Origin of the sequence: Leptospira noumeaensis (assembly GCF_004770765.1) — a bacterium.
GTDB lineage: Bacteria > Spirochaetota > Leptospiria > Leptospirales > Leptospiraceae > Leptospira_A > Leptospira_A noumeaensis.
The window spans coordinates 173,015-230,685 of record NZ_RQFK01000007.1 but is presented as its reverse complement, the minus strand read 5'-3'; the positions used below and the strand labels follow the sequence as shown (position 1 = coordinate 230,685).

Genomic DNA, 57,671 nt, shown 5'->3' with positions numbered 1-57,671 from the left:
TACGTGTACGAAAAAATTATTCTTTTTGTCAAGATTTTATGGATCTAAAAGTCCATCACAAGTCCCACCCTAGAAAACATTGACGAAGGATTCAAAACCAAATGCAGTAGACGATTTAAGAGGGCAGGCATGGCTAAAAAATCAGATGTATTTGTTTCAAAAATTAAGGAAGGATACCCCACCCAAGGATCTTTGTATCTTGGTTCCGGAGTCTTTGATGGAGAAACATTTAAGGAAGCTTCCGTTTCCATCCCCCTTTCCACTCTCAACCGGCATGGACTGATTGCAGGTGCCACAGGAACCGGTAAAACCAAAACCTTACAACTTCTTACCGAAGCGCTATCAGAAGCAGGTGTTCCCGTAGTCCTCATGGACATCAAAGGAGACCTTTCAGGACTGGCAGAGTCTGGCGAAGAAAATGATAAAATCAAAGAAAGAACGAAAGCCCTCGGCATCGATTGGAAACCTTCTTCTTACCCTGTAGAATTTTTGTCTCTCTCCAAAGAACCGGGAGTGCGCCTACGGGCAACGATTGCGGAGTTTGGGCCGGTGCTTATCTCTCGAATTTTAGAATTGAATGATACACAAAGCAGCGTGGTCTCTCTCGTTTTTAAATACTGTGATGATTTAGGTCTTCCCATCCTGGATACAAAAGATTTTAAAAAAGCACTTCAGTACATCAATGATGCGGGCAAAGAAGAACTAGAAAAAGAATACGGAACGGTTTCTTCTCAAAGTATCTCCATCATTTTACGTAAACTCATCGAACTGGAAGGCCAAGGCGGAGAAGATTTTTTTGGAGAACCATCTTTTGATGTGAATGATCTTTTGCAGACAGAATCAAAAAAAGGAAGTGTGTCCATCATTCGTCTGACAGACATCCAAACCAAACCTCGCCTCTTCTCTACTTTTATGTTGTCTCTCCTCACAGAAATTTATGCGACCTTTCCAGAAGAAGGAGATTTAGAAAAACCAAAACTTGTTTTATTCATTGATGAGGCCCATTTGGTTTTTGATGAAGCTTCGAATGATTTACTGAAACAACTGGAAACCATGGTGCGACTCATTCGTTCGAAAGGTGTAGGCATTATCTTTTGTACCCAATCTCCCACAGACCTACCTAAAGAAATTTTGGGTCAACTTGGTCTTAAAATCCAACATGCACTCCGCGCTTTTACAGCAAATGACCGCAAAGCGATCAAAACTGCTTCTGAAAATTATCCCGAAACAGAATTTTATGATACCAAGGAAGTCATTACCACACTGGGAATTGGTGAGGCTTTTATCACCGCTCTTAGTCCCAAAGGAACACCGACTCCCCTCGTTCATACTTTACTGGCACCACCCGCTTCTCGGATGGGGACTTTGAAACCTGACGAGCTGGCTGCAAAAATCAAAAAATCGGATTTAGTCAAAAAATACGAAACCACACTCGATCGGGAAAGTGCTCACGAAATGCTTTCTAAAAAAATGGAAACCATCGCCGACGAAACTGAGACCGCCGAAGAAGAGTCAGGTGAGAAAAAAACCAAAAACAAACGCACCAAAGAAAAAGAAGATCCTAGTTTTGTAGAGACCCTATCCAAAAATCCACTCGCCCGGGAAGTGGGCCGAACGGTTGCCAAAGAGGTCACAAGGGGGATCCTCGGAATGCTCGGGGTCACTCCCAAAAAAGGTTCTAAACGCAAAAAAACCGGCCTTTTCGGGTTCTAATTCGCAATTAGCACTCTTTGGCCTAAAGTGCTTGACAAATCCTAAGCCGAATCATTTGATGGTACCAGAGTTTAGCACTCTTTTCGAATTGTTGCTAAACTCGGAATCATTAGTAGATTGCATACAAGGAGTTACTCATGGCATCAATCAAACCTTTAGGCGACCGAGTGGTCGTAGAGCCAAAGAATGAGTCGGAAGAAAAAATCGGATCCATCATCGTACCGGACACCGCGAAAGAAAAACCACAAGAAGGGAAAGTCATCGCAGTGGGACAAGGCCGTTATGAAGACGGAAAACTCGTTCCTTTAGAAGTAAAGGTTGGAGATACAGTTCTCTACGGAAAGTATTCCGGAACTGAAATCAAACAAGGCGGACGTGATTTACTCATCATCCGTGAAAGCGACATCCTCGGTGTTGTTACAAACTAATCATAGAAGGAAATAATCAATCATGGCTAAAACAATTGAATTTGATGAAACAGCTCGTAGAAAACTTCTTAGTGGAGTGAACAAACTTGCTAACGCAGTAAAAGTAACTCTTGGACCAAAAGGTCGTAACGTAGTCATCGACAAAAAATTCGGAGCACCTACCATCACTAAAGACGGTGTAACTGTTGCGAAAGAAATCGAACTAGAAGACGCAATCGAAAACATGGGCGCGCAAATGGTGAAGGAAGTTTCTACAAAAACTAACGACATCGCCGGTGACGGAACAACAACTGCAACCATCCTTGCACAAGCCATCATCAATGAAGGTTTGAAAAACGTTACTGCGGGTGCAAACCCAATGGCTCTCAAACACGGAATTGATAAAGCGGTTCTTTCTGCTGTAGAAGAAATCAAAAAACACGCTATCAAAATCAATAGCAAAGCAGAATACGCAAACGTTGCCACCATCTCTGCAAACAATGATCCTGAAATCGGTAACCTAATTGCTCAAGCTTTTGACAAAGTAGGTAAAGAAGGTGTGATCACTGTTGATGAAGCTAAATCAATTGAAACCACTCTTGATATCGTAGAGGGTATGCAATTTGATCGTGGATACGTTTCACCTTATATGGTAACTGATCCAGAAGCAATGATCGCAACTTTTAACGATCCATTCATCTTAATTTACGACAAAAAAATTGCGTCTATGAAAGACCTTCTCCCTGTGCTTGAAAAAATTGCACAAGCGGGAAGACCACTCGTCATCATCGCAGAAGAAGTAGAAGGCGAAGCTCTTGCTACTATCGTAGTAAACACTCTTCGTAAAACCATCCAATGTGTGGCTGTAAAAGCTCCTGGTTTTGGTGATAGAAGAAAAGCAATGCTCGAAGACATTGCCATCCTTACTGGTGGACAAGTGATTTCTGAAGACCTCGGAATGAAATTGGAAAACGCTGATGTGAAGATGCTTGGTCGTGCGAAAAAAGTGGTAGTGGACAAAGAAAACACAACCATCATCGAAGGTGCTGGTGCTTCTAAAGACATCCAAGGCCGAGTCAACCAAATCAAAAAACAAATCGAAGATACTACATCTGATTACGATCGTGAAAAACTCCAAGAACGCCTTGCAAAACTTGCTGGTGGTGTTGCGGTAATCCACGTTGGTGCAGCTACTGAAGTAGAAATGAAAGAGAAAAAAGCTCGTGTAGAAGATGCTCTTTCTGCAACTCGTGCGGCTGTGGAAGAAGGAATTGTTCCTGGTGGTGGACTCACACTTCTTCGTGCACAAGATGCGGTAAAAGCTCTTAAACTCAGTGGTGACGAACAAACAGGTGCGAACATCATCTTACGTGCATTAGAAGAACCTATTCGTATGATCACTTCCAATGCTGGTCTTGAAGGATCAGTCATTGTGGAACAAGCTCGTGCCCGTAAAGGAAACGAAGGATTCAACGCACTCACTATGGTTTGGGAAGACCTAATTAAAGCTGGTGTGGTTGACCCTGCAAAAGTGGTTCGTTCTGCTCTTCAAAACGCAGCGTCCATTGGAGCAATGATCCTCACTACAGAAGTAACCATCACTGACAAACCAGAACCTAAAGATGCTGTAGGTGCTGGAATGGGCGGTATGGGAGGAATGGGTGGTATGGGAGGAATGGGCGGCATGATGTAAATCATCCCCTATTCTCTCTTTGGTTTGTTTGGACAAAATACAAACGACCAAAACCACAAAAGCCTTGGACTTACCATCCAAGGCTTTTTTATGCCTTCACATGTAAATGGATGATGGTGATGTCATCGTGTGGTGCTCCCGATAGGCCAGTAAAGTAATGAAAATTTTCCAGAATATTTCCCATAGGATCTAATGATTGTTTGGCGATGGTATCAAGAAAGGATTTTGCTAGTCGTTTTTCGCCATATTCCAACCTGTCTCCATTTTCTTCCTCGGTCAGTCCATCTGTATAAAACAAAAACTGGTCTCCTTTTTTGAAAGGATACTCCTCTTCTCCATAAGTGAGCCCAGGTAAAATCCCAAGTGGTTTTCCTTTGGGTTTGATTTCGACAAGTTCTTTTGATTCGGCTTTCCAATGGAAAAAAGAGGGATGGCCTGCACTCGATACCATAAATTTCTGAGATTCCAAATCGATATGAAAGTAGGTAGCAGTTGTGAAACGCCCAAAAGATTTTTTCACCAAATCCTCGTTCATCGCAGAGAGTAAAAACGAAGGGTTTGACCAATGTTTGTAGTGTTGGAAAAAAGCAAACTTCGAAAGAGAAGCGATGATGGAAGCACCGAGGCCATGCCCTACAACATCAGCAATCAAGATTCCAAATTTCCTTCCACCTAACGCTTGAAAATCATAAAAATCACCCCCTACTTCATGGGATGGTTGGTAATAAACATTGATGTCCATGGGTTCCCAACGAGGTGGTGAAGGAGGAAGGATGGCACTTTGGATTCTAGCCGCTGTTACAATTTCTTTTTGTAAAGTACCAAATTTGATCTCAGAATTTCGAAATAAATTTTCGCCGTAAAGAGTCAGGCAAATCACAAAGATAAAAAATCCCCAATGAGAAGAACGCGGAACCGAATCTAAAATTCCGAGAGAGGAAAGAATGTCATGTGCATTCAGGATAAAAAGGGCCGAGGCACCAATCACAAGTAAGATGGCCTTTGGTTTTTTGGCAACCACTTGACCCCAAGCAACAATGATTTGAATGATAAGTGTTGGCAAACACAACCAAATAAAAGTAACAATCCCCACAGACATGGAAATTGTTTCTGTAAATGCTAAACTCAAAATAACAATGGAAAACAAAATATGGAACTGCCATAACATCCGAATGACATTCCACCTTCCCGCCCCCACCAATTGATCGAAAAAGTATAAACAACTAATCGGAATTAGAAACAGAGTAGATATAAAAATAATAAAACTAGGTAAGATCGAATCATAATAAAACAATCCGAAAAACCCAGACTGTGATAAAAAATGAATCCCCGAAATAGAAGAAAACCAAGTAAAGGCAAGAAGTTGTTTTTTCCTTCTTCTTTCAAAAAGATAAAAAGAAAAAAGCCCTAAAATCAAAAATAAAAATCCAAGTGAGGCGAAAGATTGAGTCCTGTTGGCAATGGCTTTATGGTGATTTGTTGGATCTCCATACAAAGGAGGTTCCGAAAAACCCAAAGGCAAAATCCCATCGGAAAAAAATACGATGTAAATATGATTTCCCAAACATTCCTTAGGTAGATGTATAATGGGTATAAAACTTCGGTTGTAGACGATCACATCTTGAAAAGAGGAAGGTTCCATAGTGGAATTACGAAAGAACTGTGTTTGTAATTTGGTTTCCCCGCAATAAGCATCAAAAAAAGTAACAAGACCACGAAAGAGTAGAGATGGTTCGGAATAACCAATGGGATCTCGAAAACGAATTCGAGCGGAAAGATATTTGTGATTGGGTTTTTCCAAACTCACATAAGGGATATGGTATGGTTGGTAACCTAAGGAAAGGTCTTCGATGGCCGGTTGGAAATAAGATAACTCCTCTTCAGAAAGAAATCGGTATTCCCAACCATGAGACCACTTAACAGACTTATACGGTAATAGAGAATCAAAACATGAGGTAAAACAAAACAAAGGTAGGAGAATCAAAAAAAATGTTTTTACATAGGTTCGTTCCATTCTGTTTTTTCTTTCTCCAATTTCTTCTTTATGGACTTACGATGTTTGTCCTGTTTTTTCTTTCGAAGTTTTTGGACAAATGCATCCGATTCAGCTTGGTTCCACTTTCGTTCCAGCTCTAAACACAACAAGTCTCTCGCCTTATAACGATTGAGACCTTGAGTTCTATAGACGGAACATTTGATTTGTTTCCCTGTGGGGATATGTACCAAATGCACCGCAGTGGAAACTTTATTAACGTTTTGTCCGCCTTTGCCGCCGGACTTAATGAATCGTTCGCTTAGGTCTTTTTCAGAAATTCCTAGTACTTCCATCCGTTTCTGTAGTGATGTGTTTTTTTCAACAGAAACCGGAAAGGATAAGGGCATTTACATTAGGCCTTAGACAAATTTGGTCAAGAAATTTTTTTACTAAAATTTAAGAAGGAGAGGAAGATTCAATTTCTAAAATACGTTTTCGTAAGTCAGAAGCTGTTTCATAATTTTCGATTTGAATGGCGTTAAACTTTTGAATGTACAATCCCACGAGTTCATCTCCCATCTTTCCTGGCACAGACAATGCTTTTTTAAAATTATCAATGTCAAGAGTCGGATGGTTGTTATGGAAATAGTCAACGATACGTTCCATCTTGAGCCTAGTAGCTTCACGAGCAATTCCAGAAGTGTTACGAAATTCGAGAGATAAACTTGCTAATGTTTCTAATGGTTCGCTTACTTGTTCCAAATGTTCTGTTAGGCTAGTGGTTTGTGTTTTCTTTTCTTTGGCCTTACAAAACTCAACATACCGCATAACCATGGAGTTGAATTGTTCCATTCTTTCTTGGATGTATTGGTTTGCTAGTTCCTTGTTGTCCGGCATTTGAAAGTCTGGGAGTTGTACTACATCATAAAGATGGATATTGTCCGCGAGGATTTTCATCAGTTCCTCTTTGGAAGGCAAACCTACAGGAGGAAAGGTAACCACCGGGTAATTGTCCCCAATTTTTAAGAAACTAACAACCACATTGGAAGCTATGATTTTGCCACCGGGCGCAATCGGATTTTCTCCGAATACATGGCAGTATGCGATTAAGTTACCGGTAGGGTTTGGTTTGGAACCGCGTTCAAAATTCATAGTGTATCCTTTAGACTAAAAAAAGCGGAAGAAGAAACAAGTGATTTTTAATCTTCCCACGCAGCGATTTGGTCTTCCAAATTTTTTGCAATGCGGAAATATGCTTCTTTTAAAGGAGATTCTTTTGCGTCAAGCAGGGCAGGTTTTCCCGACTCGCCAGAACTCATCACATCTAGGGTCAAAGGAACCGATCCAAGTTCAGGAACACCCACTTGTTTCGAGAGTTTTTCCCCTCCTCCTTTGGAAAAAACATCTGTTACATGGCCACATTTCGGGCATGCAAACCCAGACATATTTTCTACAACTCCAAGGATTGGTACTTTTACCTGTTTGAACATGGCGGCAGCACGACCTGCATCAAGGACTGCTACTTCTTGCGGAGTTGTCACAATGACTGCCCCATCCAAATCAATGAGTTGGGCAAGAGAGAGTTGGACATCTCCCGTTCCTGGTGGTAAGTCGATGAAAAGATAATCTAACTCTCCCCAGACCACATCATATAAAAACTGTTCAATGGCCTTTCCAAGCATGGGTCCACGCCATACAACGGGTTGGTCTTCTGTTACAAGAAAGGAAAAAGATATGAGTTTGATTCCGTGTTTTTCGATGGGATAAATTTTATCTTCTTCAGACTTGAGTGCCACACGGCCATTGATTCCAAACATCTTTCCAAGTGATGGTCCATAGATATCAGCATCAAGGATTCCCACCTTCTTTCCGTTCAACGCCAGTGTGGAGGCTAAATTTGCAGTAACCGTTGATTTTCCCACCCCACCTTTTCCAGATCCCACAGCAATCACCTTTTTAACACCGATGATGCGATTGCCATCTTCCATCTTTAGGTTTTGGTCTACTTCAAATTTAATTTTGACCTTACCGGCACCATCAATTTTGGAGATGAGCTGTCTTGTTTGTGCTTCCAGTCCAATTTGTAATCGTCTATCATTGTTTGGAGTTTTGATGAGAATCTCTATCCCGTCATCAGTGGGTGTGACTGATGCCACCATTCCCAAACTTACGATGTCTTTTTTTAACTCAGGATGTTTCACCTGCATGAGTTGTCTTTGGATGGTTGTTAAATCTACTTTTGCATTAGCCATAATTTGTCCTTTAAATGACACCTTCCGATTCTTCATAAAAAATCGGATTTGTCTCGATGAATTGATCTTCTGAATAAATGAAACGACGGTATTGGATTGGCTTCCCAACCTCTATGATATGAAATCCACATTCATGACTTCTATCGGATAACCTTGTACTCGATGCCGAATTGACTATCGGAAACGGAGCTCGCACTCCAGGAAGTTTGACCCAATTGGTATGAGTATGCCCATGTAAATAGAGTTGTGGTGGATTGGCTTTTAGTTTGTCGATGACTTCCGCACGGTTTAACATACGGTGCCCTCTGGATTCAATTTCTGATTTTGGATTCCAAAGAGGGTGATGACAAACTAAAATATAAGGTTCTTCTATGGATTGAACCGTTTTTGTGATCACCTCAGGTGCCACATAACCGTTGGCAGTGATTCGTGGGATGGCAAAATTGGAATCCCAACCAATAAAAACTTTTCCTGCAATTTTTTTAGAACGAATGTATAAATTTGGATCTAAGGAAGTTCCCATCCACTCACTAAATGTTTTTTCAAATAAGGGATTTGGGCCGATGGCTCGTTTTTGGTAACGGTCATGGTTTCCGGGAATTAAGAACGTTTTGTCCGTAAGTAAAGGTTTTAAAATTTCCTTAGCATTTTCAAACTCACCTGGGTGAGAAACATTTGTTAAATCACCAGAAATAACGAGAGCATCATATTCTAATTTACTAATGGCTTCAACCATAGCAGAAATTAGTACAAGCGGGTGTTTTGATTTACGTCTCAACCTGTAGCTAAGATAACCGACAATGGCTTTTCCACGAAGAGAAAACAAAGATAGTTTCTTCGGGAAATGTAAGTCGGAAATGTGAAGGATTTTCATTCGTTAATATCCATAATTCCGAGGATATCTCCTTTTTTCACTACAGATCCTTCTTGAATTATGATTTTTTTTAAGGTTCCCGAATGAGGAGACTCTACGGGAAAAGCTGCTTTGTCCGTCACAAGTTCGATCATTTCGTCCCCTTTTGACACGGAATCACCTACCTTTAGGAGCCAACGAACCAATTCGATCTTTTCTGTATCACCCAAATCTGGAGTTTTTAAAAGGAATTCTTTCATGGACACAATCCTTTGTCACGGGAAATGAAAACTGGTTTACAAAACCCTGTTTTCCCGTTTTTTTAACATAAAAGTTTAGCGAACCTCAATGGCAAACGAGAAAATCAAATACAAAGGCACCGAAATCATCGAAAACTTGGATCTGCTGATTCAAAAGGATTATTTCCATTTTGAACTCCGAGGACTCACCAAGTCAACAAGGGACATCGTCAATGAAGTGGTTCAAGGAATCTTAAACCGAGTGGGGGCAAACCCGCTGACTTCATTTCATTTGTTTAGCGGTCTTATGGAAGCCCTCTTAAATGCAGTAAAAGCAAACACGCGTTTTGTGATCTTTCAGGATGAACTTTTGAATAAACTCACAGCGCAGGGACAAACTCCAGAAGAAGAAGCAGAAGAGTTACTCGACATTATTTTAGAAACAGAACCACTTCGTGATGCCATGCAACGATATATCGTTCCTGACAAAATCAAAAAAGTGGTTCAAAAAATTCTAACTTTGTCTGACAAAAAAAAATCGAAAAAACACAATCTCACAATCGATGAAAAAGATTTTTTAACCATCGTTAGAGAAAAAGTTAAAAAGTATAATCTCAAAATTTCTATGAAAATTGAAATTAGACCGGCCTCTGTTTATATCAGGATTAGAAATGATTCCCCGATCATGGGCATGGATTTAAGCCGGATTCGCAAAAGTAGAGAACGACATGCCGAACTTGCCAAACAAGGAAATTCTGCTGAGTTTTTTCGTCCGGACTTTTTGGATGAAAAAGAAAGCGCTGGGTTTGGGATTGCAATGATTGACGAAGGTTTTTATAACTTAGGGCTTGATCCACTCGAATGTTTTGATATCCAAACCAGTAAAAAAACCACAACGGTTTACCTCAACTATCCTCTAGAAGCCCTCCAAAAGATGGAGTTTTGATACAGACAAATCTAGTAACATGGGAATCTTTCGAGGAAGAATACCGAAATACCGGTGGATTTCTCTTCGAAGATTCTCTTTCCATACCAGGTTATACAATTTGTGATTGGTATTTTGAACTACACGAAGAAGTTCAAATCTTCTATTCAAAAAAAGAAAACCTATCAGAATCCATTACAAACAACTTATCCAAGTTAGATGAGTTTAGAAAAGAAGGATACTTCCCTTGCGGAGCCTTGTTTTTTGAATTGGGATATTTTTTTATCGAAGGATTGGATTTGGATTCTTCTGGGCTCGAAGAAGGAACTCCCCTACTCCACTACACTATCTATAAACAAAAAAAAAGAATTCAATACCCAAACCCAAATCATACACAAAGAGATCAATCCGCCAAACAAAACATTGATATCCTTTGGACAAAAGATACTTACAAAGCAAAATGGGAAAAAACAAAAGATGCTTTACTCTTGGGTGAAAGTTATGAATTGAATTTATGTTTTCCCATATCCCTATCAGTTGAAGGTGATTTGTTTTCCTATTACCAATCATTAAAATCAAAACAAAAAACGAAATACTCTGCCTTTTACCCTTTTAAAGACAAAAGGATTTTATCTTTTTCCCCTGAATTATTTTTTGAAGTAAAGGGAGAAAATATCCAAACAGAACCAATGAAGGGAACGATCCTTCGCGGAACCACATCCAAACAAGACGAAGAAAATAAAAACACACTACTATCTTCAGCCAAAGAAAGAGCTGAAAATGTAATGATTACGGATCTTTATCGAAACGATTTGGGAAGGATCGCCAAACAAGGAACAGTCCAGGTCACAGATCTTTTTTTAATCAAAGGTTTGGAAACGGTTTGGCAAATGGTTTCCAAAGTCGAAGCCAAACTAAAAGATCCCTTCCAATGGTTCCCCATCCTCAAAGCCTTATTTCCTTCTGGATCTGTGATTGGAGCTCCCAAACGTAGGTCTTTTGAACTTTTACGTGAATTTGAAGGGTATAATAGAGGACTTTATACGGGTGCTCTATTCGTATCAGAGATGTTAGATGGTCTTCCATGGATAAGATCCAGCGTTACCATTAGAACAATCGATTTTAGAAACGAAAAAAATATTTGGATAGGAAATTACGGAGTCGGAAGTGGAATCACTGTCCTCTCTGATGCGGAAGCAGAATATGAAGAATGCCTGGCCAAATTAAAATTCATCTCCAACCCCAACCTACCTCCATTCGAAATTTTAGAAACAATGCGATTCGGTCATGGGAAGTATTTTTTAAAAGATCTGCATTTGGAACGAATGGAAGAAACGGCAATTCGTATGGGTTTCCCTTTCTCCAAAGAGAAAGCGGAAGCAAGTTTAAATTTGGATCACAACCCTTCTTTAAATGAAGATGTTTTTCGTATCCGTTTTTTACTGAATGAAAGGGGCGAATTCCGATTGGAAAGTTTCCCTTTCACAAAACCAAAAATTCGTCAAAGAATCCGGCTAGGAATTGCTAGTTGGCCCGTGGATTCCAATGACTTGTTTTTATACCACAAAACAACAAACAGATCTTTTTATTTAAAAATGTTAGAAGAATGTAAAGCCAAATCCATTGATGATTGTGTTTTGTTTGATCGAGATGGGCGGATCTTAGAAACCAACATTCGAAATCTATTTTTGAAAAAAGGAAAGTTTTGGTTTACTCCAACTCTGGAAACCGGAGGCCTACCCGGTGTGTTCCGAGAAGCACTTCTCCGAAAGGGATGGGTCAAAGAAACTGAACTTTTTCAATCGGATTTGATAGATGCAGACGAGATCCTTGTGGGAAATTCCCTTCGCGGTTTTGAAAGAGTGGAACTAATTCTTTAGGAATGGATTAAACGAAACAGGTAAAATTTTCTTCTACCTGTTTCCATACTCGATTACAGAATGAACCGGCTCAAGTCCTTATCTTCAATGATTCCTTTGAGTTTAGATGACACATAACCTTCGTTAATGACCACTTGTTTTTGATCCTCTGGAAGGTCAGGTGCATCAAAACTAGTGTCTTCCAAAAGTTTTTCCATAATGGTATTCAGTCTTCTTGCCCCAATGTTTTCATTTTTTTCATTCATTTGGAAGGCTAGTTTTGCAATCTCACTAATTCCATCTTTTGTGTATTCGATCTTTACTCCTTCTGTGGCAAGAAGGGCTTCATATTGTTTGGTGAGAGAAGACTTGGGAGTGGTAAGGATTTTTACAAAATCAGATTCTGTGAGTGTTTCCAACTCCACACGAATGGGAAAACGTCCTTGGAGTTCCGGGATGAGATCCGATGGTTTTGTCATATGAAAGGCACCAGCAGCAATAAAAAGGATATGATCTGTTTTGATGGGCCCAATCTTTGTATTTACTGTGGATCCTTCCACAATCGGAAGTAAGTCCCTTTGGACTCCTTCGCGAGACACATCTGCCCCTTGCCTTCCTTCACGACCGGCAATTTTATCAATTTCATCTAAAAAGATAATTCCCATCTCTTCGACACGCCTGACGGCTTCCGATTGGATTTTGTCTGCATCGATGAGTTTTTCTGCTTCCGATTCAGTGAGAAGTTTCCTTGCATCCGAAACTTTTACCTTTCGTTTCCCGGATTTTTTTGGCATCAAATCACCCAGTAAACTTTGTAATTGGTTGTCCATATCTTCCATATTCCCTGCACCAAACACTTGCAACATGGGCATTCCCGTTGGTGCCGAAGGTTTTGGAATATCAATTTCAATTTCTTGTTCGTTAAGAAGTCCTTTCCGAAGTTTTTCTCTAAACTTTTCTCTGGATTCTTGATAACTAACGAATCGTTCTTTTTCTTCTGGATTTAGATCTGCTTCTTTTTTATGGAAGATGGGAGGTAAAATCGCATCGAGGACAATTTCTTCGGCTTTTTCAATGGCTTTGTCTTTCACATGGTCACGAAATTCGGCTTTCACCAAATTTAAGGCACCCATGGCCAAATCACGAATCATGGATTCTACGTCTCGGCCTACATAACCCACTTCAGTATATTTAGTTGCTTCTACTTTTAAAAAAGGAGCGCCACATAACTTAGAAAGACGACGTGCAATTTCGGTTTTCCCTACACCTGTTGGCCCAATCATAATGATATTTTTTGGATAAATTTCTTCTCGGAGTGACTCGTCGAGTTTACGACGTCTGGAACGATTGCGAAGGGCTACAGCAACAGCTCGTTTGGCTTTGGTTTGACCAATGATATGTTCATCCAATTTTTCTACAATTTGACGAGGTGTTAACTCCTCTGGTTGATTTCCTGAACCGATAACTTCAGCAAGAATGGTTGGATATGTCATTTTATAATTCCTCAATCACCAAATTATGGTTAGTGTATATGCAGATATCTGCTGTGATTTGCATTGCTTTTGTTATAATATCTTTCGGGTCCATATCTGTGTTTTGGACAAGGGCACGAGCTGCAGAAAGTGCAAAATTCCCACCAGAACCAATGGCAAGCACTCCATCATCCGGCGAGATGACGTCCCCCGTTCCTGAAATTAAAAAAGATTCATTGGCATCACAAACAATCAGGAGGGCTTCAAGCCTTCGTAACATCCGGTCCATCCTCCATTCACGAGCTAGTTCCACTGCTGCACGAGACACAGATCCACCATGTTCGATTAATTTTTTTTCAAAAAGTTCAAAGAGTGTGAATGCATCGGCAGCACTTCCTGCAAACCCAGCGATCACCTTACCGTTGTAAAGTCTTCTGACTTTTCTGGCGGTATGTTTCATCACGGTATTCCCCATGGACACCTGACCGTCACCGCCTACAGCAATTTTACCGTTTTTACGAACCGAAAGGATGGTCGTTGCATGAATTGTTTCCATAAGGATAAAATTCCAAAATGGTGAGTGTTGTCGAGAAAAATGGAGGTTACTTTCTTTTGATGAGAACCATTTGGTTCCCCACTTCAAATGATTGGTCGAGAAAATAATAATCGGTGAGTTCTTTAATCATAAAAAGTCCAATCCCATGTTCGCGGTAATCGCTCAGATCAAAACTGCGAAGGTCTTTTGGTTCGACTTTTTTCCCATAGTCCCTAAGTTTGATTTCGACTCTGTCCTTATCAAATTGCATTTCAATAAAAATGGGTTTGTTTGGTTGGCCTGAATAAGCATGGCGAATGATATTCACAATGGCTTCCCCGATCACCAGTTTTAAATCCATGGAATCAAAAAGGGAAAATCCGTGTTCTAAACAAAGATTAAAAAAGTAGTTACGAGTGTGAGAAACAAAACGGGGGTTGGATGGAATTTGGATACGGACTACTTTACTGTAGTCCGTGGGTTTATTTTGGTTCGACATTATCCTCTAGGATGGAATTTCTTATGAACTTCCTTCAGAGTTTTATTTGCCATATGAGTGTAAATTTGAGTCGTCGAAATATCGATATGACCCAAAAGTTCCTGTACCGATTTGAGGTCTGCATGGTTCTCAAGTAGGTGAGTAGCAAATGAGTGGCGAAGAGTGTGTGGTGTTACTTTTTTCTTAATTTTTGTACGTTTGATGTAGTGGTTTAAAAGGCGCCATACCGACTTACGATTGATATACGATCCTTTTTTTGATACAAAAACAAATTCACAAGTTCTTTTTTTCAAAATTTCTGTGCGGCTTTCCACAAGATATTTTTTCAAAATCTCCAAAGACTTCTCACCAAAAGGAACTAGACGTTGGCGTCCTCCTTTTCCTTCTACAGTGATCGTCATGTTTTCCATGTCGATATCGGTCATCTTTAGGTTACATGCTTCAGAAATACGAAGGCCAGAAGAGTAAAGAAGTTCAAAGATACATTTATCACGAAGTTCGTACAAATTGTCCTCTTTGATATTACGAAAGAGTTCATCAATTTCGCTTTGCGTTAAATAATCAGGAATGGTTCTTGCAACTTCAGGAGTTTCAATTTTTTCGGTTGGGTTGGAATCTAACCTTTTTTCATCGCGAAGATACTTATAAAACTGCCTGATGGCGACCACTTCGCGAGCCAGTGTTTTTGCGGAGATTTTACGTTCTCTTTCTTCTTCTAGAAAACGCATAATGTCGTTTGCTTTTACTTCTAAAAAGTTGATATGTTCCTTTTCCAAGAAGATCGCGAACTTGTTAAGATCGTATCCGTAGGAATATATCGAATTATCGCTCAGTCCTTTTTCTACGGACAGGTACTCTTGGAATGTTTGTAAAAGCTGATTTTGAGAAACTGGCAATTTGGAACCCATCTTTACTCTCTTATGTTACTTAAAGAGTCGGACAAAAAGCTTAAAGAGACTTATTATTTTTTTTGCCACAAATGGCTATGTCAGGAAAAAAGGAGATGTGGTTCATAGAAACTCCCTTATTTTTTTACTCACGTTTGCCGCAGTGTTAGTCGTTAATTGCGGCCGAAAGGAAAGATCCCTTTTTGAAGAGGGAAAAAAATGGGAAATGGTAGGAGAAAAAACCAAGGCCCTCTACTACTACGAACTTTCACTCCGTGAAAATCCCGACTACGATCCTGTGCTTAAAAGGATGGGACTCCTGCTTGCAGAAAGCAACCAATCCATTGCCACAGCCATTTTTTATTTGGAAAAGTATCATAAACAGAAGAAGGACGACACGGAAGTACAACGTGAACTCTTCCGACTCTATCTTACCACAGGATACGAAAAAGAAGCGCTGGAAATTTTAGAAGAAATCCGGTTCCAAGGGAAAAAAGAAACTTTGGAGTTTTTCGAAACCACCTACCTTTGCCTTACCAGAGGATTCAAACAGAAGGACTACCTACTGACCTTAGAAAAAAGCCCGCTTTCCGGGGACCCATACTACGCACCTTGGGTTCGAGCTTGCGAAACAAAATAGACAGGAAACCGGGAAATCCCGTCTAAACAATAAAGAACAAGATACAGAATAGGAGAAATTATGAACCATAAAGTTGTCATCATCGGATCAGGTCCAGCAGGACATACAGCGGCCATCTACGCAGCCAGAGCCAATCTAAACCCGGTGATGTATGAAGGATTTATGGCAGGTGGTGTGGCCGCCGGTGGGCAACTCACAACCACGACGGAAGTGGAAAACTTTCCTGGTTTCCCAGAAGGAATCGACGGAACCAAACTCACCCAACTCTTTCGAGAACAATCTGTAAAATACGGAACCACCATCCACACCCAAACCATCACCAAAGTGGATTTTTCCAAACGCCCTTTTACCATTTGGTCTGACGACGAAGAAATCAAAGCGGAATCCGTGATCATTGCCACAGGTGCCACTGCCAAACGAATGCACGTCCCGGGAGAAGAAACTTTCTGGCAACGCGGGATCTCCGCTTGTGCCGTTTGTGACGGCGCCCTCCCTATTTACCGAAACAAAGCACTTGCTGTTGTGGGAGGGGGTGACTCGGCCGTAGAAGAAGCAAACCATCTCACAAAGTTTGCGTCCAAAGTGTACTTAGTCGTGCGACGTGACCAACTCCGTGCTTCCCAAATCATGCAAAAACGTGCCATGGAACATCCGAAAATTGAAATCCTTTGGAACCAAACCGTTGTGGAAGCCAAAGGTGGAGCGGGCGGACTTACATCCATTGTCCTCGAAAACACAAAAGACAAATCAAAAAAAGATTTAGAGGTGGGTGGACTTTTTTATGCGATTGGACATGTTCCCAATACAGAAGTATTTAAAGGCCAATTGGATTTAGATGAAACAGGTTATATCATCACAAAACCAGGAACTACACAAACCAATGTGGAAGGTGTGTTCGCGGCAGGTGATGTTCAGGACAAAGTGTACCGCCAAGCAATTACTGCCGCAGGTAGTGGTTGTATGTCGGCACTTGAAGCAGAACGTTGGTTAGAAGGTCACTAAGGAGTGACCTGTTTTCCATTTGTGTCCAAATAAGATTTTGATTCCAAATTAAAAAATATCACCGAATCTCCCTTCGGTGATATGTATTGTTTTTTCCCATCTTCCCATTCAATGAGAGTAAAACCGGATCCCCGAAATAGAATTTGGTTTCCTGGAAATACATTGGCTTCCCATGAATCTCCATACCAGCGGTAGTTCCCTTTTTTCCAAAGATAAAAATAGCTGGAATTTGGTCCGAGAAAGTCTCCTTCTAATTTTCCGGAATAAGATTCCACGTTTGCTGGAAAGATTTTTTGTAAGTTCGGTAACTCCGCATACGATTTAATTTCCAAAGCCGATTCAGGGAGGGAAAAACCTTTATCTAAAAACATTTTTAATTCCAGTGGAAATTTAGAATTCATGACAGTATACCCAGCTAACTGGAGTTTTTTGCCATCTTTCAAAATATTATCTTTTTCTTTTTCAAAACGAGACAAACTATCCTTTAAAATTTGGTCGGGAGAAACACCAGTGGCGTTTTGTAAGGCCAGGGCCGGTGCTGTGCCCACACAGGTTTCTTTTTGGTAAGATAGAATGGCCTCTTTTCCATAAGTTTCATGGATGTGTTTGATAAGGAGTGGTCCAATGGAATAAGGAAGTAAATCTCTATATTTCGCATCTAACAATGCTTTGAAGGTTTTCGGAACTTTATTTTCTCGAATCAACTTCTCTGCATCATTATAGATATGGAATTGTTTTCTTTCGTAAAATTTTGCTTCCAAATAATTAGCAAGACCTTCCTCAAACCAAGGATCTAAAATATCAGTTTGTGGAAATTTTCCTGTTTCTGTTTGGATTTTTAAGCAAGAGATTTGTTCTAAATTATGAATGGCTTCATGGTAAAACACTCCGAAGTGAAAACGCCTAAGTGCATCGGAATCAAACTCTGGATTTCCTGTGGTTTGTGGCATTTTTTCCCCACAACACATAGTGATAGAATCTCTTCCACCAAACCCACCTTCTTCCGATCCACCAGGAATATCAGCCCCAATGTATTTTTTGATATCCTCATACTCATCAAATAACAAAACAGGAACTTTCCCTCGATTTTCTAAAGAAAATTCGGATTTCGCGTATTGTAGAAAAGGTTTCATTTTGAAATTGCCACCAAACGCGCGTACATACTCAGACCATTTTTCCGATCCATAAAGTATATAGTTTCCGAATTCTAATTTGGGTTTCCCATATTTTGTTTCATCAACAAGAAGATAGTTTTCAAAATTTAATGGTTTTTGATAGATGAAGTCATATTCTTTTCTATGAACCATCCAATACTTTGTGATTTTTGTTAGGTCGGGATAATTCCATACAAGTGTCGGTGAACATCCGTTACAAGATCCTGGGGAAGAAATAAATCCAACACCAGAGGGAAAATCTAATTTAAATGTTCCATTGGCCCATTCGATATAAACACTTCCATCGGCACGTTTCCATTGGTAATGGTTTTTCGCCCATTGGTAGACCTCTCCCCCATCCGGACCATTGTAGTATCCAGGGGCAGGTTCTAAAAATCCTAACTTTAGATCTTCTAGTTTGGGTTCTTGAAGACGTTCGACAGAAAGATAGGAAGTGGGAGCGGTTTCCCCAAAATCAAAATACAAAACATCGGAACCCTGCCCTCTTTTGAGAGGAACAGCGGTACGTTCCGAATCAGAATAGATAACAGTCGTTAGAAGAGATAAAATAAGGAATAAAAATATCCGAACCATAGTAGTGTTTTTCCGTAACTTTTCAGTGAAACGGGGACTACAGTCTCCTCAAATTTAGGCTCTGTCAAGTGGATTAAACGGAGTTTTGATTCCTATAAGCAATGGCAATCTGACCTGTGCGAGAAATTTCACGAATCCCAAATGGTTTGATTACAGAAATGACATTGGAAACTTGTCTTGAATTTCCAGAGAATTCAATGAGGAGGGAATCTTCTGTCATTTCTAAAATTTTAACATCAAATCCATTACAAATGGTCAGAGCTTCACTTCGATTAGATTCAGTAATCGAAAAGGAAACCAAAACAAGTTCCCTTTGTACAGAACTTGCATAAGCCATATCTTGGACTTTTAATACGTCCGGTAATTTCAGGAGTTGGTTTTTCACCTGGCCTACAATAAAATCATCCCCATTCAGAACGATTGTCATCGAAGACACATCAGCATTGTCAGTCACACCAACAGCAATCGAATCAATATTGTATCCGCGACGGGTGAAAAGTCCAGAAACATGGCTCATCACACCTGGGTGGTTATTTACTAAAATACTTAGAGTGTGTTTCATTTTTTTAATTTCCCCAAGTCTTTGAATTCGATTAGGTCTTGTTGTGATTTTCCTGCAGGTATCATCGGGAAAACTTTTTCTTCCGCAGGGATCATCACTTCAATGAGAGCTGATCCATTGTCTTTTAGGAAAAAATCCACACCCTTATCAATTTCTGATTTGTGTTCGATTCGCATGGCTGGAATTCCATAAGCATCTGCTAGTTTCACAAAGTTAGGATTGTAAGTCCACTGGGACTCACTAAACCTTTCTTCATAAAACAGTTCCTGCCATTGGCGAACCATTCCAAGAAAGTTATTATTAAAAAGTAAAATCTTCACACCTAACTTTGATTGTGCGATGGTTGCTAGTTCCTGGATGCACATTTGGAAGGATCCGTCGCCAGTCACACAAATGACCATTTTATCCGGATTTCCAAACTTCGCACCAATGGCTGCCGGGAGTCCATACCCCATAGTGCCAAGGCCCCCTGAAGTTAACCAAGTATTTGGTTTATCAAAAAGATAGTACTGGGCCGCCCACATTTGGTGTTGGCCCACGTCAGTAGAAACAATGGCTTCTCCCTTCGTTTTGGTATACACTCTTTGTAAGAAGTCTTGTGGTTTGATACTGTCTCCACTGTTATCAAAATCGAGTGGATGGTTTTTCTTTAAAGACTGGATGTTTTCAATCCAAGAAGTTCGGTCTCCCCCTTTCACAAAAGGAAGGATTTCACGGATGGCATCTTTTAGATCCCCATGAAGAATATGATCTACATTGATTCGTTTGTTAAACTCAGCGGCATCAATGTCTACATGGGCGCGGATGGCATTGGGTGCAAAATCTTGGTATTTGGCAACTCGGTCATCAAACCTAGCACCTAAATTTAGGATATAATCACACTCTAACACAGCTTTGTTGGCATAAGCGGTTCCGTGCATTCCAAGCATTCCCACTGACAATGGATGAGTTCCAGGAAAAGCACCAAGTCCCATAAGAGTTGTGGTCACTGGTGCATTTGCTTTTTCAGCAAGTGCCTTAATTTCTGCAGAGGCAAAAGAATTGATAGCACCACCACCTACATAAAGTAACGGGCGTTTGGCCCCGTTCAAAACTTCCGCAAATGCTTGTGCATCCCCTTTTACTTTTGGTCTTTCATAATGGTGAGGAGCAATTTTCAGTGCTGATGCTTTTCTAACAGTTGTTTTTTCTAATTGGACATCTTTTGGAAAATCCAAAAGCACAGGTCCTGGTCTTCCACCCATCGCAATTTTAATGGCTTCTTCAAAATGACGAGAAAGATCATCTGCTTTTTTGATGAGTGCATTGTATTTGGTGATAGGGATTGTGATTCCAAAAATATCGGCTTCTTGAAAAGCATCGGTTCCTATGGCATCCGTAGAAACTTGACCGGTGATCGCAAGGATGGGGATGGAATCAAGTTTGGCATCGGTAAGACCAGTGATTAAATTGGTAGCACCAGGTCCTGAGGTTGCGATACAAACACCTAACTTGCCTGTAGAACGAGCATAACCTTCCGCCATATGAACGGCGCCTTGTTCGTGGCGAACGAGGATATGTTTAATTTTTTTACTATGATAGAGTTCGTCGTAGAATGGGAGGATGGCACCACCAGGGTATCCGAAGACGATCTCCACACCCGCTTCTTCCAATAATTCGACCATAAGCCGACCGCCAGTAATTGCTTCGGTTGTAGATGACATACGTTCCCCCCTAATGTCATTTCTGCAAAAAAGAGCCTGATGTCAATGTTCTCACGTTTTTGAGTCGATTTTTACTGTCTAAAAAGGAATGCTGAAAATTGGACCCTAGAATATGGAAAATGCTGAGATTGAAAAACCACAAGAAGATGAAAAATTCACAAAAATAAAAGCTCTTGCCAAAGAGGCGTATCGTTTTCTTGATCAGGGCCGATTTAAAGAAGCCAAAGAACGATTAGACATATTACTTGATGAAGACCCTTCCAATACATACGGACTTGTAGGACTTGGTGATTATTACGCAAAAACCAAACAACCTGAACAAGCCATCCAATACTATCGCAAATGTTTGGCCGGAGATACAACGAATAAGTTTTCACTTATGGGCCTAATGAATGCTTACAGAGATTTGAATAGCCTCAAACGAATCATCGAAGTAGCAGAAGAATTTCACCACATAACAATCACAGATGCAAGTATCCTTTCTCGTGTAGCCGATGCCCATAGAAAACTAAAGAATTTTAAAGAATCAGAAGTTTATTATATGGAAGCACTCCAAATCAATCCAAGTGACCAGTACGTCATTGTGGGTCTTGGGCATTTGTATTTTGCCTGCCAAAGGTATGTGGATGCCATCCAGTGGTGGGAAAAATTACTTTCGAGCCAACCAAACAATATCAAAATCCTAACAGAAATTGGAAACAGTTACCGTAAAATCAAAGACTTTGACAAAGCGGTTCTCTACTACGAAAGAGCCAAAGAACTGGATCTAAAAAACTTTTTTGCTCTTTACGGCCTTGCCGAATCCTATCGTGGGAAAAAAGATTTTAAAACAGCCATCACTTATTGGGAAAAAATTCTCGAATCCGATCCTGATAACAAACTGATCATCAACAGGTATGCGGATTCCCTTCGCGGTCTTGGGAACTACGACAAAGCCCTTGAATGTTTCAATAAAATCTTGGCGAGTGGGGATGATTACTTTGCCCTTCTCGGAAAAGCGGCCGCATTACGTCTGATTGGTGATTTAGAAAAAGCGGAAGAAATTTATCTAAGCCTTCTTTCCAAATCTCCGAGTGATCCTAGACCTGCTCTGGAATTATCTGACCTTTGGGACATTATGGGGAAAAAACCACAAGCCATTAAACTCTTAGAAGATTTGGCAAAGAAAAACCCTTCGAACGAATCCATCCGAGAAAGGATTGAATACTTAAAGGATTAAAAAAAAATCCAACCTGAGACAATGAGTCAAAGGTTGGATTCTGTTCCCAAAGAAATGAATGCCCACCGAGGCTCCTTATGGAGCGATGGTTTTGAGTAGGCTTAAATCATCTTTTTTGAATACTTTAATGGTAGTTTTATCACCTTCTTTCGGTTTACCGGTCACATAAACTTTATCCCCAAAAAATGTGAGTTCTGAGTTTTCTTCCACAGGTTCTTCTGTTCTTTTCTCAAAAGTTAAATCGGATTTAAAACGAGAAACATGGTATTTGTCTTTTACCTTTTCAATCACGTAGATTTTGTCTTCCCGATTGATCATAGGAGTTCTCCAGAAAATATCCGCAGACTCGCTTGTTTTTTTCACACCCAGTTTGTCTGGATCCAGTAACACGAGTTTGTGTTTGCGGTTTTCTACTTTTTCTCCGTCATAACCAAGAACAAGAACTCCTTGGTTCGCAATTTCTTTGAATTCCTTAGAACAAATATTGTTGTATGGACTTTTGAAAAGAGCATCATCTTTTGCCGGATCAATCGCCCAAAGTTCGTTGGAATAATGTCCATCTGTATCGTATTTGATAAACTTCATAAAAAGAATTTTGTTGTTCACAACATTGTCACTTTGTTCTTCTTTTTTCTTCAGTTCTTCTTTGGTTTGTGCGAGTTCTGTTTTTAACTCTTCTACTTTCGCTTCCACCTTTTGAACGGTATCGTCTTTTTTGGCTGTATCGCCAGAAGTGGTGGTTCCGGTGCGCGCCTCTTCTTTCTTAGCGATTTGTTCTTCCTTTTTACTGAGTTCTTCTTTTTTTGCTTCTACCGCTTCTGATTTTTTATCAGTGTCTTTTTTCTCTTGTTCGATTTTTTTGACTTCTTCGGTTTTCTTTTCAATCTCTGCTTTGTTTTTGACCGGGTCTTTTTTTAACTCATTGAGACTAGCAACCGTTTCTTGTTCCTTTTTCTTCAATGCATCTTTTTTGTCTTGGAGATCTTTTTGTTCGTTCGCTACTTCTTGTTTTTTATCTTGCAAAACCTTTTTTTCTTCTTTCAGTTTATCAGTTTGTAACTTATCCATTTTTTTGGCTTCGTCTTCCATCTTCTGTTTGGTGGCAGGATCTTTTTCTTTATCCTTCACAGTTTTGTTGACGTCTTTTTCTAACTCATCGGTGGTGAGATCCTTTCCACTATCTTTTAAGATATTTCCTTCGATGGGAATGATGATTTGGGTTTTGCCTGGCCAATTTTTATAAACGGTATCAATCCCTAATTTGTCTGGAGAAGTAGCGGCGATCACTCCTTCTGTATATTTTTTTGTAAAAAACTTGGAGTCTTTTCTATGTGTTGCATTGTAATAGAGGACGTACTGCGCCAAAGTCTCAGAGTTTCCCGCTTTGTATTGGAAAGATTTTTCTACATAGGCTGCAATGATCCGCGCGATGGAATTGACATGGTCAAAACTTTGCGATTCCGAAAGGGTTAGGATGTCTGCTCCCAGTTTTCCGTCGGCTCCAGGTGCCACTCTTTGGATTTTGACTCCATCCACTGTTGCAGTATTTTCTTTGGCCAAAGTTTCTGCCAGTTTACGACCAATTTCGGTATTTTCTTGAATAATGTCATCAGATGCCTTACGTAAGGAACGGTTGATGAATTCGATTTTTTTGGAACCCTTGATTTCGGACTCGCCGAGTGGGGCTTTGGATTGGGCTGTCAGCGAAAGACTGACGAAAGTTAGGCAAATGATGATGGAACGAGAAATTCTCATTGTTTCCTCACGAAAATTGGGGTAAAGATGCCCACAAGATTAACAACCTTTGTGATTCTGCAAAGCAAGTTTTAGAATAAAAATCTATTTACCGGGGGGTGGATCTTCAAAATTCTGTGGGAGAATGCCTACATTTACGCACAGAGTCTTCAATTTTAATGCTGGCCCTGCCATGTTGCCCACAGAAGTCATGGAGGAAGCGCAAAACCAGTTCCTAAATTACAAAGGAACCGGAATGTCTGTAATGGAAATGAGTCACAGAGGAAATGTTTTTCAAAACATTTTGGACGAATCTCTCAGTGACTTAAGGGAATTACTCGACCTACCTTCCCGTTATGCGATAGTTTATTTTCCAGGTGGGGCAACCTTACAGTTTTCAGCCATTCCTTTTAACTATTTAAAAGCTGGAGACTCAGCTGATTATGCACTTACAGGTGTTTGGGCAAAAAAAGCATTCGAAGAAGCAAAGAAGTTTTATCCCAATGTAAAATCTATTTTTAACGGAGCCGATTCCAAATATATGGAACTTCCCACCATCACCGACGAGATCGTGAATGAGGGAGCCAAATATGTTTATATCACTTCTAACAATACCATTTATGGGACTCGTTACAAAACATTTCCAAAATTAAAAAAGGCTCCTCTTTTTGCGGATATGACAAGTGAACTCCTGAGTCGAAAACTCCCCATAGAAGATTTTTCTGTGATCTTCGCGGGAGCACAAAAAAACATTGGGCCTTCTGGACTCACCCTTGTCATTTACGACAAAGAAAAATTACCTACATTAGAACATCCCATTCCCAACCTCATGAACTTTTCTCTGATGGAAAAAAATGGGTCTTTGTACAACACTCCACCCACCTATTCCATTTACATTGCTGGTCTTGTTTTTAAATACTTAAAACGGAATGGTGGCCTCGCTGTGATGGAAGCCGCAAACGAAAGAAAAGCAAAAAAATTGTATGATACAATCGATGCATCCAACCTTTTTTATGCACCGGTTCCAGAAGATTTTCGTTCCGCAATGAACGTAGTGTTTAGAAGTCATAACGAAAGTTTGGATTCAAAATTTCTTTCTCTTGCCGAAGAACAAGGGTTTGCTGGACTCAAAGGATACCGCGACGTAGGTGGTTTTCGAGCCAGTATCTACAATGCGATGCCGGAAGAAGGTGTGGATTCTCTCATATCCTTTATCAAAGAATTTGAAAGAACACATGGGTAAATATAAACAATCCTACCTTGTTTTTTTTCTTTTAACTATTCATTCCCTTTCTGCACATTCCCTTTGGATTCCCGAAGGGAGTCTGGGTTGGAAGGAAGCTAAGGATTGTTATCTTCCTCTCAAAAAAGAAATCCCTCCCGGTGCCATCAGTCCCAATATCCTCAATTTGGATCGAATTAAAATGGGCGAGTTTGCAAAAGAATCAGCAGAACTTAGGCTTTCTTCCCTAAATTGTTTTTTTGAAAAAATTAAAGACTTACCTTTAGAAAATACAAAACCAGGGAACTTTGGTGAATATTTTGCACCTTCTCTTCTTTCAGGAAAAGAAAAAGAAGAAAGTTTTTTTACATACGAATGGAGAATCCTTCTTTCCGATTCTAGACCTTTTCCACTCACACCTGGGGAAGTTAATTCCGCCAAACAATGGTTTGAGTCTCATACGGAAATCAAAAACGAAATTACAAATCTTTCCATCGAATACCTGAACGAAAAAAATCCAAAGGAAAAACATTCACGTTATTTGGATTTATTCACAGGGTATTATGGAAGTTTACTGAGAGAACGAGACAAGTTTTTACTCTCTCTCTCTTTGGAATCATTGAAATCATACACCGATGCCCTAAAACAAAGAAAGGAGAAAGCAGAATGAAAGAAAAAATTGGAATCGCATCTGACCATGGAGGGTTCGCACTCAAAGAATTCCTCAGGAAAAGTCTCGAGGAAACTTACGAAATTGTCGATTACGGTACTAAGAGCGAAGAGTCCGTCGACTACCCCACCATCATTGGAGATGCCTGCCGAAAGGTTCTTTCCGGTGAAGTTCCAAGACTCATCGCCCTTTGCGGGACAGGCATTGGAGCCTCCATTGTCGCCAACCGTTTCAAAGGCATTCGCGCGGCCCTTTGCCATGATGAGTTTACGGCGGAAATGTCCAAACGCCATAACAATGCCAATGTACTCGTTTTAGGGGGAAGGGTTCTCGGAACAGATTTAGCACAGAGAATCGTAAAAAAATGGATAGAAACAGAATTCGAAGGTGGACGGCACCAAAAACGATTGGGACTCATCGAAGAACAGTCGTAACCTTTTTCCTTGTTTGGGGCCTACCCTTATTTGGATGGGAAGTCCCAAAACAAGAAATCCTAAACCTTAGCCTATGGAAAAAAATAGGCGTGGTTCAAAATTCGGAACCTGGCAAAAAGAACTTTCTAAAACCTAAAGAAAATACACCCAAACACGGCGAACTCTTCTTCGACTTTGAAGGAGAAGTGAGTGAACCACAAATCACAGAAGCCGGATTTCCTTTTAAATCCAAATCGATCACAGTTGTTTCCTCATCTTATTTAACCGATGACCAAACTTATTTTTTTGGGAAACGGTCGGCATATTTTTCTGGGCGTAGAAACCAAATCCATCTTTCTGTTTCTGGGAATTCTCTTTTTGGAACCCATCCAGATCCCTTTACCATTTCCATCCCCGTTCGTTTAGGAGAACAAGGTGCAGGTTCTGTCATTTTGGACCGGACTGTTTATGTGAAGGGAAAAAAATATGGCATCTCACTCGAGTTAAACGAAAGTAAACCAACATTACAAGTAAACAACCTACTCCAAAAATCAGATGGTCGAACTGCTAGTTTTATTTTAGAATCACCAGTCAAACTCAAGAGAAAAACTTGGGAAGTCATCTCCCTATATTTTGATACCTTAAACCATAAGTATATCATGTACCAAAATGGAATCGAAACTGCTGAGTATGAAAATAACCAAGCAGATACCTTAGGATTTGGATTTCCAGAAAATGATTCCACACCTCTTGTACTTGGAAAATCCTTTTACGGAAATTTAGATGGGTTTCATATCCATAAAGGGGAACCAGAAGTAGAATACACTAAGTTTGAATCCGTTCGTTATGATGATGAAACCAAAATTGGATATATGGAAGGAAACACTGCCCTATCCCCAGTTTTAGAAACAAAATATAGCAATTCTAGTTTGACCCGCATCCAATGGAAAACAGAACAACCTCGAGATACAATGCTCGAACTTTATTTTCGAGGAACCAACGAGAAGTTTGTTGAATCCAATTTAAATCTGCCTTGGACTAGAATTAAATCGTTAGAGAAAGACCTTCCCAAAAACAAATTCAAATACTACCAATGGAAATTATGGTTTAGACCAGACCCAATGGGAAAATCGGTTCCGACTGTACAGTCTCTATCTTTTGATTATACTGAACAAACTCCTCCAGATGTTCCCACTAGGTTTCGTTTGGATACAAATCCAACGGAAGGAAAATCTGTCTGTTTTTTATGGAATTCAAACCATGAAAAAGAAGTTCAAAATGGAGGTGGTTATATCATCCATTATGGACTCACTCCCACACGTATGTTAGGTTCTGTTTTTGTGAAAAAGGATAAAAATGGTGCCTTATCTAAGTTAGATGGGAACGAAGAAGATAGTAGTTTTAGAAACAAACGATTTTGTGTGAATGAAGAAACCTTAGTGAATAATATATACATTCCAGAAGGAGAATTGGAATCCCCCGAATACCGTCCCATCGCCGACCAAGTAGATATTTCGAGAAAAGAAAAGAGAGGACTCCTCTTCCAACCGGGACTTACTTATTATTTTAGAATATCAGCTTACAATCGCTATTTAAATGAATGGGATTCGAAAGACCAAAAAAGTCCACTTTCTCCTCCCATTTCATTTAGTTTCCCCAAAGAAGTTTCGAACCAAAAGTAAGGGAAGGGAGGAAATCTCCCTTTCTGTATCTACAATCATCGAATCCATTCCTTGTTTCAGAGCAATGGCCATTTCAATATCACAAGTATCTGCCATCAAAATCTGTGTTCGAATGCTTTCTGTATCTAAATCAAAAATGGAATCGGTTAGGTCTTCTAATAAACTTAAAATCTGTTTTTTCTTTTCAACAGAAAGGTTTTCTAACATTTGAAAAAGTATATAAACAGAAATGGAAGATGTAAAAAATCTTTCATGAGAATCTAAGGCTTCCAATAATAGTTTTTGGATTTTTGATTTACGATCGGAACGAACCAAAGAAAATAATAGAGAAGAAGTGAGATATACTTTCAATCCAATATCTCCGTTAAAGTGATCAGAGCTTTTCTTCTCACAAGTTCTGATTTTTGGATGATTTCATTTTTTAAAGCCATCCGAATGAGTTCTCCCCCGGAGACCCCTCGCCTGGACGCTTCATTTTTTAGTAAAATTTGTTCTTCTTCAGAAAGTAAAATTTGAAACCGTTTATCAATTTTTGCCATTAATCTTCTTCTTCTAATTCCTTTTCGGCTTTTTCAAATTTACGCCAATACAAATTGGCATCTTGCCATTGCCCAAGGGATTCATAAAGGGATGCAATATTATAATAAGATTCGGTCAAACGATAGTCCAACTTCACTGCCTTTTGGAAGAGTTTGATCGACTTTTCTTTGTTATCCGAGAACCATTCACTGAATGCCCAAAGATAATACCACCGACCGAGGTTTGGATCTCTTGGCCTAACCTTTTCCAAATGCAAAACATTCTCTTGAAACAGTTTGGAAGATAAGTTGTAGTTTTTTTGAATGAGTTTTGTTTTGTTAATCCGATCTTCTGCCGGTTCACTAGGTTTGGGAACAGATAAATCCGTTCGATAAAGAAGTGCTTTTGCATAGAGCAATTTGAAATACAACTCGTTTTGGCTTAATTCCAAATACCTTTCCAGATAGGGAATAGAACCAGTTTCTTCATCTACTTTGTGTAAGTTGTAAATTTGTTTTCTGAGGGCAGTGGTTTCTTCTTTTTTTTTGCTACCACCTGCCCAAATAGTTTGGGTGGTGAAAAACAAGATAAAAACAAATTTAAAAGTATAAATAGAAGTTCTGACCATCTTCCGGAAATTTCATCGATTTGATTTCATGGCGGAAAGGTAACTCCTGTAATTTTTGAATCACAGAAAGATACAAATCTTTTGCCGTTACAATCAACATAGAATTGGGTGAGGTTTCTATCAATCGATCTTTGCTTTCTAAATAACCTTGGATGGAATCCACAAAATGCCTTTTGGAACCTTCCCACTCCGGAGAAGGATGAAAATCCGGCCATTGAATGCGTAAAACAGAAGTGGATCTTTTCCCACCAAAGGTTGCTTGCATAAAAGAACGAATCATCCAAGACAAACTATCTTTTAAAAACTCAGGTTTTCTTTCTTCTTTTTCCACAAGGACATGGAGAGCAGGAATGACTTGGCGTAGTTTCTCTTGGATCATTCGTTTATGAGAATCCAAAAACTTTGTCCTTTCTTCTTTGTTTAGAAGCACGAGGAAAATCCCAGGAAAACCAAGGGACTCCATATGAAAAGCAATGATAGTCTCTGTTTGTAAAAGGATTTCCCAAGAAAACTTTTTAGCAATAAATCGATCAAGCCTTACTGTATCATCCACATCGAGTAAGGCAAATCCATTTTCATCAAATGGTAAATATGGATCATGGTGTAAAAAAATCAAATTAGAACGAGTGTTATAGTCTAGGCCTGAGGAAATTTGGTTATGAAAAGAACCAAGGGAATCGTTTAAAAAAAGATAAGAAAACCTGGGAGAACCAAGTCTCGAAATAAAGTTTTTAGTATAACCGACAATCCCGTCATAAGAAATTTCGTTTTCTCTGTAAATTTTATCAAGTAAACCATACTCAACACGTTTTTCTTCTGGGATCTGTGTGAGAAAATTTTCAACAACTTCTTCTTTCACTTCCGGTTGTGATTTTTTAGTAACAGAGTGAACCAGTTTTTCTAACTCAGGATTAAAAATAGTTTCCCGTTTTTTTTGTACGGCATCTAAAATAGCAACACGTCTCCAAGTTGCTGGTGGTAAAATCTTAAAACTCGTTTTTTTCACAGGGTTAGGAATGTTTATAACGGGTTCCCTTTTTGTTTCAATTCCTTCTTTAGTAGAGACCAATTTTTTTATCTCTAGTGTTTCTACTGGTGATCCATCACTCACAGGAAGGGATTCCCCTAACATCTCTGGATGTTTTTCCAGCAAACGTCTTTTGATAGAAGCCCACAAAATAAAAAAGATCCAGGGCCCTATGAATAAATATCCAAAACTGAATAAATAAGGTGGGAATGAGGAATAACGATAGATGGATAACCCTGATAACAATCCAGGTTTCCCTTTTTCTTTCGATACATAATAAGAATGGAATTTATGATGCAAAAATCCAACCGATTGTTTGTTGGATTCTAAGTGGGCAGTTTTAAGTTTATCATTTCCCTTCCAAACGCGGGGGTTAAATGTAACTTGCTCCTTACTTTTGTTATCTGATAACTTTGCAGATACCATTGGAAAATAAAACTCATCGCGATCTTTTTCTTTTTTAGCCAACAAAAGATTGGAATCAAGAACGGCAATGAGGATGGAGATAGATTTATCATCTTCGTTTATTTTCGGAATGATATACACTAAATCAAACTCTGATTCGAGTAAAATGGAAACTGGATGATTTTCTACCCTTTCCAATAATCCAAATATCTCTGTACTAAATCTGTTTTGAATCGCTCTCGAATCAGTTTTTCCTTTTTTCCAAAAATAAAGTTCAGAAACGATTCTTTCTGATTCGCCAAGGCCTCCACCTTCCTTAAGTCCGTCCCTTTGTAGATTTTTTTCTAAAATGGAAAGTGTTTCTTCAAATTGAACTAACCTGTGTTTGGCCCAAGGTTTATAATAACGATAGTCTGGAAATAATTCCCAACTTTTTTGATAAAACAAAAGTAGGATTAAATAAACGATGACTGGTATAAGAATTCTGCGTTTGAATTGAAACCCTGGATTCTGAATGACTATCCAAACAAAACGAATATAAAATAAACCGGTAAAGGTAACGAGAAACAGGATAAAACAACCAAACCGAATTTCCTCAGTTTCCGTATCAGATTGTCTGAGTAAATAAACAGAAAAATTTTCTGTAGTTTCTAAAATCAGTTTGGAATCTTCCCCATCTAACTTCCAAGTGATGGTTTGTCCTTCTTTGCCTGAAAAAAGCCTGAGTAGTTGGTTACTTTCTAAATCACCAGTAAGGATGGATTCATCATTGGTGTACAAAACTTTTTCTGATTTAGGATCAAAGGCCCAGTAAAGATATCCGTATTCCAAATTTGCATTTTGAATTTGTCTTGGTAAACTTGGACCTTTGGGAAACACCACAAAAAATTTTCCAGAAAGGTTTCTGTAAACAAAATCACCGTTAGATAGTTTTTTCAGTTTCCCTTCTAACAATCCAGATGGATCTTGTCTGAGTTCTTCTTGAAAAATTTCATTTGTTTCATTTGTACTATGAATGAGTCGTAAAGAATCATCATACAAACGTACATAACTGAATCCAAGGGTTTCTTTGATCCGACTTGTGACAAGAGCCGCACGATACGGTAGAGCCGATTCACGAAAAAAGAACTCAAGGGTGTTTAAGTGTTCTTTTGTTTTGTCTTCGTCAAACCGTTCCAAAGCGGAAATCAAATTGGATTTCTGGCGAAAGGGGCGAATCCATTCAAAATAACTGAATAAAACGGAGGTCACCAGGAGAGAAACCACAAGGTATCCAAAAAGAATAGACAGGTTTCCGAAATTCCGTTTCATCATTCTAATTATCGGGTTGTCATTGGCAAAAACCAATCAGTCCAAGGAAAGGAATGATTTTTTATGTATTTTTGGACGGAGTGGGAATGGCAGACTTCGATCCCAAATCCAACCCATTCAGCCGATTTGCCAAAGGTTTTTTAGCCCCTGTCGGAGGGATTCCTAAAACCGATGTAGATTTACCTATTTCCCCATCCCGTTTGCATTATATCAAAACAGATGCCCATATGGGTGTTCCTGGCCTTCCTCAATCAGCGACTGGACAAACGGCGCTCTGGACAGGAATACCTGGACCAAAAGTCCTGGATCGCCATGTGAGTGGATTTCCAACCATTACCCTACGCAAAATCATCGCTAAATATTCCCTCATCAAAGTCCTAAATGAAAATGGACACTTAAGCGATTTTCTCAATTGTTTTTCACCACCTTACCTAAAACATGTGGAAGAAAAACCAAAACTAGTTTCTGCTTCCACCTTAGTTCAGTTAGCGAGTGGCCGGCCATTAAAAACTTTTGATGATTTGGCAAATGGGAGAGGTCTTTATATGGACCTAACTCATGAAATTATGGGCACACTCGGAATTGATATGTTAAAACCGGGAGATCCTCTTTTGGAAAAAAGAGACCCGTATGAACTGGGAAAAAAATCCATTTCTATGTTTGCCAATTACAAACTTACTTTGTATGAATACTTCCTCACCGACAAAGTTGGACATGCCATGGATTGGGAAAAAGCTGAACATATCATTAAAAACTTAGAAGCGTTTTTTTATGGAGTGCTTGAAAGTATAGATCCAGAAAAAGATTTACTCATTGTTTCGAGTGACCATGGAAATATGGAAGACCTTAGCCAAAAAAATCATACAGAAAACCCGGCGGCCACCATCCTATATGGGAAGGATGCTGACCGCTTCGCAGAAAATATACATTCGCTTGCTGACATTGTTCCCGAAATTTATAAAACTTTCGGAATGGAGGAAGCCCTCCACAATACTAAAGCAAATGAATTTCTAATGAAATCCGACTAAAATTCCAAATCACTTCCAGGTTCAGGTCTGTTTGAAACCGAACTTGGTTTAGGTGAACCGGAATCAGACGTTACATCCGAATTATCAAGATCATTGTGGTCAGTGAATTGATCCAGTGATTCTTTTTTCCATGCAATCGCCTTGTCGGTAATCTGGTTTTTAGGGTATTTATCTACAATTGTCTGAAATATTCCTGCTGCTTTTTCAAACTTCCCTTGTCTGAAATAAATAGTTCCTTTTTTGTATAAAGCAGCTTGGTCGAGTGAATAATCACTGTTATTTAATGCTTTATTAATATAAGTGAGAGACTCCACTTGTTTTCCCATCGCATCATAAGAAAGGGCAATGTAATACAATGCTTCTTCTTCTTTTTTGGATGATGGCGCGACACTTACTACTTTTTGAAAAAGTTCAATTGCCTTAGAATAATTTTTCTTCGTATAATTCTCTTTCGCATCTTTTAAAACTGAATCTTTGTATTCACCTACTACTTTTTCATCAGCCCCTGCCAACTGATCAGCAGTTTCAATGTATTCATCAAATACGTCAAAAGAGGCCCAATCTTTACCCAGTTTACGCAGTGCTCGACCCCATCCAATTCTAGATTCCGTATTGTTAGGATCTTCTTGTAAGGCTAAGGTATAATTTTTACGCGCCGTTTCAAAATGGCCGGTTTTATAATAATAATCACCCAAAGCTAAGAAGGATTTAGATCTTAGTTTATTATCAGAACTAAGTTGCAAAACAGATTCTAAATGTGACTTACCTTCTGATTCATTTCCAATTTTTAAAAGTAAATTACCAAGTGAATAACTAAGTTTCTCTTTTTCTTCTGATTTTAAATTAGAACTTTTTTTTAAGTCTTTGTAAATATCAAGTGCTGGATAAAAGTCAGAGTTTTTTTCTAGAGCCCTAGCTTGGTTGTATTTAATTTGGAATTCATATTTTTCGAGTCCACGTTTCCCCGCTAACTCAGAAAATATGGCAATTGCTTTTTCTTTACTTTGAGGGTTGGATTGTTTTAAGTATTCTTCCCCTTCTGCAATTTTTTCCAAAATGATTTGTGATTGGTCTTCTTTTGCAGAAATATTCGTTTGGTAGTATGCAGTAGAAAGACCCGCAACAATAAACAAAAAACCTGCTAAACTAACAATGATTCGATTCATAAATTCCCTCTACCCACCTGACTCAAGGTCTGATTCGTCCAAAACTCTACCCTTGACGGAGAATAGGATTTTGTTTCCCTTTTTAAAAAACATTTTAAGGCTTTTTTTGTATCACCAGTTTTTAATGCACTCACACCCAGGAAAAACATTGCTTTCCCTCTTAAGTATCCATTGGACTCGTATTTCAAATATTCTTCCAAACGATACACTGCCGTTTCATATTTTTTTCTAATGACTGTTTCTTTGATGATTTGATTTAGATCTGTTTGCCCTAAATCATAGTTTACCGTTGCCGCAGTTTCTTCTTTAAAATCATTCACAGGTTCTGAATTTTCTCTGGGCGGTAAGGTTTCTGTAGGTTGTACAGAATGTTCGTTTTTATATACTTCTGATTTTTCTGGTTCTTTTTTAGGATGAGACTCTGCTACCACATTTGGTTCTTCTGGTGGGAGATTGTCCTTAGAAAAATCATATTTAAAATAAGATACGTTTTCTCTTAAATTATAATCTTCTGGAATTCCATTGGATTTGGCAGTAACCCCAAAATAGAGTTCATCGATTTCTTTTAATTCTTTGATAAAAAAGTTTGTTTTTGGATGTACTACGGTTGCCACCTTCACAACCGAACCTTGCCCAAACGACGCGGATCCTTGGTTTAAAGGTTTTACCGATGCATACAAACTATATACTGTAGTTTCATCAGCAGCTTCTGGACTAATCCAACTAATCACAGCCCCTTTGCCTACACGTTCGTAACCAAGGCCACGAACATGCATCACACTACCTAAATCAGTACGTGTCTCATTGGATGCCACTTCTTGTTTTGGTTTTTTAGGAGAATCTTCGACAATGACTTCCGCATTATTTTTATCCGTTTGTTTGATATAAAACACACGTAAAGTAGACTTTTTATCTTCTAATGGAAGTGTTTCCTCACCTCCAGCTTGTTTGACGGAAACTCCGTAATACAAGGTTTGAGATTTATCTAAATCCTGATCTAAAAATGTATTCACAGGATGGGTAAGTTCTGCCAATTTTTCTGCTTTTTGCATGAGAGTCAAACTGGTTAAAGGAGAATTTGACTTGTAAACAGTATACAAAGTTCGTCCCGCAGTCGCCCCGTTTGGTGGTATCCAATTCAAACGTACAAATTTTCTTTCGATATTGGCGGTAATATTGGACACTCCACCCACCATCGATTGGATCCCGGCATCGGCAGGAAAAGCAGGGAAATCTTGATTCTGGCCCACAACTGGAGTTCCATTTTCCTCGGCGATATGAACAGGAACCACAGTATAATTTTGATTTGAAAATAGTTTTACTTCTCTACGGCGAACATCCGTTACCATAACGATTGCATAGTAATAAGTACCCGGTTTTAAGTTGTAATCAAAATATACTCGGGTTGCGTTGGCGCCAGAGGCTTTGTAACGACCGAGCGAATCAGCAATGTATAATTTCTCAGGGCTATCAATCATCACAGAGGAACGAGCTACAATGATTTCACCATCTTGTTTGGGCGGATCCCAATCCAAACGAATCGATTTTTTATCAGGTAGAAGGCTGGCGTGGATTGCTTTTGCTATCGTTGGATAACGGCTTTCCTCAAACCCAGAATCTGCCGAAACAGGAAGATAAGAGAATAGCAGTACAACCATCCAGAATTGAATCGAGAACTTCATACTTAGATTTTCGGTGGTAGAGTCCCCCTAATTGAATTTTTCGTTTGTACTTTCCTAGGTTTTCTCTGAGAATTGTCATTATGTCCGAAACGGAATACTACCGTTCCCAAAGTTACCAGGAATACTTACTTTCCAGCCACAGAAGGGAGGTTTGTCCTCCCGAAGATGTGTATGCATTTTTCAATTGGAAAGGCCTAAACAACATAGTCGACTTTGGAAGTGGGCTTGGATTTTACTTCAATGAATTTAGAAAATGGTTTCCCCATGTTTGGATCTGGGCTGCGGAATGCCAACAAGAGATCATCGACATGATCCTTCGGCGGAAACTAATGGAAGGGATCGAACAACTCACCCCTTTTCATATGGACCAGTCCGACCACCCCCTTCTCCCCGAATGGGTTCCGGTTCCAGAAATCATTTTTGCCTCCCTCTCGCTTTCCACATTCCCAAACCCTGGTTTGGCGATGGATGGCCTCATTCGTTCCATGAAATCGGGAGGACGACTTTTTATCATTGATTGGTCAAAAACAGAATCTGGGTTTGGCCCGAAAATCAATGAAAAGATTTCCATGGATAAAATGAAATTCCTAGCGGAAGAATATAAATTGGAAGTCACTAAATCAGGAAGAATTTCTGAACATTTTTATGGGATGGAAGTAAAAGCGAGTTCTAGTTTTATTTACGGATATTATGACCTCAAAGAAGAGGAAGATGAAGATACCGCAGTCTTCAAACAATAAGGAAAAATAGAACCAATTACAATAGAATTTCCACTCTACAATCAATGTGGAGTGAAGAACAAAAAGCCATCATCCAATCGAATCATCTCATTAAACAGGTGATTGCTGGTGCCGGATCAGGAAAAACAGCCACAATGATTGGGCTTTTGGAAGAAAGAGAAAAAAACAAATCCATCCTTCCTGAAAATACAGTCATTGTTACATTTACGAAAAAAGCCACTCGTGAATTCAAAGAGAGGTGTGAAAAAAAAGGGCTCTCCAATCAGTATCATATCTCCACCTTCCATGCGTTTTGTTTTCATGTTCTAAAGAATTACGATAACTCTAAAGACTGGTCAAAATACAAACTCCTCAGTGAATCCAAAAAATGGGAAATCACCAAGGAAATCCTTTTCCCTTTGCGGTATCTAGTCGGAGGAATTCCCTTCCCCATCCTTTTCAAAAATGATGGAAAATATTTCCGTGAACTTAGCGAAGATGCTTATGAGTCCTTCCAATCAAAGTTTAAGTTCTGGAAAGAGGAAAATTATTTTTTCGAGTTTGATGATTTGATTTTTCACTTCCTCCAGTTTTTGGATACAAATTCAGCACAAGTTGTGAAGGAAAGATGGAAGTCTCTGATCATTGATGAGTTCCAAGACACTGACGAAGTACAACTTAAGATCATACAAAAAATGAATTTTGAATCCATCACCGTTGTGGGTGATGATTGGCAGGCCATTTACGGCTTTCGCGGGGCCACCCCAAAACCATTTTTAGATTTTCCGAATCATTTTTCAGGTGTAAAACAATACTTTTTATCAACTAACTACCGTTCCAAGGATTCCATCATCCAAGCCTCCCTAGTCCCCTTAAAACCAAACAAAGACAAAATTCCGAAACAAGTAAAAACTTTCAGAAAAGAAAAGGGCATTTTTCAGATCGAACGGATCAGTGAAACAGATACAAAACTATTAGAAATTTGGAAAAAATGGTATGAGATAGATCCAAATACAATCCTACTCACCCGCAGTAACTACCGAAAACAGACATGGTTAGATTTCGGCCTTCCACCGGCCCAAGTGATGACAATCCACAGTGCCAAAGGTTTAGAGTTTACTAGTGTCATCTTGGATTTAGTTCTCGGTTGGAGTGAAGACGGAGAAGGAATCGATGAAGCCGAAGAAAGACGCATCCTTTACGTTGGTCTATCCAGAGCAAAAGACAATTTGGTTCTTTTAATCCCAGACAAAACCAAACCAGAACGACTCGCCGATCGAATGAGTGCGGATTTTTCAATCAGGAACCGATTTCGAAATCGTACTTTACGGTGGGCTCGGCTCTGGTGAAATGGTTTTACCTTGGGGGATTAGCTCAGTTGGTTAGAGCGCTACCTTGACATGGTAGAGGTCACTGGTTCGAACCCAGTATCTCCCACCAAGTAACATCTACAAAATCTCTGTTATCATTTTTTAACCTTAGCAAATCAAGTTTAGACTTGCATCTCATTTCAGATTCATTACAGTGCAAAACGATGAAACCTAAGTTCCTTGCAGAAGAATTCCTGCTCGCGTTGTATTTTTTGGTCTTTAGTATTGTTTCCGGATTTGTTTTATACTTTGGAGAAAGTCCTGCTGGAATCAAACTCGCCGCGCTTACCCTTCTTTTCCACATTAGTTTTGTTGGATTCTCGCTTGGACTTCGGTGGCATACACCCTTTCGGATTTGGAAATTTCTCGTTCCCTTATCTATTTTTATGGTTTTTCCGGATTGGTTTCTTTCAAGCACCTTACGGATATTAGTATTTCCTGAAGATGGATTTTTTAAAATAGGAACAGTTGCTGGATATATGGCTGGTCTTTGGGCCATTCCATTATTTGTCTGCGTTTATGCAGGAATCAAACTCGAAGAAATGTCAGTCTCCATCGTTGGAACGGTTCTTTGGGTTGGGATCATTGGTTTACTTATATTCGGAACTTCTGAGGCCACCATGTGGATACTCGGATCTTGGTACGCACAGGATGTAAAAATGTGGGGACATGTAGCCTATTATGTGTTAGTTCCTGAAATGGTTTTAGCAGTCACCACTTACTTAGCCTACCAAGGATTTTCCTATTCTTCTTATATCATCCAAATTGCTATGGGTTTTCTAGTGATGTTACTTTATATTGGAAATTTATCTTTCTTTTATCTCTTAATTGAAAAAATTCTTTAAAACTTTATTTTATCTAACAATCACGCTTCTCTTAAGTTTATCTCTAGGAGAAGGTTACCTTCGCTTTCAAAATGGAACCGATACGGAAGAGATTCGTTATAAAAAGTTTCATTGTTTGTATGGATTCGATCAAATTCGACTTTGCCCCAATCGGAATGAAACATTTACGAGAGCAGATGGAAAAACTTGGGACATCCAAACAAACCAGTTTGGGGAAAGGATTCTTTCTAAAGATACCAATCCAATCCATCTTTGGCTCATTGGTGACTCCATGGCAATGGGTTATGGCCTACCAACAAACAAAACCCCAGCCTTTTATTTAAAGTCGAAATACAAAATAGATGTGCGAGTCATTGCGGTGGATGCCATTGGCACAAATGGAATCTATCAATTCTTAAAAGAAAGTTTTGATTCCACAATACGGGAAGACCATCCGAACAAAGTCTATTGGATTTGGAATCCATCTGACTTCATTGATGACGAAAGAGAGAAAAAAGGAATCAAAAAATACCTCTATCCCATCCATTACCATCTCAGCAGAAATTCAATTCTTTATCATCAATTTCTACCTTCTCCAAAAGCCAATGTGTACACTTCGTCCGGAATTCCGATCCTATACCCCAAAGACCATATCACTTATTCCAACCTACTCAAGTTTCTAAATGACCCAATCATTCCCAAAGAGAAACTAAACATCCTTTTCAGCTGGGGGATGTCAAGAGTTGGAACTCCCGATACGAAAGATCCCAATTACGAAGAGGCAAAAAAGTTTTTTATAGGCCAAGGAATGAAACCCATCGACCTTAGAACCAAAACAGAAATCTTGTTTAACGAACAAAAACAAGTTTATATCCCAGGAGATGGCCACCCAGGCCCAGCACTTGCAGAACTTTTTGCTGATGCCATTGCCAAGGACTTCTTAAATTTGCCTTAGAAATGCTTGATTCCTATCTTGATTTCTAAAGTTTAGAGGGATATGATTCAAAACTGGAAACGATGGGGAGCCATTGTCCTATTTTTCCCGTTGGCGTTACTTGCATTGGAATTGATTTTACGCATTTCCAATCCGCCTGCTTTACGTTACTACCGCGATGTCAAACTTTTGCATGCTTACCACCCAGAATATGGGGTGACTCTAGAACCAAACGAAAGCCGTTTTGTCCGTCACTATGCGGACCTTTGGCAAGGCCAATTCACTACCAATTCTTTAGGTCTTCGAGGACTCGAAGAACCCATTCCAGGAAAACCAAAACTAGTTTGTCTTGGGGATAGTCTTGTTATGGGATTTGGTGTTTCCGATGAAGATACATTTTGTTCGATCCTAGGTGTATCTGCGCACAATGGAAAAGATTACCAAAGCCTAAATTTAGGTGTGGATGCTTACGGTTCTCTTGGTTCCTACAAACGCCTGAAAGATATGTCTGGGAAAATAGATAACATCCAAACAGTTTTATTTTTTATCTCACCTAATGATTTTACGATGCCCGAAGAATTACGTGCACAAGGAATCCTTCCGGATGATGAAAATGACGCGTTACATGAAAATGATTTAGTATATAAACAAAACTTTCGCATCCAATTTGAACTCACAAGAGTATCATACCTTTTGCAAGCACTCAAACTTGCATATGAACAAACAAAGGTCAAATTTGCACAAACCAAATATTTAGTCAGTGCCGATACAGAACTTCTCACTACTTCTCCATTAGTTTACTTACGAGAAACATTTATTCTTCCCATTAAACAACAGAGATGCGAAGAAAAGGATGAATTCATTTGCCCAACTCCTCTCCAAAACCTAAATGTAATTTGTTCTGATACGCCAGTTGATCCAAATTCTTTAGAACCTTTACCAGAAACCACAACTAGGGCTTATGATTTGATGATTTCTCTTTCCAAAGAAAAAGGATACCAGTTTGTGCCTGTTATACTTCCTATGCAAATCGAAGAAGTGTATTGCCGTCAGCTTGGAAAGTATAACGCACTTGGTGGTTATGCCATCCGTGCCAAAAAGTATCTGGATTCCAAAGGTATCCAAACTCTGGACATCCTTCCCTATACTGACAAAATGTGTGGTCGTGAATTTATAGTTGCAGGAAAAACAAAAAAAGCGGGAATCCAAGACTATTACATTCCTGGTGATGGCCACCTAACAAAACTAGGAAACTTATGGGCTGCTGAATCCGTTGGTGAAGCCTTAAAGGAAATCAAATAATATGCTTTTTAATTCTGTTCACTATTTGATATTTGCGCCCGTCGTGATCCTTGTTTATTTTTTAATCCCTAAAAGATTTCAAGGACTCTGGTTATTCATTGTTAGTTTGTATTTTTATGCAATTTTTAGAATTCCATTCCTGATTTTACTGGTATTCTCCTTTGTTGTCACAAAACTAGCTGTCGACTATATGGAACGAGCTTCCTCTAAACCAAAAAAGCTTTTTTGGTTGAATGTGGCTGTTTGGAGTAATTTAAGTTTACTATTTGTATTTAAGTATTTGGACTTTTCCATTACCGTTTGGAACCAAACCTTTTCACTCACTCCTTGTGATCCAGAATTTGTACAAAAGTCAGGGATCCTTCTCCCGATGGGGATTAGTTTTTTCACCTTACAAGCTGTATCCTATGCAGTCGATGTATATAGAGGTGTAGTAGAAAGAGCCAAATCCATTTTCCACTTTGGGCTATTTTTGGCTTTTTTCCCACAACTAGTGGCAGGCCCCATCTTACGTGCAAGTGATGTCCTTCACCAATTTTTAGATTCCAAAGACTTTACAAAAGAAAATCTAAAACAAGGCCTCAAACAACTGTTTTGGGGAATTTTTAAAAAGACCTTCATTGCTGATCCTGTTTCTTATGTGATTGATCCCATGTATGCCAATCCCACCGAATACAATTGGATAGCGATGTGGATAGCTGCCTTTTTATTTGCAGTGCAAATCTATTGTGATTTTTCTGGATACTCAGACATCGCCATTGGAACTGCAAGGATACTCGGATTCCATATTCCGAAAAACTTTGATCGCCCATTTTTATCAGGTACACTGACTGAACTGTGGAGGCGTTGGCATATTTCCTTTAGTTCTTGGTTACGCGACTACGTCTACATCACTCTCGGTGGAAATAGACGCGGTGAGATTATGGCCTATGTGAATCTTTTTATCACTACTTTTGTATCCGGAATTTGGCATGGTGCCGACTGGACATTTGTTTTGTGGGGAACACTTCACTCGACAATGATGGTGGTTGAAAAGTTTGTCTTCAAATTTGAAACGATGAGAAATGCCTGGAATCGTGTGCCACGTTCTATCCAACCACTGTATCCAGTAGGTGTGTTCGTATTGTCTTGTTTTTTCTTTAGAGCCAAAGCCACTCCTGAAGTTCCAACAGGAATGGGTATCACCAAAATCATGTTAGAACGTGCTTTTACCGGTGCGGGCGGGATTTTTCCTCAAATGAGTGTGAGTTTAGTGATCCTCATCGGATTTTTGTTCTTGGTAGATATCCTCCAAGATAAAAAAGAAGATAGGTTTGCCTTTATCACGGACAATCTATACTTCCTTATTCCGACTTGTATCCTACTCTACATCACTTCGTTTATCATTTACAGTGTGACGGTATCGAGTCCATTCCTCTACTTTCAATTCTAAATAAAAAAGCCGGCAATCATTTACCGGCTTCCTTTTAAAATTCGGAATCAATCTATTTTAATTGAATCTAAATGATCTTTCGTTCGATTCAAAGTTTTTATAAGATTTGAATTTCGTAATATATTTATTTTCGATTAAGAATTAGAATTCGACTTTCGGAGCATTCTCAATGGCTTTTTCATCTTCTACAGTAAAGGTTGCTTTTGCATCGTAACCAAAAGCTTTTGCTGTGAGAACCGCAGGGAACTGACGTATGTACACATTAAATTCTTTTGTTGATTTGATGAATCTGTTTCTTGCAACTGTGATTCTATTTTCTGTTCCTTCCAACTGTGCCATCAAATCAGAAAAATGTTGGTCTGATTTTAATTGTGGGTAGTTTTCTTGGATCATAAGGAGTCTGGATAATGCAGAACCCAATTGACCTTGTGCTTGGTCAAATTTTTTCAAACTCTCTGGATTGTTTACAAGTTCTGGAGTTGCTTGGATGGATCCAATTTTTGCACGTGCTTCTGCAATTCCTGTCATAATTTCTTTTTCTTGGTTCGCAAATCCTTTCACGGCGGAAACCAAATTAGGAACTAAATCAGATCTTCTTTTGTATTGGTTGAGAACTTCTGCCCAAGAAGCAGTGACTTCTTCATCCAACTCTTGGATGCGGTTATAACCGCAGTTGGTTAATAAGGTTGCCATTAAGGAAACCAGAAAAACGGTTCGAAACATTCTTGTCATGGTCATTGTATACCTAGTCTTTAGTCGGTCTGCAACACCAATTTGTTAAAAAAATTAATATCGATAAGGTTTTGTGAGCTTCATCCATGTACGTTCTGACTGGTCTAAGTACTCACTGAGCGAAGATTCCGATAATTTGCCGTATAAATAATCAAGCAGAACACTGTCTCCAGCAAGAAGTTCAATCGCTGGCCTGTCTGAACGAAACTCATACACACCTTTTAAATATTCGAATTCCTTGGGGAATAATTCTCCCAGTTGTTTCAAAAAGTACAAAACAAAATATAAAGAATGGAAATGTTTTGGTTTTAATACCATGAGTTGGTATCCTTCACAAATAGTACCTGCATACTTATGAAAGGTAGGTAAAAAACGTAAAGTTCGCAAACGAAAGTCATCTGACTGGTGCATATCCATTCGTTTGTCTAATTCCTCTTTTGCTTTACCAACTAAATAGGGAGCTCCAAAAGTTTCAAAGGGTTTTGTCGTCCCTCTTCCTTCGGAAAGGTTCGTTCCTTCCAAAAGGCACATCCCAGGATACACAAAACAAGTGCTTTGTGTGGGAATATTAGGAGAAGGTGGAACCCATTCAAATTGAGAAATAGACTTTGGATGGAAAACTCCCACAGGAACCACCACCACATCCACTTTTAAATGGAAGGTTTCATTATAATATGATAATAATCCTCCAGGGGTGAGCCCATGTCTATGTAACACAGAAGTGACACCCACAAAGGATTCAAATTCTTTTTGGAGCGGAGTCCCTTCTACTTTTTTACCAATTGGATTTGGTGAATCGATCACTAGAAAAATTGGTGCTTTCCCAGTTTCTTTTTTTAGTCGCGAAATCTCAGATAAAATATAATAAGCCGTAGTTAAAAATGTATAATAACGGGAACCCACATCTTTGATATCAATGATAATGACATCCAATCCGATCAAACTTTCTCGTGGCGGAACAAGACTCCTTTCTTCTTTTCCATAGAGGTTTACAATTTGCATATCTCCAAAAAGATATTTGAGTTCATCACCACTCACCTGATCTTGTAATTCAGCAAAAAGCCCATGTTCCGGTAAAAAGATAGTTTTTAGATCAAAAATTTCTGCATAAGTTTGGAAATGGTATTTTCCGTTAAAACCAAATGCACTTTGGTTGGTGAGAATGGCCGCCTTACAGCCGCTTAACTTACTAATATTTTTTAAAAACTTCATGTATCTTTCGAATTTCTTCTTTATTGACCAGAGCCAATTCCCAAATTTTACGAATTTTATCTTCCTCAAAAGAACCATTGGACCCAAATAGATCCCGAAACTCCAACAGTTGTTTGATCAAATCATCAATTGATTTACGTAAAAAACTTTGGTTTTCTTTAAAAATGGAAATCCACATATCAGGATTGGAACCAGCTATCCTTGACATATCCCGAAACCCACCACCGGTAATGGGTTTAGAAGATCCCATGATTTCTTTTTTGGTTGTAGGATTGGCTCCCGCTACATTCACAAGCAAAGTAGAAATGACATGAGGAAGATGAGATAAGTAAGCCAAAGTTTCATCATGAGATTTGGAATCCATTTCCAAAGTCCAAGAACCAATTTTCTCCCAAAACGATCGAACCCATTCCAAACTAACGTTAGATGCCGATTTCGGAGGAGTGAGTATACATAGTTTATCCACATACAAATCGGAGACGGCAGCGTCCGGGCCCACTTGTTCGGATCCACACATCGGATGGGTAGAAATATAATTGTGAATCATATTTCCATAATATGATTCCACAGCGGCCACAATGGTCTCTTTGGTTGATCCCAAATCGATAAAGATGGTATTTCCTGATTTGGGAAGTTTAGGAATGATTTTCAGAATGGATTCTACAGGAGTGCTAAAGACCACCAAATCATATTGATTCCAGTCAGGAGAAGTGAACTCCGATTCTAAAAAAACTTGGTCGGCGAGGTTTTTAGTCAGGATTGTATTTTTACTTTTTTCGGAACGAACGACAGCTGTAATTTCTGCATCCGAAAATTTCCTGCGAATGGCGAGGGCTAAGGATCCACCCATAAGCCCCATTCCATAAATCAAAACTTTGGATAAATTCATGTCGGAAAAGATCCGGCAGTTGGATAAGAACCCAAAAGTTTAAATAAAGTGCATTGTGATTTTACCTTTTCAAGTAACTCTGCAATTTTTGGATCTTCTTTGTGGCCAATAAAATCTACAAAAAAATGGTATTCCCATAAGTTACGTTTCAAAGGTCTAGATTCAATCTTGGTGAGATTCACCGAATCATCGTTAAATGTTTTTAAAATTGCAAATAGAGACCCCGTTTGGTTAGGGATGGAAAAAACGATAGATGTTTTATCTTCTCTTGTTTTAGGTGATTCTGTTTTTCCAATCACAAGAAATCTTGTGGTGTTTCCCGAATAATCTTCAATCGCTTCGGCTATGACATTTAAACCATAAATTTCGCCGGCAATTTTGGATGCAATCGCAAGTCCGTCTTTTCTTTCGGACACTAATTTTGCCGCCATAGCGGTGGAGGATGTATCCACAACTTCCACACTAGGAAGGTTAGCCGAAATCCAATTGCGACATTGTTCATTCCCAATCCGAATTCCGTAGATTTTTTTTACAGCAGATAGATCGGTTTCAAATCCAAGAAGTGAAAAAGAAATTCTTTGGTATAACTCAGAATAAACGAAAAGATCTGTTTCTAAAAACATATCCAGTGTGGAACTAACTTGTCCTTCCGTGGAATTTTCAACTGGAACCACTCCGTAGTCCAACTTTCCCTCTTCTACCATTCGAAATACATCGGGAATTGAAGTTTGCGGAACAGCTTCAATGGAAGATCCAAATTTAGCACATAGTGCTGAATGAGAAAAACTTCCTTCAGGTCCTAAAAATCCAATCTTTAACGGATGTTCTAAGGCGATCGTTCCCGACATCATCTCACGGTAAATGGCACGAATGACAGATGCGGGAAGTGGCCCACCAGATAATTTAGTTACCTTTTCATAAACATCTTTTTCACGATCAGGACGGTAAATGGGGCCACCGGATTCTTTTTTGACACGACCAATCTCTTGCGCAAAACCAGCCCGTTTTTGAATGAGTGCAATGATTTCTGTGTCTAATGAATCAATACCAGCACGGAGTTTTTTTAGTTCTTCTTCTGCACTGCTCATCTCAGGCCTCTTCTTGTAATTCTTCCGGTAGTGTGCTTGTATCAAAATCAGGATTCATTTCTGTTTCATCAGTCACAATGATAGACTCTGGTGTGAATTCATCAAACTTAAGTTCTTTCACTTCTACAGGTGTAGGAAGATCAGTAAGTTTGCTAAGCCCAAAGTGTAACAAGAATTCGTTGGTTGTTCCATACAAAGTAGGTCTTCCTGGAACTTCTTTTTGGCCCACGGCTTTTACCAATTTTTTAGACATGAGGCTCGCAACCATAGCACGCGAAGACACACCGCGGATTTCATCTAACTCTGTCAGGGTGATGGGTTGTTTGTAAGCAATGATGGCAAGAGTGTCCAAGGTTCCACGAGAAAGGGTTTCTCTTTTTTTATCTTTAAAGATATGAGCCAAGATTTCACTGTATTTTTGGTTGGTGATGAATTGGTAACCACCGGCGATTTCTCTCAGTAAAAATCCGCCTTCTTTTTCTTGGTAATCGAGGATGAGTTCATCAAGGAGTTCCCGAGCTTCTGTTTTTTCGATCCCAGCAGATTTGGCAAGGGCAGACAATTTGATTGGATCTGAAGATAAAAAAAGAAGCGCCTCAAGAAGGCCCTTGGTATAAGTTCTTTCTTCCAAATGGACTAAACCTTGACTATTTTGATTTCACCGAAAACTGCATGTTGGAGGACTTTGCAAACTCGGATTTTAACAACTTCTAATACGGCAAGGAAGGCAGCGACGATTTCTTTTTTTTCCGGTTTTTCTGTTTCGAACAAATCCATAAAGTGGATTTCCCCGGTTTTTTCCAAAAGACTTTGTATATAGGCCATTTTGTCTTCTACGGAGTATTGGGCCACACCTTCGTAGATAGGAAGAAGGTCTTCGATTTCATTGGAAGACTCTTGTTCCAGAATCGAATTGAAGGCAGAAATTAAATCAACAAGGCTCACATCCAACCAAACTTCTGTTTCATCCAAAACTTGGTTGGTTTCTCTGGTGAACATTCCAGCGGTCAGTCTGTCCAGTTCCGCCAGACGTTGTCCTGCCATTTGGAACTTTTTGTGTTCGAGTAATTTATCTACGAGTTCTTTGGGTAGAGGCGGGTCATAATCCTCTTCCTCAAAACCGGGATCCGGCAATAAGGCTTTGGATTTTAAATACACCAAATGAGATGCCATTACAGCAAACTCAGAAGTTAACTCAATCGATAAGGACTGACTGGTTCTCAAAAATTGAATGAAATCGGATGTGATACGCGAAAGGGAGACTTCAAAAATATCAACCTTATAACTATCAATCAGAGACCATAAAACCGTTAAAGGTCCTTCTGTCAGTCCTCCGTCCTGGTTTTGCCACCGGACGATAAACTCCGGGGTCCTAGACACGATTTATAAACCTAGTGCTTTTGCTGCTGCTTGTTGCAATCTTTCTGGAGGGAAAGGTTTTACAACAAAATCCTTCACACCCATTTTAATTGCTTTTGCCAGTAAATCTTCCTGACCAAGAGCCGTTACCATAATGATCTTAGCAGAAGCATCAAATTTGATAATCTCTTTTGTAGCCTCGATTCCATCTTTTTCACGCATGGTAATGTCCATAGTTACCAAATCCGGTTTGAGGTTTTTGTATTGTTCTACCGCAATATTACCGTTCTCAGCTTCACCTACGATCTCGTGACCCGCACCAACTAACGCATCTTTTACGAGCGTTCTCATGAATTTTGCATCATCTACAACCAAAATTCTTGCCATGTTAATTCCCTCTCGACTTTAATAATTCAATCATCTTTGGTACTAATTCTTCCACCGGAAGGACAAAATCAATGCCTCCCAATTCTACAGCAACTCGGTTCATTCCGTAAACTACCGATGTTGCTTCATTCTGCGCCAGAGTAATACCACCTTTGGCGTGAATGTTGGTGATTGACTGTGATCCATCTTTTCCCATACCAGTCATGATCATGGATAAAAGATGGTCTCCACCGTATGTTTCCACCAAACTATCAAACAATACTTCAATAGAAGGCCTGTGTCCATTCACCTGTCCCGTATGGGCAAGTTCAATGAAACGATCTTTTCCTTTTGTGATCACTTTCATTTGGTAATCACCAGGTGCAATGTATGCAGTTCCCGATTGCACTAAGTCACCTTGTTCTGCTTCCTTAACTTGTATCTTCGACAAGGAATTTAACCTATCTGCAAATGCCTTGGTAAATCCCGCTGGCATATGTTGAACCACAAAGATAGGTTTTGCAAAGTCTTCAGGAATACTCGCAAACACTGTTTGTAAGGCCTTAGGTCCTCCCGTTGAGGTCCCTATTCCGATAGCGTCTACTTTGATCGGTTTTTGAAAACTTTTATTTAATTGGCGTTCGGTTCTCTCCGGCCTGACAAGAGATTCCAAAATAGGAAGTTTAGAATCAGAAAATCCTTTGATTTTTGCGGACAATACCGCAGCTACATCCTCTGGAGAGAACTGATTTCCACTAGATGGTTTAGGAATGAAGTCAACTGCCCCAAGTTCCAAGGCTTTAAAAGTGGCGTCTGCCCCGTGTTGAGTCAGAACCGAAAGCATAATCACATGTGTGGGAAGTTTTAATTTTTTAATTTCTGCGAGAGCAGTGAGACCATCCATAATTGGCATCTCAATGTCGAGTACGATAAAATCTGGTTTTAACTTACCTGCTAGATCAATACAATCCATTCCGGTTTTCCCGGTGGCAATGACCTGAACCTCATCTTTTTTGGTGAGGACATCACTTAAGATATTCCTCACAAGGAGTGAGTCGTCTACGATAACAACAGTTGGTTTTTTATTCATGATTTATGGATGAGGTCTACCAGTTCATCAAAATCAGGTAGGAAAACCAAAACACCAATTAGGTTACTACCTTGGTGGTTAAACTCAGTGTGCATGGACAAAAACTTAGTTCGTTCTGGTTTTACGATGTCAATCACATCCATAAAACTTCCCGTAATCATTTCTGGAACCGAAGGCAAAACTTCCTTTTTTAATTTATTCGAAAGTGAATTCATCACACTCGAACAAACAATATTGGAAATTTCAGACAATACCGAAACCATATCCTCAGAAAGTTTATTACTACTTCCTTCTGCATATTTCGCATCTTCCGAACCAAGTAATTCTTTTGCAATTTCTGACCCGTTTTCTTCTGAAAACATCATAAGAAGGTTACCGTTTAGGTCTCCTGTCATACGAATTTTCATTCCAAAAAACTGATCCATAGAGTAACGGAACTCTTTAGCTAGTCCCTCTCTATCAGTAAGAGTGATTTCTGGGATAAACAATTCTACTTCTTTACCAACTAACTGAGAAAGTACGACACCGGCATTCATCATACCTGTGTTAACAATGTTCTCTAGTTTTTTGATATCTTTAGAAGACATGATTTCGTTGATGGCATCCGTATTCAGCGCAGCCACTTGGTTCAATCGTTCTTCTTTTTGTTCCACAAAACCTTTGATGATTTCTGCGGCTTGTTCTCTTTCCGTTAACTTAACGTTTTCTATTTTTGCAACATCTGCCAAACGATGGATTTCATCCGTTTTGTGATCAATCACAAGTGTTGCCGTTGCTGATTTTGAAGATTCACTAGAATCTCCATTCACAACAGATTCCGTTTTGATTACTTCTGTTGTAATTTTGAGGTTGGTTGCAGGTTCTTCTGCATATACCTCTTCTTTTGGAACAATGACATGTTTTTCAATTTTATGTTTATCTTTTTTAACACGTGATTTGTCTTTTGCACGTAACTCAATCAACTTCGCATTATAACGATTTGTTGGGTGATTGGATTTGAACATAAGTTCCGAATCAGACATTTCTAGAGAACGAATCGTGGAAGCACGTTTCATCATCTCACCTGCGACCAACTGATCAGACCAGTCCACTTTATCTGCCGCAATTTCCACAAGACCAGGAATATCCAAAACGAGGATGATGGTTCCATCTCCCATAATGGTGGCACCAGTGAGACCTTGGATGTCTTTGAAATTTTTACCAAGGGACTTGATGACCGTTTCGTGTTTGCCGATGAGATCATCCACCATAAACCCGAGTTTTCGCGTTTTGTAGTTCACGATGACAACAGGAACTTCCACCATTTCTTGTTTGTCGGCAAGACCTAGGATACGATTCAAACGATAGATTGGTAATACCTCACCTCGTAAGTTGATGATCTCGTGTCCTTCTAGAGTGGTGATTTGATCCAAATTGACTTTGATGGTTTCCGAAACTTCGGATAGTGGGAACGCATACACTTCCTCTTCCATAATTACAAGGATGGATGGAATGATGGCAAGTGCTTGTGGGAAAGATAAGGTAAAGGAAGATCCCTTTCCCTCTTCCGAATGGATGAGAATTTTGCCTTTAAACTCTTCAATGAGTTTATTCACAACGTTCATCCCCACACCACGACCAGAAATATCAGAAATTTTATCTGCAGTCGAAAATCCTGGAGCAAAGATAAACTGGAAGATATCAGATTCCGAAAGGTTTTGTGCATCCGATTCGTTCACAAGCCCACGTTCAATGGCTTTTTTAAGGATTTTATCTTTGTTTAATCCCTTACCATCATCACGAATTTCCACAAGAATATTGGAACCACCTTGGTAGGCGTTGAGTTCAACAGTTCCTTCTTCTGGTTTGCCTGCCGATTTTCTTTCTGCAGGGGATTCGATTCCATGGTCTACGGAATTACGAATGAGATGGATGAGTGGCTCTCCAATCGCATCGATTACTTTTTTATCAAGTTCTGTGTTTTCACCGCGAAGGACAAGGTTTACTTGTTTTCCCGTTTCTAATGAGAGATCGCGAATGAGTCTTGTGAAACGATTGAATACGGATCCAATCGGAACCATTCGGATATTCATAATTCCCGTTTGTAAATCTTTAGAAATTCGATTGATTTGGTCGATTTTACCTTTGAGTTCATTGAATAATGAATCTTCACCAAACTGTGACACTAAATCGTCATAGATCTTTTGGAATCCAGAGTTGGTGATGACAAGTTCCCCCACATTATTCATGAGTTGGTCTAGTTTGTCAGAAGATACCTTGATGGTTCTCATTACCACTTTGGAATCGGTAACAGCCTTATCAAAGTTAGCAGATCCTTTAACACCATGTTTGTCTTCCGAGTCATGATGACCATTGGATGAACTTGCCGAATTAGGAACAGGTATTGTATCAGATCTTTTTTCTAGGGCTTCCATTTCTGTTTCAGGAAGTTTGAGTTCCTCAACAACGAGAGTGTCCACCATATCAATATTACACTGAACGTGTAATTCATGTTTGTTTAGTTTTGTAACAGTCACAAAGGAAAGCGAAAAACTACCTTGGCCATTGTCCAAAGCATCTTCAGAAGGATTACATTTAATGATCACACCTGATTGTTTTACAGATTGTAAAATGAGCAGAAGTCTTAAGTTCTGCATAGGTGTTTCATCCTTTAACTTTAAGTTAACGGAGAAAACAAATAGATCGTTATCTTCTTTTAAAGATTGGCGAATTTCAGAAATTTCTTCCTCGTTTAGGTTTATAGAAGTAGGAGTGGAACTTTCTGATTTAGAAGTTTCAGTTGGTTTAGAAACACTAGTTGTATTTGAACCTTGGTTTGGCTGCGCTTCGTAATCTTGGAGTTTTTTGATCATGTCAGTAAATGGTGTTTCCACCTTTACCCCATTCGCCACACCTTCTATCACTTGTTTGATGAGATCAAAACATTCGAATAATAAATTAACTAACTTAACATTGATATCGAGACTACCTTCTCTAATTTTCTGAAGAAGGTTCTCCATCGTATGAGATAAATCAGAAAGATTATAAAGTCCAACGAAAGCAGAGGAACTTTTTAAAGAGTGTGCTGCACGAAAGATATCGTTGATGATTTCAGGGTTCTCATGATCTTTTTCGAGTTTTACCAAATTGGAATTTAATTCTTCAATTTGATCCTCGGACTCTTCCAGGAAAACTTCTGTGTATTCGCCTAAAATTCCAGCCAATGTCGTATCCCTTTCTCTTTACTTTACGGTTGAAACAAAATCAATAATTTGTTCCAAATCCAAATTCAAAATCAAATGGTCTTCGTATCTAGATACAGATTCTACCATCTTACTATAGTTTAACGACAAATCATCAGTTGTATAACTGATAAAATCCTTTTGGATTTTTACAACTTGTTTGACCTCATCGACAAGAACACCAATACGTTTCTCATCTAACATGATAACAATGATCCGTGAGATTGGAAAAATTTCAGAATCCGTTCCATGGAATCTTTTTTTCAAATCTAAGATGGGTATAATTTCTCCGCGAAGGTTGATCACACCTAAAATGTAATCGTCTACATTCGGAATTCTTGTAATGAGAACAGGTTTTAAAATTTCGTGAACTAGGAGCAATCGAATCCCAAAAAATTCTTTATCAATGGTAAAAGTAAGGAACTGTTCCAAGTCTCCCAGATCGGACTCTTGTTCCATCTTGGTTTTTTCCGCTAGGGATGTGAGTAATGTTTCTTGGTCCATAATGCTACCGTGAATCGTGTCAGAATCCTTCATGGATTCAATCTAAAAACGAATGAATCTGGGTTTCCGTAATCATTTTTCCTATTTTTAGATCGTGACTTTCTTCTAGGAATGGGACGGGAAAAAGTTTAGAAAAACTGAGTCCGATGGCTTTCTTTTGGAGAGATTCTGCATTTAAAATGCGATCATAGTACCCACCGCCTCGTCCAAGTCGAAATCCCCTTTCATTAAATCCAAGGGCAGGGACAAGGATCAAATCGGCCTCTTCTACGGATATCTCCTCATCACCAACAGGCTGGAAAAGGCCAGTTGCATTCTTTTCAAAGGAATAAGGACGAATGAATCTTAGAACCTTTCCATCTTCCATCCGAGGGAAATACCATTTGGCGGAATGACGGGCTTCAATAAATCCCGTTGGCCTAGGAAGTGGTGAAGATTCGATGATGGGAAGTACATCCACTTCGAGTGTTAAGTCAGGAGAATAAGTGATGATTTTGGATTTACCTTGTAAAAGGGGAAACAACCTCTTTAAGATAGCGGCTTCATGGTCTTCCCTTTCCGGTAAATTCGGAAGGTTCTTTTTGAGAATCTCTCTAGCATCTTTTTTGGAAATTGGATTCAAAAATGATCCCCGATGATCCCCTCTTCCAATAGAGAAATGATCTTTTTCGTTCTTTCTTCTAATTCTGGAATTTCGCTAGTTTTAGCCGAAACTTCCTTCATTTGAAAGAGTTCATCTGCCAAATTGAGTGCACAAAGTACGGCCAGTTTTGTTTTGGAAGCAGAGGGAAGTGCCTTTGACAATTCCAAAAGCCTTGATTCTACGTAATCCGCAACCTCAGAGATATACCCTGAGGAAGCTTCACCAACGATAGTATAGGTTTCACCAAAGATTTGTTTGGTGATTTTTTGAGGTTGTGGGGCAGACTCTGCCATAAAAATTATTTAGGATCGTCTTCGATAATTAAAAAATCATCGTCGTCGTCAGCATCAAACACACTGATCGCTTCGTCGTCATCGTCGATGATGATGTCGTCATCTTCATCGATTTCCACAGTAGGAACTTCTTCTTCAGAAGACTCAACACTGAGTTCTTCTTTTTCAAAGGATGCAGATACAGCTGGTTTTTCCAAAACTTCTTCGGTTTGGAATTCTGATTCATCTTCATCGAGTAGAATGATTTCATCGTCTTCTTCGGCAGCCAAACTGGGAACAACAGCGGCAGCACTTGCTGCAGCAGCAACCGGTTCAACAGGAGAAGAATCTGGGGTTGGGGTTTTAGGAGCAGAACTTCCGGTAGTAGGAAGGCCATCCAAACGGCCAAGAAGTTGGTGGACTTTGGATTCCAAAAGTCCTTCTCTTTCGCGAAGTTTGTTTAACTCTTCTGTAGCTTCTTGGAGCTGCGAACGGAGTGTTGTCAATTCGCGTTCTTTCTCCTCCATTGCGAGCTTCATTTGGTCGTTTTCCGCGCGGAGGGTTTCGTTTTCCGTCTCTAGGCGTGCGTTTTCTGTTCTTAGGTCTTGGATTAACTCCAAAGCCTTAACAACTTTACTTTCTAGCTCTTCAATGGTTTCGATTTTTAACATGATAACAATCCGATGGAATAGAATAGCCGAGCCATTCTATTCCAATCAAGCACTAATTTACTTAGCGACTTTCGTTTTTTCTACGATGGCGTTGAATACTTCTTTGTGGTTGTAAGCAAGGTCAGCCAAAGTTTTTCGATCTAAGTTGATTCCGTGTGTTTTGAGTGCATGGATGAATTTTGAATAAGACATTCCATTTTCTCTTACTGCGGCATTGATTCTCGTAATCCAAAGTTTACGGAATTCGGACTTTTTCTTTCTACGGTCACGGTATGCCCATTGACCAGCTTTCATCACAGCAGATTTTGCTGTTCTGAAAAGTTTAGAACGTCCGCCTCTAAAACCTTTGGCTTTTGCGAGAACTTTTTTTCTACGATTCTTATGGATGGTTCCGTTGACTGCGCGTGGCATCGTTTAACCTCCGTAAGGTAGAAGTTTTTCTACACGGTTATAGTCGGTTTCGTGGATGAGGTGCATTCCACGGCTTTGGTGTTTCATCTTAGGAGATTTTTTCTCTAAGATATGTCTTCGGAACGCACAACCACGTTTGATTTTACCAGATTTGGTAAACTTAAAACGTTTGGCTGCTGCCCTATTTGTCTTCAGCTTATACATAGTTGTTTTTATCCTTTAGGTTTTTCACTAATTGGGTTCATCACGACCACTATCGTCTTTCCGTCGTGTACCGGCATTTTTTCGGGAGAGGCATGCTCTTTTAGGTCCTCGACAAACCGGTTAACAATATTCATTCCAATTTCAGAGTGAACCATCTCTCTGCCTCGGAATCGAAGAGTCACTTTTACCTTATCACCCTTTTGCAAGAATTCTAAAGCATGACGCTTCTTAATCTCGAAGTCATGGTTATCAATCCGCGGGCGGATTTTAATTTCTTTCACCGTGACAACGTGTTGTTTCTTTTTCGCTTCTTTCGTTTTTTTAAGAAGTTCGAATTTGTATTTTCCAAAATCGATCAACTTACAGACGTGAACATCTTGGTCACCCGAGACTTCCACCAAATCAAGGTTAGCTTCCTTAGCTCTTCTCAGAGCTTCATCCAGAGTAACGATGTCAGACCCTTCGTCAGAGACGAGGCGGATCGATGCTACATTGGTAATTTGTTCGTTAATTCTGATGTGGGCGAATTTATCTTGGTTTGGGTTCCCTCTAGGGTTGGGCCGTTTCTGCATTCAGTCTCCGAAATTTCTTTCAATTTCCAATTTCGGATGAAAATCCAGGCGAGCAAGTACATTTCTTTAAGAATTTTGCATGGAAATGGTTACAGCGAACCGGAGGGCCCTTCCCAAGCAACAAGCTCTAAATATAGGGATTCTGATTCTAAGATTTCTGGCAAAATGGGAACCAGAGAGACCAAATCTCCGTGATTTCCCATTCCCATACAAGACCCACCGTGGCAAAGCCTGCCGTCAAAGGTGTAAATGGCATATTGGATCAAATGGTCAAAGGTTTTGGTCTGGTGTTTGGGAGATTGGGACTGAACAAGGGCCAAATAGGTCAAACCTTCACTTTGCCTCCGTTCCAAACGGATTCGGACTCGGTTTTCTTTCGTTAGGGTTTCGCTTGCAAAAAGTAGATCCCCTTTCCCAGGATTCCACTTTTGGAAACTATAGGAACCTACCACTCCTCCATCCCGTTTCCATTCAAATCGGGTTTCATTTTTGGGTTTGGTACGAGAGAGAACCACTGCTTCTTTGGGGCGAAGGTCTTCCCAACCGTAAGAGGTGATACTAACAGAAACTCTAGCGATTTCCGTAATGGGAAACGGAAAACGGCTCCAAAGACCAGGAACATCATAACTCTCCCAAGGTTGGACAATGTGTTCGCAAGTTTGGCTGGCAAGAAGCCTATCTTTCTCATCATAAAAACTAGCAGCTACGTACAAAGCCACTGGAGAATCTCCCAAGTTTTCTCCACCAGTGATGACAATGCTTGGACAATCAAACTTAAGATCGCGGCCAAGCCCATCCACAAACTGCATAGGACTTACCTTCCAACCAACAGTGAGGCCATCCGCAAAAGGAAGGAGCTGCATGGGTATGGCATCAAACGCATCACGGGCATCATACGGTGGATGGATGGGAAGATCCAAATAGTATGCAACCGGACTGGTTTGTTTGGTGGTGAGGAGGTTTAGAGGCACTGGAGGGATTGTAAGATCCCCCCAAGTGTTAGTCAAGAAATTTCTTTATTTAAAGATCACCTTTCAGAAGTGAGAGGAATCCATCTCGAGAAACAGTCTCCGTTTTCTCTTCTCCCATACGTCGGAAGGAAATTGAACCTGCTTCTTTTTCTTTATCACCTAAAATCAAAGTGTAGCTGCTTCGTTTTAGGATGGAATCCCTAATTTTACTTCCTATCTTTTCATTGCGAATGTCGATCTCGACTCGGAAACCTTGCATGACCAAATCTTGATAGACTTCTTTCGCATAATCACTGTGAACTTCTGACACAGTTAAGACACGAATTTGTGTTGGATTCAGCCAAAGGGGAAATTTTCCTTCGAAGTGTTCGATGAGAATTCCAATGAACCTTTCAAGGGATCCGTAGATGGCTCTGTGGATCATCACAGGCGCGTGTTTTTTTCCATCCGATGCAGTGAAATCTAATTCAAATCGGTTTGGCATAGAGAAATCAATTTGAACGGTTCCGCATTGCCAAAGTCTTCCGAGTGAGTCTTTGATATTGAATTCAATTTTTGGTCCGTAGAACGCTCCGTCCCCTTCTTTGATTCCGTATTCGATTCCTTTTTTCTTTAGCGCATCGTGTAATGCTTGTGTGGCGAGATTCCAATCTTCATCACTGCCTTGTGATTTTTCAGGTCTTGTCGCAATGAAAGTTTTGAATTCGGTAAATCCAAATTTTTTGTACACATCAAATGTAAAATCGATGATGTCTTCGACTTCTGATTCTACTTTTTCGAGTGGTGCATAAATATGCGCATCATCCTGCGTGAAGGCACGCACACGGAAAAGTCCATGAAGGACTCCCGACATTTCATGTCTGTGAACATTTCCCAGTTCCATAAAACGAAGTGGGAGTTCTCTGTAAGAGTGCATATGGTATTTGTAAATCAAACAACATCCAGGACAGTTCATTGGTTTGACTGCAAATTCACTTTCATCGATGTCAGTGAAATACATGTTTTCTTTAAAATTATCCCAGTGGCCTGACTTTTTCCAAAGCGAAGAATTGAGGATGGCCGGAGTTTTGATTTCTTGGTACCCGCGTCTAAAACATTCTTCCCGAATGTAAGAAGCAAGTGTGTTCCAAAGAACTGTTCCTTTGGGATGCCAAAAAGGAAATCCAGGAGCCTCGTCTTGGAAACTGAAAAGATCCAGTTCTTTCCCAAGTTTTC

57 protein-coding genes and 1 tRNA gene (1 of these 58 cut by a window edge) are annotated in these 57,671 nt (G+C 39.5%); 20 read left to right on the top strand and 38 right to left on the bottom strand.

The features are described 5' to 3' along the window. The first annotated feature begins 129 nt into the window (after positions 1-129). The 3 genes from EHQ24_RS01145 (at position 130) to groL (ending at position 3,813) form a co-directional block, all read left to right on the top strand. On the top strand, positions 130-1,713 hold the full coding sequence (locus tag EHQ24_RS01145) for a helicase HerA-like domain-containing protein (RefSeq protein ID WP_135599875.1): 1,584 nt from the start codon (positions 130-132) through the stop codon (positions 1,711-1,713). A gap of 137 nt (positions 1,714-1,850) precedes the next feature. Continuing rightward, complete coding sequence (gene groES, locus EHQ24_RS01140) at positions 1,851-2,141, top strand: co-chaperone GroES (protein WP_004784852.1); 291 nt, start codon at positions 1,851-1,853, stop codon at positions 2,139-2,141. Positions 2,142-2,163: 22 nt separating this feature from the next. Then, positions 2,164-3,813, top strand: a complete 1,650-nt coding sequence (groL, locus tag EHQ24_RS01135; protein WP_135599874.1) for a chaperonin GroEL — start codon at positions 2,164-2,166, stop codon at positions 3,811-3,813. Positions 3,814-3,901: 88 nt separating this feature from the next. Here the strand turns inward: groL and EHQ24_RS01130 are convergent, their stop codons facing one another. The 6 genes from EHQ24_RS01130 to EHQ24_RS01105 form a co-directional block, all read right to left on the bottom strand. Next, entirely contained in the window at positions 3,902-5,827 is a 1,926-nt protein-coding gene (locus EHQ24_RS01130; protein ID WP_135599873.1) for a PP2C family protein-serine/threonine phosphatase, read from the bottom strand. Then, positions 5,809-6,141, bottom strand: a complete 333-nt coding sequence (locus EHQ24_RS01125; RefSeq protein ID WP_244310251.1) for a peptide chain release factor family protein — start codon at positions 6,139-6,141, stop codon at positions 5,809-5,811. The genes EHQ24_RS01130 and EHQ24_RS01125 overlap by 19 nt, the downstream gene beginning before the upstream one ends. A gap of 103 nt (positions 6,142-6,244) precedes the next feature. After that, on the bottom strand, positions 6,245-6,940 hold the full coding sequence (locus EHQ24_RS01120; protein ID WP_135599871.1) for a hypothetical protein: 696 nt from the start codon (positions 6,938-6,940) through the stop codon (positions 6,245-6,247). Positions 6,941-6,987: 47 nt separating this feature from the next. Continuing rightward, positions 6,988-8,040 carry an Mrp/NBP35 family ATP-binding protein gene (locus EHQ24_RS01115; RefSeq protein WP_135599870.1) on the bottom strand — a complete coding sequence of 351 codons (1,053 nt, stop codon included), beginning with the start codon at positions 8,038-8,040 and terminating at the stop codon, positions 6,988-6,990. A gap of 10 nt (positions 8,041-8,050) precedes the next feature. After that, positions 8,051-8,914 (bottom strand): metallophosphoesterase family protein, encoded by an 864-nt coding sequence (locus tag EHQ24_RS01110; RefSeq protein ID WP_135599869.1) that lies wholly within the window; start codon positions 8,912-8,914, stop codon positions 8,051-8,053. After that, positions 8,911-9,153, bottom strand: a complete 243-nt coding sequence (locus EHQ24_RS01105; protein WP_135599868.1) for a biotin/lipoyl-containing protein — start codon at positions 9,151-9,153, stop codon at positions 8,911-8,913. Before EHQ24_RS01105 ends, EHQ24_RS01110 begins: the two co-directional genes overlap by 4 nt. An 88-nt stretch (positions 9,154-9,241) precedes the next feature. Here EHQ24_RS01105 and EHQ24_RS01100 point away from each other — a divergent pair, with 88 nt between their 5' ends. Together EHQ24_RS01100 and EHQ24_RS01095 are read left to right on the top strand one after the other, a co-directional pair. Continuing rightward, positions 9,242-10,078, top strand: a complete 837-nt coding sequence (locus tag EHQ24_RS01100) for a hypothetical protein (protein ID WP_135599867.1) — start codon at positions 9,242-9,244, stop codon at positions 10,076-10,078. Beyond that, on the top strand, positions 10,075-11,937 hold the full coding sequence (locus tag EHQ24_RS01095; RefSeq protein WP_135599866.1) for a bifunctional chorismate-binding protein/class IV aminotransferase: 1,863 nt from the start codon (positions 10,075-10,077) through the stop codon (positions 11,935-11,937). Before EHQ24_RS01100 ends, EHQ24_RS01095 begins: the two co-directional genes overlap by 4 nt. 53 nt (positions 11,938-11,990) lie before the next feature. Here EHQ24_RS01095 and hslU read toward each other — a convergent pair whose 3' ends face one another. From hslU to xerD, 4 genes are read right to left on the bottom strand one after another with little or no spacing between them, the layout of a single operon-like run. After that, a complete protein-coding gene (gene hslU / locus EHQ24_RS01090; protein ID WP_135599865.1) occupies positions 11,991-13,409 on the bottom strand; it encodes an ATP-dependent protease ATPase subunit HslU in 1,419 nt (472 codons plus the stop codon). A 1-nt stretch (position 13,410) separates the two neighbouring features. Next, positions 13,411-13,944, bottom strand: a complete 534-nt coding sequence (gene hslV / locus EHQ24_RS01085) for an ATP-dependent protease subunit HslV (protein WP_135599864.1) — start codon at positions 13,942-13,944, stop codon at positions 13,411-13,413. A gap of 46 nt (positions 13,945-13,990) precedes the next feature. Beyond that, the gene (locus tag EHQ24_RS01080) at positions 13,991-14,422 is read right to left on the bottom strand and encodes an ATP-binding protein (protein WP_135599863.1); all 432 of its coding nucleotides are present in this window, start codon (positions 14,420-14,422) and stop codon (positions 13,991-13,993) included. Next, positions 14,422-15,330 (bottom strand): site-specific tyrosine recombinase XerD, encoded by a 909-nt coding sequence (gene xerD, locus EHQ24_RS01075; protein ID WP_135599862.1) that lies wholly within the window; start codon positions 15,328-15,330, stop codon positions 14,422-14,424. Before xerD ends, EHQ24_RS01080 begins: the two co-directional genes overlap by 1 nt. Positions 15,331-15,427: 97 nt before the next feature. Between xerD and EHQ24_RS01070 the strand changes: the two genes are divergently transcribed. Next, positions 15,428-15,949, top strand: coding sequence for a tetratricopeptide repeat protein (locus tag EHQ24_RS01070; protein WP_135599861.1), 522 nt, complete (start codon positions 15,428-15,430; stop codon positions 15,947-15,949). Between the two features lie 60 nt (positions 15,950-16,009). After that, complete coding sequence (trxB, locus tag EHQ24_RS01065; protein WP_135599860.1) at positions 16,010-16,951, top strand: thioredoxin-disulfide reductase; 942 nt, start codon at positions 16,010-16,012, stop codon at positions 16,949-16,951. Here trxB and EHQ24_RS01060 read toward each other — a convergent pair. From EHQ24_RS01060 to ilvB, 3 genes are all read right to left on the bottom strand, one after another. Next, a complete protein-coding gene (locus EHQ24_RS01060; protein ID WP_135599859.1) occupies positions 16,948-18,699 on the bottom strand; it encodes a peptidase MA family protein in 1,752 nt (583 codons plus the stop codon). The two genes, trxB and EHQ24_RS01060, sit on opposite strands and share 4 nt — an antisense overlap. Before the next feature lie 73 nt (positions 18,700-18,772). Next, positions 18,773-19,261 (bottom strand): acetolactate synthase small subunit, encoded by a 489-nt coding sequence (gene ilvN / locus EHQ24_RS01055; protein ID WP_135599858.1) that lies wholly within the window; start codon positions 19,259-19,261, stop codon positions 18,773-18,775. Continuing rightward, entirely contained in the window at positions 19,258-20,964 is a 1,707-nt protein-coding gene (gene ilvB, locus EHQ24_RS01050; RefSeq protein WP_135599857.1) for a biosynthetic-type acetolactate synthase large subunit, read from the bottom strand. The genes ilvN and ilvB overlap by 4 nt, the downstream gene beginning before the upstream one ends. Positions 20,965-21,076: 112 nt before the next feature. Between ilvB and EHQ24_RS01045 the strand changes: the two genes are divergently transcribed. Further along, on the top strand, positions 21,077-22,183 hold the full coding sequence (locus tag EHQ24_RS01045; RefSeq protein WP_135599856.1) for a tetratricopeptide repeat protein: 1,107 nt from the start codon (positions 21,077-21,079) through the stop codon (positions 22,181-22,183). A gap of 75 nt (positions 22,184-22,258) precedes the next feature. On the opposite strand, the gene EHQ24_RS01040 is transcribed toward EHQ24_RS01045, so the two are convergent. After that, positions 22,259-23,938, bottom strand: a complete 1,680-nt coding sequence (locus EHQ24_RS01040) for a P83/100 family protein (RefSeq protein WP_135599855.1) — start codon at positions 23,936-23,938, stop codon at positions 22,259-22,261. A gap of 124 nt (positions 23,939-24,062) precedes the next feature. On the opposite strand from EHQ24_RS01040, the gene serC reads away from it, so the two are divergent. From serC to EHQ24_RS01020, 4 genes are all read left to right on the top strand, one after another. Then, positions 24,063-25,160, top strand: a complete 1,098-nt coding sequence (gene serC, locus EHQ24_RS01035; RefSeq protein WP_135599854.1) for a 3-phosphoserine/phosphohydroxythreonine transaminase — start codon at positions 24,063-24,065, stop codon at positions 25,158-25,160. After that, the gene (locus tag EHQ24_RS01030; protein WP_135599853.1) at positions 25,153-25,809 is read left to right on the top strand and encodes a hypothetical protein; all 657 of its coding nucleotides are present in this window, start codon (positions 25,153-25,155) and stop codon (positions 25,807-25,809) included. Before serC ends, EHQ24_RS01030 begins: the two co-directional genes overlap by 8 nt. After that, a complete protein-coding gene (gene rpiB / locus EHQ24_RS01025; RefSeq protein WP_100744597.1) occupies positions 25,806-26,243 on the top strand; it encodes a ribose 5-phosphate isomerase B in 438 nt (145 codons plus the stop codon). Before EHQ24_RS01030 ends, rpiB begins: the two co-directional genes overlap by 4 nt. 89 nt (positions 26,244-26,332) lie before the next feature. Further along, positions 26,333-27,904, top strand: a complete 1,572-nt coding sequence (locus EHQ24_RS01020) for a concanavalin A-like lectin/glucanase (RefSeq protein WP_135599852.1) — start codon at positions 26,333-26,335, stop codon at positions 27,902-27,904. Here EHQ24_RS01020 and EHQ24_RS01015 read toward each other — a convergent pair. The 4 genes from EHQ24_RS01015 to EHQ24_RS01000 are packed head-to-tail and all read right to left on the bottom strand — an operon-like array spanning position 27,866 to position 31,797. Next, positions 27,866-28,255, bottom strand: a complete 390-nt coding sequence (locus EHQ24_RS01015; protein WP_135599851.1) for a hypothetical protein — start codon at positions 28,253-28,255, stop codon at positions 27,866-27,868. The two genes, EHQ24_RS01020 and EHQ24_RS01015, sit on opposite strands and share 39 nt — an antisense overlap. After that, positions 28,252-28,443, bottom strand: a complete 192-nt coding sequence (locus EHQ24_RS01010; RefSeq protein WP_135599850.1) for a CopG family transcriptional regulator — start codon at positions 28,441-28,443, stop codon at positions 28,252-28,254. Before EHQ24_RS01010 ends, EHQ24_RS01015 begins: the two co-directional genes overlap by 4 nt. Then, on the bottom strand, positions 28,443-29,051 hold the full coding sequence (locus EHQ24_RS01005) for a tetratricopeptide repeat protein (protein ID WP_135599849.1): 609 nt from the start codon (positions 29,049-29,051) through the stop codon (positions 28,443-28,445). The genes EHQ24_RS01010 and EHQ24_RS01005 overlap by 1 nt, the downstream gene beginning before the upstream one ends. Further along, positions 29,023-31,797 carry a hypothetical protein gene (locus EHQ24_RS01000; protein WP_135599848.1) on the bottom strand — a complete coding sequence of 925 codons (2,775 nt, stop codon included), beginning with the start codon at positions 31,795-31,797 and terminating at the stop codon, positions 29,023-29,025. The genes EHQ24_RS01005 and EHQ24_RS01000 overlap by 29 nt, the downstream gene beginning before the upstream one ends. Before the next feature lie 50 nt (positions 31,798-31,847). On the opposite strand from EHQ24_RS01000, the gene EHQ24_RS00995 reads away from it, so the two are divergent. After that, entirely contained in the window at positions 31,848-32,822 is a 975-nt protein-coding gene (locus EHQ24_RS00995) for an alkaline phosphatase family protein (RefSeq protein WP_135599847.1), read from the top strand. Here the strand turns inward: EHQ24_RS00995 and EHQ24_RS00990 are convergent. Then, positions 32,819-33,988, bottom strand: a complete 1,170-nt coding sequence (locus EHQ24_RS00990; RefSeq protein WP_135599846.1) for a tetratricopeptide repeat protein — start codon at positions 33,986-33,988, stop codon at positions 32,819-32,821. The two genes, EHQ24_RS00995 and EHQ24_RS00990, sit on opposite strands and share 4 nt — an antisense overlap. Further along, positions 33,985-35,670, bottom strand: a complete 1,686-nt coding sequence (locus EHQ24_RS00985; RefSeq protein ID WP_135599845.1) for a tetratricopeptide repeat protein — start codon at positions 35,668-35,670, stop codon at positions 33,985-33,987. Before EHQ24_RS00985 ends, EHQ24_RS00990 begins: the two co-directional genes overlap by 4 nt. 80 nt (positions 35,671-35,750) lie before the next feature. Between EHQ24_RS00985 and EHQ24_RS00980 the strand changes: the two genes are divergently transcribed. The 7 genes from EHQ24_RS00980 to EHQ24_RS00950 all read left to right on the top strand — a co-directional run bounded on the left by EHQ24_RS00980 (position 35,751) and on the right by EHQ24_RS00950 (position 42,251). Then, entirely contained in the window at positions 35,751-36,410 is a 660-nt protein-coding gene (locus tag EHQ24_RS00980) for a class I SAM-dependent methyltransferase (protein WP_135599844.1), read from the top strand. Positions 36,411-36,454: 44 nt separating this feature from the next. Further along, on the top strand, positions 36,455-37,738 hold the full coding sequence (locus tag EHQ24_RS00975) for a DEAD/DEAH box helicase (protein WP_135599843.1): 1,284 nt from the start codon (positions 36,455-36,457) through the stop codon (positions 37,736-37,738). A 14-nt stretch (positions 37,739-37,752) separates the two neighbouring features. Then, positions 37,753-37,829: transfer RNA gene (locus tag EHQ24_RS00970), tRNA-Val, on the top strand. A gap of 94 nt (positions 37,830-37,923) precedes the next feature. Beyond that, the gene (locus EHQ24_RS00965) at positions 37,924-38,604 is read left to right on the top strand and encodes a DUF6989 domain-containing protein (RefSeq protein WP_135599842.1); all 681 of its coding nucleotides are present in this window, start codon (positions 37,924-37,926) and stop codon (positions 38,602-38,604) included. Further along, positions 38,588-39,538, top strand: a complete 951-nt coding sequence (locus EHQ24_RS00960) for an LA_2486 family SGNH/GDSL-type esterase (RefSeq protein ID WP_208725678.1) — start codon at positions 38,588-38,590, stop codon at positions 39,536-39,538. The genes EHQ24_RS00965 and EHQ24_RS00960 overlap by 17 nt, the downstream gene beginning before the upstream one ends. Before the next feature lie 42 nt (positions 39,539-39,580). After that, on the top strand, positions 39,581-40,819 hold the full coding sequence (locus tag EHQ24_RS00955) for an LA_2490 family SGNH/GDSL-type esterase (RefSeq protein ID WP_135599841.1): 1,239 nt from the start codon (positions 39,581-39,583) through the stop codon (positions 40,817-40,819). A 1-nt stretch (position 40,820) separates the two neighbouring features. Next, positions 40,821-42,251: an MBOAT family O-acyltransferase gene (locus EHQ24_RS00950; RefSeq protein ID WP_135599840.1), complete on the top strand. Its 1,431-nt coding sequence runs from the start codon at positions 40,821-40,823 to the stop codon at positions 42,249-42,251. Positions 42,252-42,392: 141 nt separating this feature from the next. On the opposite strand, the gene EHQ24_RS00945 is transcribed toward EHQ24_RS00950, so the two are convergent. The 18 genes from EHQ24_RS00945 to thrS form a co-directional block, all read right to left on the bottom strand. Then, positions 42,393-42,983 (bottom strand): LemA family protein, encoded by a 591-nt coding sequence (locus EHQ24_RS00945; RefSeq protein WP_135584967.1) that lies wholly within the window; start codon positions 42,981-42,983, stop codon positions 42,393-42,395. 54 nt (positions 42,984-43,037) lie between these two features. Next, positions 43,038-44,195: a DUF1343 domain-containing protein gene (locus tag EHQ24_RS00940; protein WP_135599839.1), complete on the bottom strand. Its 1,158-nt coding sequence runs from the start codon at positions 44,193-44,195 to the stop codon at positions 43,038-43,040. Next, the gene (locus EHQ24_RS00935; RefSeq protein ID WP_135599838.1) at positions 44,173-45,084 is read right to left on the bottom strand and encodes a prephenate dehydrogenase; all 912 of its coding nucleotides are present in this window, start codon (positions 45,082-45,084) and stop codon (positions 44,173-44,175) included. Before EHQ24_RS00935 ends, EHQ24_RS00940 begins: the two co-directional genes overlap by 23 nt. After that, entirely contained in the window at positions 45,081-46,172 is a 1,092-nt protein-coding gene (gene pheA / locus EHQ24_RS00930) for a prephenate dehydratase (protein ID WP_135599837.1), read from the bottom strand. Before pheA ends, EHQ24_RS00935 begins: the two co-directional genes overlap by 4 nt. Before the next feature lies 1 nt (position 46,173). Beyond that, positions 46,174-46,803: an SMC-Scp complex subunit ScpB gene (gene scpB / locus EHQ24_RS00925; RefSeq protein WP_135599836.1), complete on the bottom strand. Its 630-nt coding sequence runs from the start codon at positions 46,801-46,803 to the stop codon at positions 46,174-46,176. Between the two features lie 5 nt (positions 46,804-46,808). Next, on the bottom strand, positions 46,809-47,552 hold the full coding sequence (locus EHQ24_RS00920; RefSeq protein WP_135599835.1) for a segregation and condensation protein A: 744 nt from the start codon (positions 47,550-47,552) through the stop codon (positions 46,809-46,811). Positions 47,553-47,555: 3 nt separating this feature from the next. Further along, a complete protein-coding gene (locus EHQ24_RS00915) occupies positions 47,556-47,918 on the bottom strand; it encodes a response regulator (protein WP_002975323.1) in 363 nt (120 codons plus the stop codon). A gap of 1 nt (position 47,919) precedes the next feature. Further along, on the bottom strand, positions 47,920-48,987 hold the full coding sequence (locus EHQ24_RS00910; protein ID WP_135599834.1) for a protein-glutamate methylesterase/protein-glutamine glutaminase: 1,068 nt from the start codon (positions 48,985-48,987) through the stop codon (positions 47,920-47,922). Next, entirely contained in the window at positions 48,984-52,190 is a 3,207-nt protein-coding gene (locus EHQ24_RS00905) for a chemotaxis protein CheW (RefSeq protein ID WP_135599833.1), read from the bottom strand. The genes EHQ24_RS00910 and EHQ24_RS00905 overlap by 4 nt, the downstream gene beginning before the upstream one ends. A gap of 18 nt (positions 52,191-52,208) precedes the next feature. Then, positions 52,209-52,712, bottom strand: coding sequence for a chemotaxis protein CheW (locus tag EHQ24_RS00900; RefSeq protein WP_135599832.1), 504 nt, complete (start codon positions 52,710-52,712; stop codon positions 52,209-52,211). A gap of 37 nt (positions 52,713-52,749) precedes the next feature. Further along, entirely contained in the window at positions 52,750-53,334 is a 585-nt protein-coding gene (locus EHQ24_RS00895; protein WP_135599831.1) for a 5-formyltetrahydrofolate cyclo-ligase, read from the bottom strand. Further along, positions 53,331-53,648: a cell division protein ZapA gene (locus EHQ24_RS00890; protein ID WP_135599830.1), complete on the bottom strand. Its 318-nt coding sequence runs from the start codon at positions 53,646-53,648 to the stop codon at positions 53,331-53,333. The genes EHQ24_RS00895 and EHQ24_RS00890 overlap by 4 nt, the downstream gene beginning before the upstream one ends. A gap of 5 nt (positions 53,649-53,653) precedes the next feature. Beyond that, entirely contained in the window at positions 53,654-54,298 is a 645-nt protein-coding gene (locus EHQ24_RS00885) for a hypothetical protein (protein ID WP_135599829.1), read from the bottom strand. A 57-nt stretch (positions 54,299-54,355) separates the two neighbouring features. Next, entirely contained in the window at positions 54,356-54,709 is a 354-nt protein-coding gene (gene rplT, locus EHQ24_RS00880; RefSeq protein ID WP_002975326.1) for a 50S ribosomal protein L20, read from the bottom strand. A 3-nt stretch (positions 54,710-54,712) separates the two neighbouring features. Next, positions 54,713-54,913 (bottom strand): 50S ribosomal protein L35, encoded by a 201-nt coding sequence (gene rpmI, locus EHQ24_RS00875; protein ID WP_002988170.1) that lies wholly within the window; start codon positions 54,911-54,913, stop codon positions 54,713-54,715. 8 nt (positions 54,914-54,921) lie between these two features. After that, positions 54,922-55,485, bottom strand: coding sequence for a translation initiation factor IF-3 (gene infC, locus EHQ24_RS00870; RefSeq protein ID WP_135599828.1), 564 nt, complete (start codon positions 55,483-55,485; stop codon positions 54,922-54,924). 89 nt (positions 55,486-55,574) lie between these two features. Next, positions 55,575-56,456 (bottom strand): hypothetical protein, encoded by an 882-nt coding sequence (locus tag EHQ24_RS00865; RefSeq protein ID WP_135599963.1) that lies wholly within the window; start codon positions 56,454-56,456, stop codon positions 55,575-55,577. 49 nt (positions 56,457-56,505) lie between these two features. After that, positions 56,506-57,671: the 3' portion of a threonine--tRNA ligase gene (gene thrS, locus EHQ24_RS00860; protein ID WP_135599827.1), read on the bottom strand. Its footprint extends 748 nt past the window's final position; the window shows 1,166 of its 1,914 coding nt (coding positions 749-1,914); its start codon lies off the right edge, out of view; the stop codon is at positions 56,506-56,508.

Bases quoted from the DNA above. Each gene is read 5' to 3' on its own strand.
- EHQ24_RS01145 (WP_135599875.1), top strand. From the start codon at position 130: ATGGCTAAAAAATCAGATGTATTTGTTTCAAAAATTAAGGAAGGATAC.
- groES (WP_004784852.1), top strand. From the start codon at position 1,851: ATGGCATCAATCAAACCTTTAGGCGACCGAGTGGTCGTAGAGCCAAAG.
- groL (WP_135599874.1), top strand. From the start codon at position 2,164: ATGGCTAAAACAATTGAATTTGATGAAACAGCTCGTAGAAAACTTCTT.
- EHQ24_RS01130 (WP_135599873.1), bottom strand. From the start codon at position 5,827: ATGGAACGAACCTATGTAAAAACATTTTTTTTGATTCTCCTACCTTTG.
- EHQ24_RS01125 (WP_244310251.1), bottom strand. From the start codon at position 6,141: ATGGAAGTACTAGGAATTTCTGAAAAAGACCTAAGCGAACGATTCATT.
- EHQ24_RS01120 (WP_135599871.1), bottom strand. From the start codon at position 6,940: ATGAATTTTGAACGCGGTTCCAAACCAAACCCTACCGGTAACTTAATC.
- EHQ24_RS01115 (WP_135599870.1), bottom strand. From the start codon at position 8,040: ATGGCTAATGCAAAAGTAGATTTAACAACCATCCAAAGACAACTCATG.
- EHQ24_RS01110 (WP_135599869.1), bottom strand. From the start codon at position 8,914: ATGAAAATCCTTCACATTTCCGACTTACATTTCCCGAAGAAACTATCT.
- EHQ24_RS01105 (WP_135599868.1), bottom strand. From the start codon at position 9,153: ATGAAAGAATTCCTTTTAAAAACTCCAGATTTGGGTGATACAGAAAAG.
- EHQ24_RS01100 (WP_135599867.1), top strand. From the start codon at position 9,242: ATGGCAAACGAGAAAATCAAATACAAAGGCACCGAAATCATCGAAAAC.
- hslU (WP_135599865.1), bottom strand. From the start codon at position 13,409: ATGACATATCCAACCATTCTTGCTGAAGTTATCGGTTCAGGAAATCAA.
- hslV (WP_135599864.1), bottom strand. From the start codon at position 13,944: ATGGAAACAATTCATGCAACGACCATCCTTTCGGTTCGTAAAAACGGT.
- EHQ24_RS01080 (WP_135599863.1), bottom strand. From the start codon at position 14,422: ATGTCGAACCAAAATAAACCCACGGACTACAGTAAAGTAGTCCGTATC.
- xerD (WP_135599862.1), bottom strand. From the start codon at position 15,330: ATGGGTTCCAAATTGCCAGTTTCTCAAAATCAGCTTTTACAAACATTC.
- trxB (WP_135599860.1), top strand. From the start codon at position 16,010: ATGAACCATAAAGTTGTCATCATCGGATCAGGTCCAGCAGGACATACA.
- EHQ24_RS01060 (WP_135599859.1), bottom strand. From the start codon at position 18,699: ATGGTTCGGATATTTTTATTCCTTATTTTATCTCTTCTAACGACTGTT.
- ilvN (WP_135599858.1), bottom strand. From the start codon at position 19,261: ATGAAACACACTCTAAGTATTTTAGTAAATAACCACCCAGGTGTGATG.
- ilvB (WP_135599857.1), bottom strand. From the start codon at position 20,964: ATGTCATCTACAACCGAAGCAATTACTGGCGGTCGGCTTATGGTCGAA.
- EHQ24_RS01045 (WP_135599856.1), top strand. From the start codon at position 21,077: ATGGAAAATGCTGAGATTGAAAAACCACAAGAAGATGAAAAATTCACA.
- EHQ24_RS01040 (WP_135599855.1), bottom strand. From the start codon at position 23,938: ATGAGAATTTCTCGTTCCATCATCATTTGCCTAACTTTCGTCAGTCTT.
- serC (WP_135599854.1), top strand. From the start codon at position 24,063: ATGCCTACATTTACGCACAGAGTCTTCAATTTTAATGCTGGCCCTGCC.
- EHQ24_RS01030 (WP_135599853.1), top strand. From the start codon at position 25,153: ATGGGTAAATATAAACAATCCTACCTTGTTTTTTTTCTTTTAACTATT.
- rpiB (WP_100744597.1), top strand. From the start codon at position 25,806: ATGAAAGAAAAAATTGGAATCGCATCTGACCATGGAGGGTTCGCACTC.
- EHQ24_RS01010 (WP_135599850.1), bottom strand. From the start codon at position 28,443: ATGGCAAAAATTGATAAACGGTTTCAAATTTTACTTTCTGAAGAAGAA.
- EHQ24_RS01005 (WP_135599849.1), bottom strand. From the start codon at position 29,051: ATGGTCAGAACTTCTATTTATACTTTTAAATTTGTTTTTATCTTGTTT.
- EHQ24_RS01000 (WP_135599848.1), bottom strand. From the start codon at position 31,797: ATGATGAAACGGAATTTCGGAAACCTGTCTATTCTTTTTGGATACCTT.
- EHQ24_RS00995 (WP_135599847.1), top strand. From the start codon at position 31,848: ATGATTTTTTATGTATTTTTGGACGGAGTGGGAATGGCAGACTTCGAT.
- EHQ24_RS00990 (WP_135599846.1), bottom strand. From the start codon at position 33,988: ATGAATCGAATCATTGTTAGTTTAGCAGGTTTTTTGTTTATTGTTGCG.
- EHQ24_RS00985 (WP_135599845.1), bottom strand. From the start codon at position 35,670: ATGAAGTTCTCGATTCAATTCTGGATGGTTGTACTGCTATTCTCTTAT.
- EHQ24_RS00980 (WP_135599844.1), top strand. From the start codon at position 35,751: ATGTCCGAAACGGAATACTACCGTTCCCAAAGTTACCAGGAATACTTA.
- EHQ24_RS00975 (WP_135599843.1), top strand. From the start codon at position 36,455: ATGTGGAGTGAAGAACAAAAAGCCATCATCCAATCGAATCATCTCATT.
- EHQ24_RS00965 (WP_135599842.1), top strand. From the start codon at position 37,924: ATGAAACCTAAGTTCCTTGCAGAAGAATTCCTGCTCGCGTTGTATTTT.
- EHQ24_RS00955 (WP_135599841.1), top strand. From the start codon at position 39,581: ATGATTCAAAACTGGAAACGATGGGGAGCCATTGTCCTATTTTTCCCG.
- EHQ24_RS00950 (WP_135599840.1), top strand. From the start codon at position 40,821: ATGCTTTTTAATTCTGTTCACTATTTGATATTTGCGCCCGTCGTGATC.
- EHQ24_RS00945 (WP_135584967.1), bottom strand. From the start codon at position 42,983: ATGACAAGAATGTTTCGAACCGTTTTTCTGGTTTCCTTAATGGCAACC.
- EHQ24_RS00940 (WP_135599839.1), bottom strand. From the start codon at position 44,195: ATGAAGTTTTTAAAAAATATTAGTAAGTTAAGCGGCTGTAAGGCGGCC.
- EHQ24_RS00935 (WP_135599838.1), bottom strand. From the start codon at position 45,084: ATGAATTTATCCAAAGTTTTGATTTATGGAATGGGGCTTATGGGTGGA.
- pheA (WP_135599837.1), bottom strand. From the start codon at position 46,172: ATGAGCAGTGCAGAAGAAGAACTAAAAAAACTCCGTGCTGGTATTGAT.
- EHQ24_RS00915 (WP_002975323.1), bottom strand. From the start codon at position 47,918: ATGGCAAGAATTTTGGTTGTAGATGATGCAAAATTCATGAGAACGCTC.
- EHQ24_RS00910 (WP_135599834.1), bottom strand. From the start codon at position 48,987: ATGAATAAAAAACCAACTGTTGTTATCGTAGACGACTCACTCCTTGTG.
- EHQ24_RS00900 (WP_135599832.1), bottom strand. From the start codon at position 52,712: ATGGACCAAGAAACATTACTCACATCCCTAGCGGAAAAAACCAAGATG.
- EHQ24_RS00890 (WP_135599830.1), bottom strand. From the start codon at position 53,648: ATGGCAGAGTCTGCCCCACAACCTCAAAAAATCACCAAACAAATCTTT.
- EHQ24_RS00885 (WP_135599829.1), bottom strand. From the start codon at position 54,298: ATGTTAAAAATCGAAACCATTGAAGAGCTAGAAAGTAAAGTTGTTAAG.
- rplT (WP_002975326.1), bottom strand. From the start codon at position 54,709: ATGCCACGCGCAGTCAACGGAACCATCCATAAGAATCGTAGAAAAAAA.
- rpmI (WP_002988170.1), bottom strand. From the start codon at position 54,913: ATGTATAAGCTGAAGACAAATAGGGCAGCAGCCAAACGTTTTAAGTTT.
- infC (WP_135599828.1), bottom strand. From the start codon at position 55,485: ATGCAGAAACGGCCCAACCCTAGAGGGAACCCAAACCAAGATAAATTC.